Source organism: Aeromonas sp. SER (assembly GCF_038739615.1).
GTDB lineage: Bacteria > Pseudomonadota > Gammaproteobacteria > Enterobacterales > Aeromonadaceae > Aeromonas > Aeromonas jandaei.
The window spans coordinates 57,197-113,417 of the sequence record NZ_JBCGFC010000010.1 but is presented as its reverse complement, the minus strand read 5'-3'; the positions used below and the strand labels follow the sequence as shown (position 1 = coordinate 113,417).

General features: G+C 58.9%; 56 protein-coding genes and 1 tRNA gene (2 of these 57 cut by a window edge). 26 read left to right on the top strand and 31 right to left on the bottom strand.

Annotated elements, in window-relative coordinates:
- On the bottom strand, positions 1-842 hold the 5' portion of the coding sequence (gene pntA, locus AAHA41_RS15575) for a Re/Si-specific NAD(P)(+) transhydrogenase subunit alpha (protein WP_323070107.1). 685 nt of this gene lie to the left of the window's left edge; 842 of the gene's 1,527 nt are visible here — the first part of the coding sequence; its start codon is at positions 840-842; the stop codon falls past the left edge of the window.
- Between the two features lie 507 nt (positions 843-1,349).
- Complete coding sequence (yqhD, locus tag AAHA41_RS15570) at positions 1,350-2,513, bottom strand: alcohol dehydrogenase (RefSeq protein WP_323070108.1); 1,164 nt, start codon at positions 2,511-2,513, stop codon at positions 1,350-1,352.
- Between the two features lie 157 nt (positions 2,514-2,670).
- On the opposite strand from yqhD, the gene AAHA41_RS15565 reads away from it, so the two are divergent.
- The 6 genes from AAHA41_RS15565 (at position 2,671) to AAHA41_RS15540 (ending at position 7,257) form a co-directional block, all read left to right on the top strand.
- On the top strand, positions 2,671-3,573 hold the full coding sequence (locus AAHA41_RS15565) for an AraC family transcriptional regulator (protein WP_323070109.1): 903 nt from the start codon (positions 2,671-2,673) through the stop codon (positions 3,571-3,573).
- A 17-nt stretch (positions 3,574-3,590) separates the two neighbouring features.
- Complete coding sequence (locus tag AAHA41_RS15560; RefSeq protein ID WP_201908989.1) at positions 3,591-4,103, top strand: lipocalin family protein; 513 nt, start codon at positions 3,591-3,593, stop codon at positions 4,101-4,103.
- A gap of 412 nt (positions 4,104-4,515) precedes the next feature.
- Positions 4,516-5,211 (top strand): DUF969 domain-containing protein, encoded by a 696-nt coding sequence (locus AAHA41_RS15555; RefSeq protein ID WP_323070111.1) that lies wholly within the window; start codon positions 4,516-4,518, stop codon positions 5,209-5,211.
- Positions 5,211-6,134: a DUF979 domain-containing protein gene (locus AAHA41_RS15550; RefSeq protein ID WP_323070113.1), complete on the top strand. Its 924-nt coding sequence runs from the start codon at positions 5,211-5,213 to the stop codon at positions 6,132-6,134. Before AAHA41_RS15555 ends, AAHA41_RS15550 begins: the two co-directional genes overlap by 1 nt.
- A gap of 14 nt (positions 6,135-6,148) precedes the next feature.
- Positions 6,149-6,796 (top strand): pyroglutamyl-peptidase I, encoded by a 648-nt coding sequence (gene pcp / locus AAHA41_RS15545; protein WP_268016200.1) that lies wholly within the window; start codon positions 6,149-6,151, stop codon positions 6,794-6,796.
- A complete protein-coding gene (locus AAHA41_RS15540) occupies positions 6,793-7,257 on the top strand; it encodes a gamma-glutamylcyclotransferase (protein WP_323070114.1) in 465 nt (154 codons plus the stop codon). Before pcp ends, AAHA41_RS15540 begins: the two co-directional genes overlap by 4 nt.
- A 65-nt stretch (positions 7,258-7,322) precedes the next feature.
- On the opposite strand, the gene AAHA41_RS15535 is transcribed toward AAHA41_RS15540, so the two are convergent.
- Both AAHA41_RS15535 and AAHA41_RS15530 read right to left on the bottom strand, forming a co-directional pair.
- On the bottom strand, positions 7,323-9,215 hold the full coding sequence (locus AAHA41_RS15535; protein WP_071913785.1) for a methyl-accepting chemotaxis protein: 1,893 nt from the start codon (positions 9,213-9,215) through the stop codon (positions 7,323-7,325).
- Between the two features lie 209 nt (positions 9,216-9,424).
- The gene (locus tag AAHA41_RS15530; RefSeq protein ID WP_041209527.1) at positions 9,425-9,922 is read right to left on the bottom strand and encodes a lactoylglutathione lyase family protein; all 498 of its coding nucleotides are present in this window, start codon (positions 9,920-9,922) and stop codon (positions 9,425-9,427) included.
- A gap of 100 nt (positions 9,923-10,022) precedes the next feature.
- Between AAHA41_RS15530 and AAHA41_RS15525 the strand changes: the two genes are divergently transcribed.
- The gene (locus AAHA41_RS15525; protein ID WP_041209526.1) at positions 10,023-10,895 is read left to right on the top strand and encodes a LysR family transcriptional regulator; all 873 of its coding nucleotides are present in this window, start codon (positions 10,023-10,025) and stop codon (positions 10,893-10,895) included.
- Positions 10,896-10,949: 54 nt separating this feature from the next.
- On the opposite strand, the gene AAHA41_RS15520 is transcribed toward AAHA41_RS15525, so the two are convergent.
- Positions 10,950-12,320 (bottom strand): phosphatidylserine decarboxylase family protein, encoded by a 1,371-nt coding sequence (locus AAHA41_RS15520; protein WP_323070116.1) that lies wholly within the window; start codon positions 12,318-12,320, stop codon positions 10,950-10,952.
- Between the two features lie 224 nt (positions 12,321-12,544).
- A tRNA-Trp gene (locus AAHA41_RS15515) sits at positions 12,545-12,621 on the bottom strand.
- 201 nt (positions 12,622-12,822) lie between these two features.
- Here AAHA41_RS15515 and AAHA41_RS15510 point away from each other — a divergent pair.
- The 4 genes from AAHA41_RS15510 (at position 12,823) to AAHA41_RS15495 (ending at position 15,750) form a co-directional block, all read left to right on the top strand.
- Positions 12,823-13,365, top strand: coding sequence for a hypothetical protein (locus AAHA41_RS15510; RefSeq protein WP_042031908.1), 543 nt, complete (start codon positions 12,823-12,825; stop codon positions 13,363-13,365).
- A gap of 275 nt (positions 13,366-13,640) precedes the next feature.
- Positions 13,641-14,561, top strand: a complete 921-nt coding sequence (gene pyrB / locus AAHA41_RS15505; RefSeq protein ID WP_041209522.1) for an aspartate carbamoyltransferase — start codon at positions 13,641-13,643, stop codon at positions 14,559-14,561.
- Between the two features lie 16 nt (positions 14,562-14,577).
- Entirely contained in the window at positions 14,578-15,042 is a 465-nt protein-coding gene (gene pyrI, locus AAHA41_RS15500; protein ID WP_041209521.1) for an aspartate carbamoyltransferase regulatory subunit, read from the top strand.
- A gap of 216 nt (positions 15,043-15,258) precedes the next feature.
- The gene (locus AAHA41_RS15495; protein ID WP_041209520.1) at positions 15,259-15,750 is read left to right on the top strand and encodes an ArgR family transcriptional regulator; all 492 of its coding nucleotides are present in this window, start codon (positions 15,259-15,261) and stop codon (positions 15,748-15,750) included.
- A 139-nt stretch (positions 15,751-15,889) separates the two neighbouring features.
- On the opposite strand, the gene AAHA41_RS15490 is transcribed toward AAHA41_RS15495, so the two are convergent.
- The 4 genes from AAHA41_RS15490 to arcA all read right to left on the bottom strand — a co-directional run bounded on the left by AAHA41_RS15490 (position 15,890) and on the right by arcA (position 20,732).
- Positions 15,890-17,293 carry a YfcC family protein gene (locus tag AAHA41_RS15490; protein WP_043850717.1) on the bottom strand — a complete coding sequence of 468 codons (1,404 nt, stop codon included), beginning with the start codon at positions 17,291-17,293 and terminating at the stop codon, positions 15,890-15,892.
- A gap of 123 nt (positions 17,294-17,416) precedes the next feature.
- Complete coding sequence (gene argF / locus AAHA41_RS15485; protein ID WP_033114793.1) at positions 17,417-18,421, bottom strand: ornithine carbamoyltransferase; 1,005 nt, start codon at positions 18,419-18,421, stop codon at positions 17,417-17,419.
- Between the two features lie 101 nt (positions 18,422-18,522).
- A complete protein-coding gene (gene arcC / locus AAHA41_RS15480) occupies positions 18,523-19,449 on the bottom strand; it encodes a carbamate kinase (protein ID WP_005356275.1) in 927 nt (308 codons plus the stop codon).
- A 62-nt stretch (positions 19,450-19,511) separates the two neighbouring features.
- Positions 19,512-20,732 (bottom strand): arginine deiminase, encoded by a 1,221-nt coding sequence (gene arcA, locus AAHA41_RS15475; protein ID WP_041209518.1) that lies wholly within the window; start codon positions 20,730-20,732, stop codon positions 19,512-19,514.
- Between the two features lie 749 nt (positions 20,733-21,481).
- Between arcA and AAHA41_RS15470 the strand changes: the two genes are divergently transcribed.
- The 3 genes from AAHA41_RS15470 to AAHA41_RS15460 all read left to right on the top strand — a co-directional run bounded on the left by AAHA41_RS15470 (position 21,482) and on the right by AAHA41_RS15460 (position 22,771).
- Positions 21,482-21,658, top strand: coding sequence for a hypothetical protein (locus tag AAHA41_RS15470; protein ID WP_165791442.1), 177 nt, complete (start codon positions 21,482-21,484; stop codon positions 21,656-21,658).
- 95 nt (positions 21,659-21,753) lie between these two features.
- Entirely contained in the window at positions 21,754-22,401 is a 648-nt protein-coding gene (locus AAHA41_RS15465) for an AAA family ATPase (RefSeq protein ID WP_033114791.1), read from the top strand.
- A gap of 1 nt (position 22,402) precedes the next feature.
- Positions 22,403-22,771, top strand: coding sequence for a CopG family transcriptional regulator (locus AAHA41_RS15460; protein WP_323070118.1), 369 nt, complete (start codon positions 22,403-22,405; stop codon positions 22,769-22,771).
- A gap of 727 nt (positions 22,772-23,498) precedes the next feature.
- Here the strand turns inward: AAHA41_RS15460 and hemN are convergent.
- The 4 genes from hemN to AAHA41_RS15440 form a co-directional block, all read right to left on the bottom strand.
- Positions 23,499-24,872 carry an oxygen-independent coproporphyrinogen III oxidase gene (gene hemN, locus AAHA41_RS15455; protein WP_323070119.1) on the bottom strand — a complete coding sequence of 458 codons (1,374 nt, stop codon included), beginning with the start codon at positions 24,870-24,872 and terminating at the stop codon, positions 23,499-23,501.
- A gap of 31 nt (positions 24,873-24,903) precedes the next feature.
- Positions 24,904-25,344 carry a DUF2489 domain-containing protein gene (locus AAHA41_RS15450; protein WP_323070122.1) on the bottom strand — a complete coding sequence of 147 codons (441 nt, stop codon included), beginning with the start codon at positions 25,342-25,344 and terminating at the stop codon, positions 24,904-24,906.
- An 11-nt stretch (positions 25,345-25,355) separates the two neighbouring features.
- A complete protein-coding gene (gene yihI / locus AAHA41_RS15445; RefSeq protein ID WP_124242120.1) occupies positions 25,356-25,937 on the bottom strand; it encodes a Der GTPase-activating protein YihI in 582 nt (193 codons plus the stop codon).
- A gap of 840 nt (positions 25,938-26,777) precedes the next feature.
- Complete coding sequence (locus AAHA41_RS15440) at positions 26,778-27,395, bottom strand: c-type cytochrome (RefSeq protein ID WP_033114784.1); 618 nt, start codon at positions 27,393-27,395, stop codon at positions 26,778-26,780.
- Between the two features lie 142 nt (positions 27,396-27,537).
- On the opposite strand from AAHA41_RS15440, the gene yihA reads away from it, so the two are divergent.
- Complete coding sequence (yihA, locus tag AAHA41_RS15435) at positions 27,538-28,194, top strand: ribosome biogenesis GTP-binding protein YihA/YsxC (protein ID WP_124242121.1); 657 nt, start codon at positions 27,538-27,540, stop codon at positions 28,192-28,194.
- 776 nt (positions 28,195-28,970) lie between these two features.
- On the opposite strand, the gene AAHA41_RS15430 is transcribed toward yihA, so the two are convergent.
- From AAHA41_RS15430 to AAHA41_RS15390, 9 genes are all read right to left on the bottom strand, one after another.
- Entirely contained in the window at positions 28,971-29,231 is a 261-nt protein-coding gene (locus tag AAHA41_RS15430; protein WP_041209509.1) for a DUF1488 domain-containing protein, read from the bottom strand.
- The gene (gene aroE / locus AAHA41_RS15425; protein ID WP_201930929.1) at positions 29,228-30,049 is read right to left on the bottom strand and encodes a shikimate dehydrogenase; all 822 of its coding nucleotides are present in this window, start codon (positions 30,047-30,049) and stop codon (positions 29,228-29,230) included. The genes AAHA41_RS15430 and aroE overlap by 4 nt, the downstream gene beginning before the upstream one ends.
- 103 nt (positions 30,050-30,152) lie before the next feature.
- On the bottom strand, positions 30,153-31,061 hold the full coding sequence (hemF, locus tag AAHA41_RS15420; protein ID WP_323069970.1) for an oxygen-dependent coproporphyrinogen oxidase: 909 nt from the start codon (positions 31,059-31,061) through the stop codon (positions 30,153-30,155).
- A 102-nt stretch (positions 31,062-31,163) separates the two neighbouring features.
- Positions 31,164-31,724: a Sua5/YciO/YrdC/YwlC family protein gene (locus tag AAHA41_RS15415; RefSeq protein WP_071913756.1), complete on the bottom strand. Its 561-nt coding sequence runs from the start codon at positions 31,722-31,724 to the stop codon at positions 31,164-31,166.
- 121 nt (positions 31,725-31,845) lie between these two features.
- Positions 31,846-32,349, bottom strand: coding sequence for a 5-(carboxyamino)imidazole ribonucleotide mutase (gene purE / locus AAHA41_RS15410; protein WP_033114778.1), 504 nt, complete (start codon positions 32,347-32,349; stop codon positions 31,846-31,848).
- A gap of 74 nt (positions 32,350-32,423) precedes the next feature.
- Entirely contained in the window at positions 32,424-32,981 is a 558-nt protein-coding gene (locus tag AAHA41_RS15405; protein ID WP_104016281.1) for a type I DNA topoisomerase, read from the bottom strand.
- 55 nt (positions 32,982-33,036) lie between these two features.
- A complete protein-coding gene (locus AAHA41_RS15400) occupies positions 33,037-33,510 on the bottom strand; it encodes a DUF494 family protein (protein ID WP_041209503.1) in 474 nt (157 codons plus the stop codon).
- Positions 33,503-34,618, bottom strand: a complete 1,116-nt coding sequence (gene dprA / locus AAHA41_RS15395) for a DNA-processing protein DprA (protein WP_323069972.1) — start codon at positions 34,616-34,618, stop codon at positions 33,503-33,505. Before dprA ends, AAHA41_RS15400 begins: the two co-directional genes overlap by 8 nt.
- A gap of 2 nt (positions 34,619-34,620) precedes the next feature.
- On the bottom strand, positions 34,621-35,712 hold the full coding sequence (locus AAHA41_RS15390) for a LysM peptidoglycan-binding domain-containing protein (RefSeq protein ID WP_323069973.1): 1,092 nt from the start codon (positions 35,710-35,712) through the stop codon (positions 34,621-34,623).
- Between the two features lie 108 nt (positions 35,713-35,820).
- Between AAHA41_RS15390 and def the strand changes: the two genes are divergently transcribed.
- From def to AAHA41_RS15365, 5 genes are all read left to right on the top strand, one after another.
- The gene (gene def, locus AAHA41_RS15385; protein WP_041209500.1) at positions 35,821-36,333 is read left to right on the top strand and encodes a peptide deformylase; all 513 of its coding nucleotides are present in this window, start codon (positions 35,821-35,823) and stop codon (positions 36,331-36,333) included.
- Positions 36,334-36,345: 12 nt separating this feature from the next.
- Positions 36,346-37,290 carry a methionyl-tRNA formyltransferase gene (gene fmt / locus AAHA41_RS15380; RefSeq protein WP_323069974.1) on the top strand — a complete coding sequence of 315 codons (945 nt, stop codon included), beginning with the start codon at positions 36,346-36,348 and terminating at the stop codon, positions 37,288-37,290.
- 60 nt (positions 37,291-37,350) lie between these two features.
- A complete protein-coding gene (gene rsmB, locus AAHA41_RS15375) occupies positions 37,351-38,643 on the top strand; it encodes a 16S rRNA (cytosine(967)-C(5))-methyltransferase RsmB (RefSeq protein WP_041209498.1) in 1,293 nt (430 codons plus the stop codon).
- Between the two features lie 79 nt (positions 38,644-38,722).
- Positions 38,723-40,099, top strand: a complete 1,377-nt coding sequence (gene trkA, locus AAHA41_RS15370) for a Trk system potassium transporter TrkA (RefSeq protein ID WP_033114770.1) — start codon at positions 38,723-38,725, stop codon at positions 40,097-40,099.
- A 96-nt stretch (positions 40,100-40,195) separates the two neighbouring features.
- Complete coding sequence (locus AAHA41_RS15365; RefSeq protein WP_323069975.1) at positions 40,196-41,638, top strand: TrkH family potassium uptake protein; 1,443 nt, start codon at positions 40,196-40,198, stop codon at positions 41,636-41,638.
- 476 nt (positions 41,639-42,114) lie between these two features.
- Here AAHA41_RS15365 and typA read toward each other — a convergent pair whose 3' ends face one another.
- Positions 42,115-43,926 (bottom strand): translational GTPase TypA, encoded by a 1,812-nt coding sequence (gene typA / locus AAHA41_RS15360; RefSeq protein WP_041209495.1) that lies wholly within the window; start codon positions 43,924-43,926, stop codon positions 42,115-42,117.
- Positions 43,927-44,277: 351 nt separating this feature from the next.
- Between typA and glnA the strand changes: the two genes are divergently transcribed.
- The 5 genes from glnA (at position 44,278) to add (ending at position 50,090) form a co-directional block, all read left to right on the top strand.
- On the top strand, positions 44,278-45,687 hold the full coding sequence (glnA, locus tag AAHA41_RS15355) for a glutamate--ammonia ligase (RefSeq protein WP_041209494.1): 1,410 nt from the start codon (positions 44,278-44,280) through the stop codon (positions 45,685-45,687).
- Between the two features lie 114 nt (positions 45,688-45,801).
- The gene (locus AAHA41_RS15350; protein ID WP_209297581.1) at positions 45,802-46,383 is read left to right on the top strand and encodes a DUF4124 domain-containing protein; all 582 of its coding nucleotides are present in this window, start codon (positions 45,802-45,804) and stop codon (positions 46,381-46,383) included.
- Between the two features lie 80 nt (positions 46,384-46,463).
- A complete protein-coding gene (glnL, locus tag AAHA41_RS15345) occupies positions 46,464-47,519 on the top strand; it encodes a nitrogen regulation protein NR(II) (RefSeq protein WP_323069977.1) in 1,056 nt (351 codons plus the stop codon).
- A gap of 9 nt (positions 47,520-47,528) precedes the next feature.
- Positions 47,529-48,947 carry a nitrogen regulation protein NR(I) gene (gene glnG / locus AAHA41_RS15340; RefSeq protein ID WP_041209491.1) on the top strand — a complete coding sequence of 473 codons (1,419 nt, stop codon included), beginning with the start codon at positions 47,529-47,531 and terminating at the stop codon, positions 48,945-48,947.
- 141 nt (positions 48,948-49,088) lie between these two features.
- The gene (add, locus tag AAHA41_RS15335) at positions 49,089-50,090 is read left to right on the top strand and encodes an adenosine deaminase (RefSeq protein ID WP_021231491.1); all 1,002 of its coding nucleotides are present in this window, start codon (positions 49,089-49,091) and stop codon (positions 50,088-50,090) included.
- 151 nt (positions 50,091-50,241) lie between these two features.
- Here the strand turns inward: add and rmuC are convergent, their stop codons facing one another.
- Both rmuC and AAHA41_RS15325 read right to left on the bottom strand, forming a co-directional pair.
- Positions 50,242-51,582 (bottom strand): DNA recombination protein RmuC, encoded by a 1,341-nt coding sequence (gene rmuC / locus AAHA41_RS15330; RefSeq protein ID WP_323069979.1) that lies wholly within the window; start codon positions 51,580-51,582, stop codon positions 50,242-50,244.
- Positions 51,579-51,794 carry a hypothetical protein gene (locus tag AAHA41_RS15325; RefSeq protein WP_033114762.1) on the bottom strand — a complete coding sequence of 72 codons (216 nt, stop codon included), beginning with the start codon at positions 51,792-51,794 and terminating at the stop codon, positions 51,579-51,581. The genes rmuC and AAHA41_RS15325 overlap by 4 nt, the downstream gene beginning before the upstream one ends.
- 141 nt (positions 51,795-51,935) lie before the next feature.
- Between AAHA41_RS15325 and AAHA41_RS15320 the strand changes: the two genes are divergently transcribed.
- Positions 51,936-52,457, top strand: coding sequence for a ferredoxin-type protein NapF (locus AAHA41_RS15320; protein WP_033114761.1), 522 nt, complete (start codon positions 51,936-51,938; stop codon positions 52,455-52,457).
- Between the two features lie 53 nt (positions 52,458-52,510).
- On the opposite strand, the gene AAHA41_RS15315 is transcribed toward AAHA41_RS15320, so the two are convergent.
- The 5 genes from AAHA41_RS15315 to AAHA41_RS15295 all read right to left on the bottom strand — a co-directional run.
- On the bottom strand, positions 52,511-52,963 hold the full coding sequence (locus tag AAHA41_RS15315) for an Rrf2 family transcriptional regulator (protein ID WP_033114760.1): 453 nt from the start codon (positions 52,961-52,963) through the stop codon (positions 52,511-52,513).
- 321 nt (positions 52,964-53,284) lie between these two features.
- Positions 53,285-54,124, bottom strand: coding sequence for a PfkB family carbohydrate kinase (locus tag AAHA41_RS15310; RefSeq protein WP_019445767.1), 840 nt, complete (start codon positions 54,122-54,124; stop codon positions 53,285-53,287).
- A gap of 106 nt (positions 54,125-54,230) precedes the next feature.
- Positions 54,231-55,202, bottom strand: a complete 972-nt coding sequence (locus tag AAHA41_RS15305) for a LysR substrate-binding domain-containing protein (RefSeq protein WP_033114758.1) — start codon at positions 55,200-55,202, stop codon at positions 54,231-54,233.
- A 155-nt stretch (positions 55,203-55,357) separates the two neighbouring features.
- Positions 55,358-56,086, bottom strand: a complete 729-nt coding sequence (locus tag AAHA41_RS15300) for a glutamine amidotransferase (RefSeq protein WP_041209488.1) — start codon at positions 56,084-56,086, stop codon at positions 55,358-55,360.
- An 86-nt stretch (positions 56,087-56,172) separates the two neighbouring features.
- Positions 56,173-56,221, bottom strand: partial view of a CoA-acylating methylmalonate-semialdehyde dehydrogenase gene (locus AAHA41_RS15295; RefSeq protein ID WP_323069980.1) — the end only. It continues 1,448 nt past the right edge of the window; 49 of the gene's 1,497 nt are visible here — the last part of the coding sequence; the start codon falls outside the window, past its right edge; its stop codon occupies positions 56,173-56,175.

The following is a 56,221-nucleotide window of genomic DNA, read 5'->3' as shown; positions in this document are numbered from 1 at the left end:
ACGATGACGGAGCCCGGCTTCATGCTGTCGACCATCTCTTTGGTGATCAGCTTGGGAGCCGGCTTGCCCGGGATCAGGGCGGTGGTGATGATGATGTCCACCTCTTTGGCCTGCTGGGCAAACAGCTCCATCTCGGCCTTGATGAACTCTTCGCTCATCACTTTGGCGTAACCATCGGAGGAGGAACCATCCTCACCGCCGAAGTCGAGCTTGAGGAACTCGCCACCCATGGACTCGATCTGCTCGGCCACTTCCAGACGGGTATCGAAGGCACGCACGATGGCACCGAGGGAACCGGCAGTACCGATGGCAGCCAGACCGGCTACGCCGGCACCGATCACCAGTACCTTGGCAGGCGGCACTTTACCGGCAGCAGTGATTTGGCCGGTGAAGAAGCGACCGAACTGGTGCGCAGCTTCAACAACGGCACGATAGCCACCGATGTTGGCCATGGAGGAGAGGGCATCGAGGGACTGGGCACGGGAGATCCGCGGCACCATATCCATCGCCATTACATTGATGTTGCGCTCGGACAGCTTCTTGACCAGCTCGGGGTTCTGGGCAGGCCAGATGAAGCTAATCAGAGTGGCGCCATCTTTAATTTGTGCGATCTCGGCATCGGTCGGCGCATTGACCTTGAAGATAAGGTCGGCTTGCCAGACATTCGGCACCACGCTGGCACCGGCAGCCTCGAAGGCGGCATCATCGAAGCTGGCCGACAGGCCTGCGCCGGTCTCGATGGCGACCTCGAAGCCGAGCTTTTTCAGCTGCTCGACGGTAGCCGGGGTCGCTGCGACCCGGGTCTCACCGACGAGACTCTCTCTCGGTATTCCAATCTGCATGACTATTCCCTGATGGTTAATAAACAATCGCTGCCCAGTGTCTCATTTCTGGCGAAACAAGACATGACCAAAGTGCAGGTCTTGGGCTCTTTGTTATGAAAATCAGTAGGCTTTACCTCAACCTCCTGTCATGGTCAGGCCCCCGCTTTTCAGGCGCGAAGGTGATTAGTATCAAATTTTGGAGTTTTATTACAACCGCACGCCCGACAGCACGCGTACAGATTTCAGCCCATCCCCGCCGAGGATTAAAAAAAACAAACCAAATTAGAGGCTTATACCAGTAAAAACGGCTGAAAAAAGTGATCCAACCAGTCAAAAAAAATGTTTCACCGGCTCTCTATCTTAGCGTTTTTTGTTCTTACGAAATGCGCCGGAGCTCTGTACGGCTGCGGCAAAGGCCGAAAAATAACAATTTCACAACAATGACAGGGCCGCACTCCCGCCAGCTGGCAGGAGGCGGCCCTCGATATTCAATCGTTTCGCCGGTTGGCGCCCGATCCGGGGCTTTTACCAGGCAGCTTCATAAATATGCTGGCTCTGCACCAGATCAATATCGCCGTGCTCGCCCAGGCGGCTCATGCCGTGCTCACCCAGCTTGCCGATCAGGGTATCGATACCCAGATCTTTGAGACCGTAGTCGCGCAGTCGGGTCTTGACCCCCATCCGCTCGAAGAAGTCGCGGGTCTCGGCGATGGCATCGTCGATGCGCTCCGCTTCGCTGCCGCTGCGCAGACCCCACACCCGCTCTGCGTATTGCAGCAGCTTGGCATGCTTCTGTTTGCGCTTGGCCTGCAGCAGGGCGGGCAGCACGGCTGCCAGAGTCTGGGCATGGTCAAGGCCGTGCAGGGCGGTCAGCTCGTGACCCAGCATGTGGGTGGCCCAGTCCTGCGGCACACCGGCACCGATCAGGCCGTTCAGCGCCATGGTGGCACTCCACATGATGTTGGCGCGAACCTCATAGTTGTGCGGTTCGGCCAGCGCCTTGGGGCCCTCTTCAATCAGGGTCAGCAGCAAGCCTTCGGCGAAGCGATCCTGCACCTTGGCGTTGACCGGATAGGTGAGGTACTGCTCCACGATGTGGACGAAAGCATCCACCACTCCGTTCGCCACCTGACGCTCGGGCAGGGTGTAGGTGAGCACCGGATCGAGAACGGCAAAGCGCGGCATCACGAACGGCGAGAAGAAGTGCACCTTGTCGCCACTGCTGCGACGGGTGATGACGGCACCCATGTTCATTTCTGAACCGGTTGCCGGCAGGGTCAGCACCGAACCGAGCGGGATGGCGGAGCGCACTTCGCTGCCGACGGTCTCGAGAATGTGCCAGGGATCCATGGCCGGATCGTAGTGCGCGGCAGCGGCGATAAACTTGGTACCATCGAGCACCGAGCCGCCGCCAACGGCGAGCAGGAAATCGACCCGCTCGGCACGGGCCAGCTCCACGGCGCCCATCAGGGTCTCGTAGGCCGGGTTGGGCTCGATGCCGCCAAATTCAAACAGAGTGAAGCCAGCCAGTTCGCGGCGGATCTGCTCCAGCAGGCCGCTGCGTACCACGCTGCCGCCACCGTAGGTGATCATGACGCGGGCATCGCTCGGGAGCTGGTCGCGCAGCTGGGCGATCTGCCCCTGGCCGAACAGGATTTTGGTCGGGGTATGGAGAGTAAAGTTGTTCATCGACATTGCCTTCTTCTGATAGTCAGGGCGGCCTGGCCGCGAAATCGTGATTGCATTTTTCTCCAGAACACCCCTACCATCAAGACAACATCCTGCTTGATTCTTGCCTATTTCTACAAAGCAGCGAAAACTGGAACAGACGAATCAAAGAGCCCCCATGCAAAACCGTTACAGCGACCTCGCCGCCAGAGTGGCCCGCCACGTCACCACTCCCGGCATATCCCCGTCCCCGGTGAAACAGGTCAATCTCATCTACACCACCGAGTACCACGGCCGTACTCCGGTGCTCTACCAGCCGCGGATGATCGTGATCCTGCAGGGGCACAAGGTGGGCTATCTGGCGGATCAGGTATTTCGCTACGACCCCAACCACTACCTGCTGATGACCCTGCCGCTGCCCTGCGAGTGCGAGTGTTTCGCCTCCCCCGAGCAGCCCCTGATCGGTTTCTCCATCGAGATCGATCTGGTCATCCTGCAGGAGCTGTTGCTTGAGCTGGGCGATGCCCTGCCCGCCCCCGCTCCGCAAAAGAGCGGCGTCCACTCGGTCCCCCTGTCGGAGACCATGTTCTGCGCCGCCGAGCGGCTGATCGAGCTGATGGACAACCCGCTGCACGCCAGGGTGCTGGGGCCGCAGACGGTGCGGGAGATGCTGTTTCACGCCCTCACCGAGGGGGGCGGCCCGGCGTTGCAGGCGCTCGCCAACCGCCACAATCATGTGGGCCAGATTGCCCGGGTGCTGCGTATGATAGAGCAGCGCTACGCCGACAACCTCACCATGGAGGAGCTGGCGCGGGAGGTGAACATGAGCGTCTCCGCCTTTCACCACCACTTCAAGGCAGTCACCGCCACCTCGCCGCTGCAGTACATCAAGTCGTTTCGCCTGCACAAGGCGCGTCTGATGATGCTGCACGACGGCATCAAGGCGGGGGCGGCCGCAGCCAGAGTCGGTTACGAGAGCAACTCCCAGTTCAGCCGGGAGTACAAACGGTTCTTCGGCAGCACGCCGACAGATCAGGCCTCCCGCTTTCGGGATGGCCAGCTTCGCATCATAGAGGGATAACGAGAGAGGGATTACCTATGCGTTCACTGCTTTGTCTGTTTACCGTCTGGCTGCTGACGGCCTGCACTGGCCTCGCCGACGGCATCCGCCCCGTCACCGGCTTCCAGCTCGACCGCTATCTCGGCACCTGGTACGAAATCGCCCGCCTCGACCACGGCTTCGAGCGCGGGCTGGAGCAGGTGAGCGCCACCTACAGCCTGCGTGACGATGGCGGCGTCAAGGTGCTCAACCGCGGCAAGCAGAGCGATGGCAGCTGGCGCGAGGCCGAAGGCAAGGCCTACTTCGTCGGCAGCCCTGACGAGGCACGGCTCAAGGTGAGCTTCTTCGGCCCCTTCTATGGCGGCTACAACGTCATCGATCTCGATCCCGATTACCAGCTCTCGCTGGTGACCAGCTACAACCACGACTACCTCTGGATCCTCTCCCGCTCACCCAACCCGCCCAAAGCGAAGGTGGATGCGCTGCTCGCCAAGGCGAAGTCGTTGGGCTTTGCCACCGACCAGCTTATATGGGTCAAACAGAGTCATTGACCCCCGCTACCGGTGGCGAAACGCCTTCGCCACCGGCTTGTTTTTCCTTTCCAGTGAATACCCCGCCCCCACCTTCGCAGCCATAAAAATACCGCCGGTTGATTGTTGCCAATATATTGCGAAGCTGCATCATGCCCTGCCAATAACGCAACAAATAATAGCCATATTGTCAGTTCTGCCTTGCCACACAGGCACCGACAATCATTGCCACAGCTGATTAAGGTGAAACGAAATAGCGTCGAAATAACGGGATTCACCGTTGACCAGAGAGCAATAAACCAACAGCGAAACGTAATTAAAAACCAAACGAATCCCACCAAAGTGATTATTTGTTGCCATCCCCGGAGTCTGGTGATAAACAACTCGGCTACCAAAAATTACACATAAATATTCACTTTAACGAGGTGGCTAATTGGAATGGATTAAACTGAGCGGCATTCTTATTATTTTGTTGGGTTTTTATTTCAAACTCGACACCCTGGCTGTCGTACTGGTGGCCGCCGTCACCACGGCGCTGGTCTCCGGTCTATCCATGACCGATTGCCTCTTCCTGCTGGGGGAAGCCTTCGTCTCCAACCGCATGGTGACGCTGTTTCTGCTGACCCTGCCGATGATCGGCATCTGTGAACGCTACGGCCTCAAACAGCAGGCAGTCACCCTGATCGAGCGGATCAAGAAGCTCACCCCGGGCAAGTTCATGACCCTCTATATGTTTATCCGCGAACTGGCCGGTCTCTTCTCGGTACGGGTTCAGGGTCATACCCAATTTATTCGGCCGCTGGTCAACCCCATGACTCAGGCAGCCGCCACCAAGGTGCACGGCAAATTAAGCGAAGAGGACGAGGAATATATCAAGGCGCGGGTTTCCGCCACCGAAAACTACGGCAATTTCTTTGCCCAGAATACCTTCGTCGCCTCAGCCGGGGTATTGCTGATCGTCGGTACATTTGAATCTCTTGGATATAGCGTCTCTGCCGTCGATATTGCCAAGGCATCCATGCCAATCGCCATTATCGCCCTGCTGATGGTGGCTATTTCCAATATGTGGTTTGACCGTCAGATGGCCAAGAAATATACCGTGAGCAGCGACAAGGAGGGGCAACAATAATGGCGACCCTCATCCCCAACATGCTCGAATTCTTTTATGTGCTGATCGGTGTCATCCTGTTCAGCAGCGCCTGGCGCGTCCTGCGTGACCCCAGCCACCCGGCCAAAATCGGTACCACCCTGTTCTGGACCATCCTGGGTGTGCTGTTTGCCTTCGGCAGCTATATCCCCAATGTCATTAATGGCGTGCTGATCCTCGCCATGGGGGTCATCACCCTGCTCAAGCAGGTGAAGATCGGCAAGCTGGAGCAGGCGAGCGAGGAGGAATCCCAGCGCCACGCCAACCGCATCGGCAACCGGATCTTCCTCCCCTGCATCCTGCTGGCCGTGCTGGCGGTGGTGATCGCCCAGTTCACACCCCTTGGCGGTCAGGTCGGTATCGGTCTGGCGGCGGTCATCGCCTTCGTCATCACGGTACTGCTGACCCGTGCCACCCCCTCCACCGTGGTGGGTGACTCCGACCGGATGATCCAGCAGGTCGGCATCACCGGCATTCTGCCGCAACTGCTGGCAGCCCTCGGGGTGATCTTCAACAAGTCCGGCGTCGGCGATGTCATCTCCCACGGGATCTCCACCGTGGTGCCGGTCGGCAGCCCATTCGTCGGCGTGGTGGCCTACTGCCTCGGCATGATGGTCTTCACCATGATCATGGGCAACGCCTATGCTGCCTTCACCGTCATCACCGCCGGCATCGGCATCCCCTTCGTCATCGCCCAGGGCGGTGACCCGGTGGTGGCCGGTGCGCTGGCGATGACCGCCGGCTTCTGCGGCACCCTGATGACCCCCATGGCCGCCAACTTCAACGCCCTGCCCGCCGCCCTGCTGGAGATGAAGGATCTCAACAAGGTGATCAAGGTGCAGGTGCCGATGGCGCTGACGCTGGTGCTGATCCATATCGCACTCATGTATTTCTGGGCATTCTGACCATTCGGGAGAAGATGATGAAAGTACTGATTACCGGTTTTGACCCCTTCGGCGGCGAGCCCATCAACCCGGCATGGGAGGCAGTCAAGCGCCTGCCAGAGACCATTTTGAACGCCACCGTGATCAAGGCGCAGATCCCCACCGTCTTTGGCAAGTCAGCCACCCTGCTGGCGGAGCTGATGCGCCAGCACCAGCCTGACGTGGTGATCAACGTCGGTCAGGCGGGCGGCCGCTTCGCCATTACCCCGGAGCGGGTCGCCATCAACATCGACGATGCCCGCATCCCCGACAACGAGCAGCAGCAACCCATCGACGAAGTGATTCAGGCCGATGGTGCACCGGCCTACTTCTCCCGTCTGCCCCTCAAGGGGATGGTGCAGCGCATCAAGGAGAACGGCATTCCGGCGGCGGTCTCCAACACTGCCGGCACCTTCGTCTGCAACCACATCATGTACCAGCTGCACTACCTGATTGAGAAAGAGTTCCCGGCGGTGCGCGGCGGCTTTATCCACGTTCCCTACATCACCGAGCAGGTAGCGGACAAGGTGAACCAGCCCTGCCTCGCCATGAGCGAGATTACCCGCGCGCTGGCGCTGGCCATCGAGGCGGTGGTGCTGCAGCAGGATGGCGATATCAAGGTCGTGGGCGGCGAGATCTCATGAGTCTTTGCCAGCCACGCCCGCTGTTCGTCTACGGCAGCCTGATGGACGGGCTGTTCAACTACCGCCGCTATCTGGCTCACCATGTGAGCCAGACGCCGCGACGCGCCCGGGTGCGCGGCGCCCTCTATCACCTGCAGCACAAGGGCTACCCCGCCCTGCTGCAAGGGGATGACTGGGTCTATGGCGAGCTGTTTGTGCTGGACGACTTCCCTGCCGCCATCGCGGCCCTCGACGAGATGGAGAACTTCCACGGCGAGGATGATCCCCAGAGCGAATATCTGCGCCAGCTCATCGAGGTGGAGATCTTCGACCCGGCGCAGGGGCGTTATGTCGGCCAGCAGCAGGCCTACCACTACCGCTACGTGGCGCAGCACGATCTCAAGTGGCAACAGGGCAAGCACTACCTGCCCGACGGCAACTGGCGCGCCTTCCATCTGGCGCAGCTGGAGAGCGCCGCCTGACGGTCAGCGACAATAACAAAGGGCAGCCCGCGGGCTGCCCTTTTTCATGGAAGATGGCCTGAGGATCAGAGCCGGAAACGGCCGATCTCCTGCTCCAACCGCTCGGTCAGCGCCTTCAGCTCCGCCGCCTGCGCCGCCTCCTGATTGGCCTGCTCGGCCAGCTCCTGCGAGACGTGGCGGATGTTCTCGGTGTTGCGGCTGATCTCGCTGGTGACCGAGGTCTGCTCTTCCGCCGCCGCCGCGATCTGGGTCGCCATGTCGCTGATGGAGCCGATCGCCTCGTTGATCCGCGCCAGACTCTGGTTGGCGGACTCCGCATCCTCGACGCTGGTGCCCGCCAGCTGGCGACTGGTCTCCATGCCCCCCACGGCGCGACGGGTGGTCTGCTGCAGGGTCTCGATCATCTGCTGGATCTCGTCGGTGGAGTCGTGGGTACGGCGCGACAGCACCCGCACCTCGTCCGCCACTACCGCGAAGCCGCGCCCCTGCTCACCGGCCCGCGCCGCCTCGATGGCGGCGTTGAGCGCCAGCAGGTTGGTCTGCTCGGCAATGCCGCTGATGGTGGCCAGAATGCCGCTGATCTTCTGGGCGTGGGCATCCAGCTCGTTGATGATCTGGCTGGCATCAGCCACCTCGTCCGCCAGCCCGGTGATGCTGCGCTGGCTCTGGCCGACCTGCGACTGGCCCGCGACCGCCAGCTTGACCGCCTCGCCGGAGGTGGTAGCGGCAAACTCGGCGTTGCCGGCGATCTCCTGAGTGGCGGAGGCCATCTCGGTCACCGCGGTCGCCACCATCACGATCTCGTCCTGCTGCTGACGCACCCGCTGGCTGCGGGAGTGGGCACCAGCCGCCTGAGCACGGGACTGGGCCGCCAGCTCGACGGTGACATCCCGCAGCCGGCTGACGATGCCGTGCAGCCGGGCCACGAACTGGTTGAAGTTGCGCGCCAGCTGACCCACCTCATCCTGACTGCGGGTGTCGATATGGACGGTGAGATCCCCCTCGCCATGGGCGATGTCGTGGAGCGCACCGGCCACCCGGCCCAGATCGGCAAACAGATACTTGAACATGGCGGTGAGCAGGGCGCTGAACACCAGCATCAGCACCAGCGTCAGCCCCACCAGCTGCCACAGCAGGGAGGCGAGCGGTGCCTCCAGCACGTCGCGATACATCACCATGGCCAGCAGCCAGTCGGTGCCCGGCACCGGCTGTACCGCCAGCAGCACGTCGCGCCCGTCGAGGGTGGCGGCGTGCAGTTCGTTGTTCTCGCGGCCCCACTGCTGGAAGGTGGCCGCCGACAGATCGGGAGAGAGCTCGCCAATCTGCTTGAGCGCCAGCTCCTTGTTGGGGTGACCGACGATGAGGCCGCTGCTGTCGAGCAGCATGGCGTACCCCTCGCCCTGCACCTGCATCGCCAGCACCTCGTCGATCAGCTTGTCGAGCGCCAGGTTGGCCCCCACGGCACCGACCAGCTCGCCCTGATGGCGTACCGGCTCGGAGAGGGTGACCACCAGCTTCTGCATGGTGACGCTGACATAGGGGGCGGTGACGATAAGCTGCCCCGCCTTCACCGCATCCTGATACCAGGGGCGCTCGCGCGGGTCATAGTTGCCGGTGTTGAGGGAAGGGTCCTGGCGGGTCATCACCCCCTGAGTCGAACCAAAGTAGGTGAGGCCGAAGCCGCCCGAGGTATAGGCCTGCTTCAGGTGCGGCACCAGCTCGGCCTGCGGGTTGTCGGCGATCAGGTTCACCAGCGCGTGTACCGTGTTCTTGCGATCCGCCATCCAGTCGCCGATGGCGACCGAGTAGGCGTGACCATAGTTGACCGCCTCGCTCTGGATGGCGCTCATGGTGCGGGATTTGAGGGTGTGAAAGGCAACGATGCCGAGCAGTGATGCCATCAGCAGCACCACCCCGAGACTGGTTGCCAGCAGCTTGCCGCGCAAAGAGAGGGTCATGACGACAGATCCTTGTTGTTGTGACGAAGCAGGGAAAGACCCTGATGTAATAGAGGCTATCGGCCACTCTCTGAACAGACTTTAGTGAATCTGTATACTTTTACATCTATCAACAACAGAAGCCGCTATCCGTGTGAGCAAGATCGCTATTCCATGCTACTGACTATCGCCACAACAAAGCAGCAGGCCGCCCGAAGGCGGCCTGTCACTTACCCCTGATATGCACCGGCGGAGTAGGTCAGCTCATAGCTGTGGCTGTAGATCTCGATGATGTTGCCGAAGGGATCTTCCATGTAGACCATGCGGTAGGGCTTCTCGCCCGGGTAGTACTCACGCACCGGCATCCGCTGTTTGCCGCCCGCCGCGACGATGCGCGCCGCCAGCCCCTCGACATCCGGATCCTGCACGCTGAAGTGGAACACCCCGGTCTTCCAGAATTCGAAGTTGTTTTCGCGCTGCTCGCTGTTGGGGAACTCGAACAGCTCGATGCCGATCTTGTCGCCGGTGGAAAGGTGAGCGATGCGGAAGGAGCCCCAGCCCGGGCCAAACACGTCGTTACACATCACGCCGATGGCGGAGTCATCCTCGGTGATGGTGGTCGCCGGCATGATGAGATACCAGCCCATCACCTTGGTATAGAACTCGACTGCCTTGTCGAGGTCAGTCACCGTGATGCCGATGTGGGAGAAGTTGCGCGGGTAAGTCATAAGTCACCTTGAAATTGTGTGTGGGAAACAGGTGACATGATAGGAAGAGGCGCCATAATGAAAAATAAGGTCAAACTAATGGAAGGCATAAATTAAATTTATGGTTAATCCACTCTGGCTCCACACCCTGGTGGTGGTGCATGAAACCGGCAGTTTTACCCGTGCCGCCGATCGGCTGGATCTCACTCAGGCCGCCGTCAGTCAGCATATCTCGCGCCTCGAGGCCGAATTTGGCCCCCTGCTGCTGCGCAAGCCTCGTCTGCTGGAGCTCACCCCGCGCGGGCTGGTGCTGCTCGACTTCGCCCGCCAGCAGGAGCAGGCCGCCGAACAGCTGCGAGCCCGTCTCTCTGACGACGATCCTCACCGCGGCGCCATCACCCTCACCACCCCCGGCAGCATCGGCCTGCTGCTCTATCCCCTGCTGCTCGACCAGCAGCAGGAGCACCCCGGACTCACCATCCAGCACCGCTTTGCCCCCACCCCCGACATAGTGCAGGCGGTACTGGCAGGGCGCAGCGATCTGGGACTGGTGGATCAACCGCCGGAGCACCCCAGCATCGCCGCCGAGCCCTTTGCCCGCGAACCCCTCTGTCTGGTGGTACCCAACGACGGCGAGGAGCAGAGCTGGCAGCACCTCTGTCAGCTCGGCTTTATCGATCACCCGGATGGCCGCAGCATGGCACAACGCCTGCTGGGACGGCGCTACCCCGGCCAGCGCTTCGACGAGATCCCGCTGCGCGGCTTTACCAACCAGATCGGCCTGATCCTGGAGCCGGTCGCCCGCGGCCTCGGCTTTACCGTGCTGCCCCGCTTTGCCGTCACCGCCTTTGCCCAACAGGAGAAGATCCGGGTGCTCCAGAGCCGGATCGAGGTGATCGACACCCTCTGGCTTATCTACCGCGCCGAGTGGCCGCTCCCAGCCCGCCACCAGCGGCTGGTGGAAACCCTCAAGACGCAGGTCGGCGCCAGCTGATGTGCAAATAAGAAGGCCGCTTCAAGGGCGGCCTTTTACTGTCCGGCAGCTAGGTTATTTGACCCGCGCCAGCGCCGTATTGATCCTCAGGTTGGTCGCCTCCAGCCCCGGCTGCTGGCCATAGAAATCGAACTCCAGCTCGACTCCGGGGCGGAACAGCAGGCAGTGGGTGGAGCCACCGAAGTGGAACATCCCGAGCTGTTCCCCCTTCTCGATCCGCTGCCCCGGCTGCACCGTCACCTCGCAGCTCGACACTTCGGCCATCCCGACCGGCACTACACACATCAGACCGATTTTGGGGTTGTCCGCCTCGATAAAGATCAGGGCGCGGGTCGCCACCGCAGTGAGGAAGGGTTGCGACTGGTTGGGGGCGCTCGGGTCGGCGCCGTCGAGGTTACCAAAACCCTGATGGCGGTTGGCCAGGTAGTAGCTGCCGTTGACCACCTTGACCGAGCGCACAGTACCGCTCACCGGGCTGTGCCAGCGGTGATAGCTGAGAGCACTGAGGAAGGCCTGATAGATAGTGCCCCCCTCGAACTGGGCGGCGCGCGGGTCGAAGTCGAGCAGGTTGTCCAGCGAGTAGGGCTGCCCCTTGAGCCAGAAGGAGTCCTGCCGGCGCACTCTTTTGGCCACCTGCAGCGGGGCCGATTCGCAGGCGTTGGCGATCACGTTGTCATCGTCGGGAGCCGTCACCGGCCGCACGCCGGGGCGAAAGCGGCGGGTGAAGAAGTCGTCCCAGCTGGCAAACCCTTCATATTCGGCACCCGGGGTGGAGTGGAAGATCCCCTCGAAGCTGTCCGGTGTGGGGTTGTCTCCGGCACCAAGCGCCCCCTGCGCCACCTTGACCATCTCCCGTTTCGCCACGTCCCCCAGCCAGGGGACGATCAGGGTCTGACGATCAAGCGGACTGACCGACTCGGTCAGCACATAGCGTGACGCCGGGCTTTGCAGGAAATTGGCCCAGTAGCCGAGGATCTTGCGCAGCTGCTGGTTCACCAGCTCGTTGGCAAAGAAGCCGTAACCGGCGGCCGTCGCCATGGGCCAGTTGAGCAGGGCATTGATGGGAAAGCCGATGAGCCCCGCCGGCTCGTGGCTCTGCACATCCTGATAGGCCTCCGGCGCCGTGGTCATGATGCCATTGAGCAGCAGCAGAAACTCTTCGAAGCTGCGCACCTCGACCTGACCGAGCGGGGTTCTGTGCTTGTGCTGCCACGCCTCGTCAAACATCGCCTGCGCCTGCAGATGCAGCGCCGGCTCCTGTTCGACCAGCGCCTTCAGCTCGGCGATCGGTGCCACCAGCGGGCGGGGCTGACGGGTAACCGCCTGCCGCAACCGCTGCACCCAGCGCTCCACATGCACCTGATCCCGGGGTACCCAGCCGCCGGCGTGGGTGTGATTGTGACGAGTCTCCACCGCTTTGTTCATCGATCTGTCTCCTTGGATTGAAGCGCCTCAGGCCAACCGGATGCAGTACAGACGCCGGGCAACAGGGCACCATCTGACAAGAAGCAAGGTGTAGCACAGGGGTAGAGAGGCCTCAATTGACAGATGTGGCAGAGGCAAACGGCAAGAAAGAGAGCTAACGGGGAGAGTGGCAAACGCCAGAAAGCGAAAAGCCAGCTCGATGAGCTGGCTTTTCTTGAATTAAATGGCAGGGGCGGCAGGACTCGAACCCGCAACCATCGGTTTTGGAGACCGCTGTTCTACCAATTGGAACTACGCCCCTGCAACAAACGAGGCGTAGTATACAAAGCGGGTTTCAAAGGTAAAGGCTTTTTTCACACTTTTAATGCGATTGCACAAATCCCGAACACGTCGCGCCGATTTGTGCAGCAACGAGGGGTAACTTGCTGTATTTCCAGACTCAGCGGGGTAGGAATGGGGCATAAATGGGGGTAGGGTGAAAGCAGGTACCGGGAGGCTGCTTATGCTCAATTACCGACTGCTACAACAACTTGCGCCCCTCAACTTCAGGGACGAACGCAAAACAGAGTCCCTGCCCGACTACCTGGCCCGGGTCGCCCCGCTGGTGCCCTTCATCCCCGAAAATGTGCTTTCCCAGTGGATTTACCGTCATTGGCGCGGTTTTGAGTCCAACTGGAGCTTTATCGATCTCGCCAGCCACCAGTTCGCATGCGAAAGCTGGCCCACCGCGCAAATTATCGAGCAGATAGACTCCCGCCATATGGAGGTGATCGAGCGCTGGGGCGAGATGCTGCGCAGCAATCGCTATGTCCGTCGCTCCTGGCTCGGCGAGAAGATGCTGAGCGAAGGGAGTTGGCCCGAACCGGTCATCGTGCTGGCGCCGGAGGCGGGAGCCAGCTACCCGAATGGCCATCCCCTGCCCCACCCCTTCTGCTTGCTGGAGGGGCACCACAGACTCGGTTATCTGCGTGCCATGGCCCGCGATGGCGAGCCGTTGCAGGCAGTGCATCAGGTGTGGGTTTGCCGTCCCGTTCGCGCCACTTAAACGTTTTTCAGGCCAAAACAGGCATGGAAAATAAAATTTTGACAATTCAAAATGCAGCCCTATAATCTGTCCGGTTTTGAACAAGGTCGGGACAGGAAGATGCCGTTTTTGATGAAAAAAACAGCTTTGCAAACGGGTGGAGCGCACCAGAGCGGCCCCGTTGTTTCCGGTTTCCGACCCGATGTTCCCCAGTTATTTTTAAAAAAAGCCCCTGTTTCCAGGGGCTTTTTTTTGTGCCCGAAAAACCTCCAATGATGTCAAAGGGAATGCAGACGATGACCAATCCACTCTACAAGAAACATGTCATCTCCATCACGGACCTGACCCGGTCTGAAATGGAACTGGTAGTCTCAACCGCACAACGGTTGAAGGCCGAGCCCGACACCCGCTTGCTGAAAGACAAGCTGGTTGCCAGCTGCTTCTTCGAAGCCTCCACCCGCACCCGCCTCTCCTTCGAGACCGCGGTGCAGCGCCTCGGCGGCAACATCATCGGCTTCGCCGACGGTGGCAACACCAGCGCCAAGAAGGGCGAGACCCTGGCTGACTCCATCAAGATCATCGGCTCCTACACCGATGCGGTGGTGATGCGTCATCCGAAAGAGGGGGCAGCCCGCCTCGCCTCCGAGTTCTCCCGCGTGCCGGTCATCAACGGCGGCGACGGCTCCAACCAGCATCCGACCCAGACTCTGCTCGACCTCTTCTCCATCCGCGAGACCCAGGGCAAACTGGACGGCCTCAACGTCGCCTTCGTCGGTGACCTCAAGTACGGCCGCACCGTCCACTCGCTGGCGCAGGCTCTCAGCCTGTTCAACTGCCGCTTCTTCTTCATCTCCCCGGAAGCGCTGGCGATGCCGGACTACATCTGCGAAGAGCTGGAAGAGAAGGGCATTCAGTTCAGCATCCACGAGACCATGGAAGAGGTGATGCCGGAGCTGGACATCCTCTACATGACCCGCGTCCAGAAAGAGCGCTTCGACGAGACCGAATACAAGCACATGGCCGCCAAGTTCATCCTTGAGCTGGCGACCCTGGAAGGGGCCAAGCCCACCATGAAGATCCTGCATCCCCTGCCCCGCGTCGACGAGATCGATGTGGCGGTCGACAAGACCCCCCACGCCTACTACTTCCAGCAGGCGGAGAACGGGGTCTATGCACGCCAGGCACTGCTGGCACTGGTACTGAACGAAACTGTCTAAGGGAAAGGGGAACAACATGTCTGACAAGAACCAACTGCAAGTCGAAGCCATCCGTCACGGCTCCGTCATCGACCACATCCCCGCCGGCCAGGGCATCAAGATCCTCAAGCTGTTCCAGCTGGTGGAGACCCAGGAGCGGATCACCGTCGGCTTCAACCTGAAATCCGGCGCGCTCGGCAAAAAGGATCTCATCAAGATTGAGAACACCCGCCTGACCGAACAGCAGGCCAACCAGCTGGCGTTGTTCGCCCCGAAAGCGACCGTCAACATCATCGAAGACTTCAATGTGGTGAAGAAGCATCAGCTGGAGTTGCCAGAGTTCATCGCCGGGGTGTTCCATTGCCCCAACTCCAACTGCATCTCCCACAACGAACCGGTTGAGAGCTACTTCCGGGTACGCGAGGTGAAAGGCGCGGTGCGGATGAAGTGCAAATACTGCGAGAAGTCCTTCACTCAGGACATCGTCAGCGAACGCTACTGATATCCAGACTCAAAAGATACTCATGTGGGCCCCAAGGGGCCCATTTTTGAACCCTGTCACATCACCAAATTCCCAGTCGGCTATAATTTGCCATCCAATATGGTAAAGCCCGCTCATTCCCTGCCAATCACACGATTGCCCCGATTTTCCGCTAACAAGCAGCAAATTTGGCAGATATCGAGCGCTCATCCCCGATCATCGTCAAAGGAAGTCGCCGTGGTCAAAACCCTCAGCCGTCCCGTTGCCCAAGAGCCCGATCTGGCCCAGCTGGATGCCTGTCGCCAGATCATCGGCCAGCACTGCTACAGCACTCAGGAAGAGATCCGCCGCGAGCTGTCGGAGCGGGGCTTTGCCGACATCAGCCAGTCCACCATCTCCCGCCTGCTGCGCCGTCTCGGCGTCGCCAAGGCACAGAATGCCAACGGCAAGAAGGTCTACACCCTGGTCGACGAGCAGCTGGAGCCCGCCGGCAGCACCCGCTCCATCCACGACATGGTGCGCGAAGTGGTGCACAACCAGCAGATGGTGCTGATCCACACCACCCCGGGCGCCGCCACCGTGGTGGCCCGCCTGCTCGATCGCAACGCCAATCCCGAGATCATGGGTGCCGTGGCCGGCAACGACGTGGTGCTGGTCGCGCCGCGCCATATCAGCCGTACCCGTCAGGCCCACGCCGCCGTGGTGCGCACGCTGGAGCAGGCGCGCTAGCTACTGCCACACATAGAACAAGCAAAAGGCGACCTCAGGGTCGCCTTTTTGATGGCCGCTACTTTGTGTCCATCTCTTCTTGCCTCCATAAAAAACGGGAGCCAGCGGCTCCCGTCTTCAGCGTCATCTTGGTTGTGGCTTAGAGCATGGCACCCAAGCTCAGGCAGGCCACGATCAGCACGGTCAGGATACCGAGCAGCGGAGCCACCCACTTCAGGTAGCGCACATAAGGCACCTTGGCGATGGCCAGACCGCCCATAACCACGGCGGAGGTCGGGGTCACCAGATTCACCAGACCGGAGGCAGACTGGTAAGCAGTCACCACCAGCTCACGGCCTACGTTGGCGAAGTCGGCCAGCGGCGCCATGATCGGCATGGTCAGCACGGCCAGACCGGATGAGGACGGCACCAGGAAGGAGAGCACCACTTCCAGCAGGAACATCACGTTGATGAACACCACGGTGGAGAGGCCGGTCACGATCCCTTCTGCGCTGTGCAGGATGGTGTGGGTGATCATGCCGTTGTCCATTACCACCACGATACCGCGGGCGATACCGATGATCAGGGCAACACCCAGCAGGTCGCGAGCACCGTCGATGAAGTTGGAGGTCAGCTCCTCCTCGCTCATCCGGGAGATGAGACCGACGATGATGGCGGCAGCCAGGAATACGCCGGAGATCTGCGCCATCCACCAGCCCAGCACGGCCACACCGTAGATCATCACGGCGAAGGCGGCGACGAAGATACCCAGCACGATTTTACGGGTCAGGGTGAACTCCAGCATCTGGTCGCTCTTGTTGCCGAGGAAATGGGCGCGGTTTTCATCCCACTTGTCAGCCACCAGCGATTTGCTCGGGTCGTTGCGCACCATCTTGGCGTAACGCATGACGTAGGCAACGCAGATCAGCCAGCCAGCCACCAGCATGGCAACGCGCAGCCAGATACCGTCGGTAAAGGAGATACCGGCCGCATTGGCAGCGATAACGGTCGCAAACGGGTTGATGGTAGAACCGAGAGTACCGATACCGGCACCCAGCAACACAGTTGCAGCAGCCACCACCGGGTCAAAGCGGGCTGCCATCATCACCGGCACCAGCAGGGTGTAGAAGGGTAGCGACTCTTCGGCCATGCCGTAGATGGTGCCGCCTGCGGCGAACAGCGCCATCAGGATCGGGATCATCCACTCTTCACGGCCACGCAGACGGTCGGTCACGCGTTCGATACCGGCATCGATGGCACCGGTCTTGGTCACAATGCCAAGAAAACCACCGATGATCAGGATAAACAGGGAGACGTCGATGGCGCCTGCCTGATAGGTGTCATGGTTGTAGAGACCATCGATCGGCGCCAGCAGCACGTCGACGATCCCCTGGGGATTGCCCTCTACCAGCTTGTAGGTACCCGCCACCGGCACTTCTTTGCCGAGGGCTTCGTTCATGGTCATCTCATATTTGCCGGCCGGCACTATCCAGCTCAGGGCGGCCACCAGGGCGATCAGCACAAACAGTATCGTGTAGGCTGACGGGAACTTGAATTTGGTCATGGTCCAGCTTCCTTCTGTGGGTGTGGTATCCATGCAGGCTGCGGGTTGTAGGGTTAGAGGTATTATGCCGCTGTCACATGGTCGAAAAGCCGGGGGTCACCCCCCGGCACCACTACTGCGACCTTAGTCGCCCAGCGTAGCAACCATCACTGCCTTGATGGTGTGCATCCGGTTTTCGGCCTCGTCGAACACGATGCTGTGCTCGGATTCGAACACGTCCTCGGTCACTTCCAGACCTTTCATGCCATATTTGTCAGCCACTTCCTTGCCCATGGTGGTCTCGTCGTTGTGGAACGCCGGCAGGCAGTGCATGAACTTCACATCCGGGTTCTTGGTGGCGTTGATGACATCCATGTTGACCTGATACGGAGTCATCAGTTTGACGCGCTGATCCCAGGCTTCTTTCGCTTCACCCATGGATACCCAGACGTCGGTGTAGAGGAAGTCGGTACCCAGCACACCCTCTTTGACATCTTCGGTCAGGGTGATGCGTGCGCCGGTCTCTTCGGCGATCAGGCGGCACTTGGCAACCAGCTCCTCTTCCGGCCAGAAGGCTTTCGGAGCGACCAGACGGATATCCATACCCATTTTGGCGGCGCCGACCATCAGGGAGTTACCCATGTTGTTGCGGGCATCACCCAGGTAGGCGAACTTGATTTGATCCAGACGCTTGCCCTTGCCGTGCTCCAGCATGGTCATGAAGTCAGCCAGGATCTGGGTCGGGTGGAATTCGTTGGTCAGGCCGTTCCAGACCGGTACACCGGCGTAGGCACCCAGCTCTTCCACGATCTCCTGACCGTAGCCACGGTATTCGATACCGTCATACATGCGACCCAGTACCCGGGCGGTGTCCTTCATGGACTCCTTGTGACCGATCTGGGAACCGCTTGGGCCAAGGTAGGAGACTTGCGCGCCCTGGTCGAAGGCCGCCACTTCAAACGCACAGCGGGTGCGGGTGGAGGTCTTCTCGAAAATCAGAGCGATGTTCTTGCCGACCAGATGCTTGCGCTCGTAGCCACCGTATTTGGCTTTCTTCAGGTCGATGGCCAGATCGATCATGTATTGGATTTCGCGCGGGGTGAAGTCCAGCAGTTTCAGGAAGTTACGGTTACGCAGATTAAAAGCCATGATGAGTTCTCTCTATATTTGTTCAGACCAATTTAGGCAGTAGTGTTGACTACGCATTCTTCAGTACAGATTTGTGCAGACCCCGGAGGGCCGAGTTTTAATTACGCATTCACGGTACGGGTGGCGACGATATTGGTACCGGCTTCACCCTTGAGGATGGCGAGGCCATCTTCCAGAGAGCCGATGCCGACCATGCCGCCGGTCGCTTTGACAAATTCACAGGAGGCTTCGACTTTCGGTCCCATGGAACCTGCGTCGAACTTGACCCCGGCCAGCTCGTCCGGGCTGGTCACCCGCAGCGGACGCTGGGTCGGTTTGCCCCAATCCAGGTAGACGGCATCAGCATCGGTCAGGATCAGCAGGGCGTCGGCCTTGATCTGCTTGGCCAGATAGGCGGCAGACATGTCCTTGTCGATGACGGCTTCAATACCGGTCAGGCTCTGGCCATCCCAGGTCACCGGGATACCACCACCACCGGTACAGATGATGAGGTGGCCCTGGGCAATCAGGGTTTCGATGGCGTCGCCTTCGACGATGCGCTGGGGCAGCGGGGACGGCACTACGCGGCGGAAGAACTTGCCGTCAGCCTTGACCACCCAGTGCTTCTCTTCTGCCAGGGTGCGGGCTTCAGCCTCTTCATAGACGGGGCCGATAAATTTGGTCGGGTTGGCGAATGCCGGATCCTTGGGATCGACCTGCACCTGAGTCAGCAGCGCGGTGACGTTGCGGCTCGGCATCAGGTTTTTCAGCTCCTGGATCAGCATGTAGCCGATCATGCCCTGGGACTCGGCACCCAGCACATCCAGCGGATAGGGGGATACCTTGGTGTAGGCGCTGTTTTGCAGAGCCAGCAGGCCGACTTGCGGGCCGTTGCCATGCACCAGCACCACGTTGTACTCCTGAGCGATCAGGGCGATGGTCTTGGCGGCAGTTGCGATGTTCTTGCGCTGGATATCCGCTTCAAGGGGCTCACCACGACGGAGCAGAGCATTGCCACCCAGAGCGACGACGACAGTTGGTTTTTTCATAGTGGTTAATCTCGAGTTTGGTTCTGTGTGGCGCCAGCTTCTGCCGGCGCCACGCCGTCTTGTTAGATGCCGTCGCGTTCCATCGGGCAGCTCATGCAGCGGGCGCCGCCGCGACCACGTCCCAGCTCTTCACCCGGGATGGGCAGCACTGTGATGCCAGCCTTGTCGTACTTCTCGTTGGTGTAGGTATTGCGCTCGTAACCCACCACCACGCCGGGGCGCACGGTCAGCACGTTGTTAGCGTCGTTCCACTGCTCGCGCTCGGCCTCGAAGGTGTCACCACCTGTGGTGATGAGCTTGAGCTGATCGACACCCAGCGCCTTCTCGATGGCGGTGACGAAGTAACCCTCTTCCTTGATGTTCATGCCGGTAGCGCCGCCCGGAGTCAGGCTCCAGCAGTTCACATCCTTGCGGATGACTTCCGGATAGACGGAGAAGGTGTCGATATCCATATGAGTCATTACGGTATCCAGGTGCATGCAGCTGCGGTGTTTCGGCAATTGCATGGCGATAACCTGTTTGGCCTGACCGTGTTTGAACAGGCCGCGAGCCAGATGCTCTACACCTTGCGGGGTGGTGCGCTCGGACATACCGATCAGCACAGCACCGCGGCCGATGACCAGCACGTCACCACCCTCGATGGTGGAGTTGTCGTAATCGCGATCTTCATCACCGAAGTATTTGATGAAGTCCTGACCGGCGAACTGCGGGTGCCAGCGGTAGATGGCCTTCACATGGTTGGTCTCACGACGACGAGCGGCCTTGGCCATCGGGTTGATGGAAACGCCACCGTAAACCCAGCAGGAGGTGTCGCGGGTAAAGAGGTGGTTGGGCAGCGGCTCGATGATGAAATCGGTTGGTGCGTGCATGCCCACTACCATGTTGACGCCGCTGTAGGGCATCTCGGAGTAGGTCAGGCCGCCGGAGAGAATGCGGGCCAGCTCGCGGTGCGGCATGTCAGCCAGGAAGCAGCGCACGTCGTTGGCAAAAGAAGAACCGAGGCGATAGTCGGAGACCTGATGTTGCAGCAGCCATGTTTTGGCTTCCGGCACATCCAGAGTCTCGGCCAGCAGATTGGTCAGCAGGAAAACTTCGACATTCTGATCGCGCAGTACCTGAGCGAATTTGTCGTGCTCCTGACCAGCGCGTTCAACAGACAGGACGTCATCGAACAGCAGATCCTGGCAGTTGGAAGGAGTCAGACGCTTCAGACTGAGGTTGGGGCGGTGCAACATGACACGGCGCAATTGGCCAACTTCAGAACCTACATAAAATTTGCTCATGATTATATTCCGTCTAGCAGTGGTCCCTGCGAGTGATTGAATAGATTCCTTCTATTCATGCTCGTGGCTAAGGCGGGATATTCTTTATGTAGGGTACTCGGCTTGTGTTCTATCCTGCCCTTGCCTTTCGAGAGCGAGGTTAGACCTGCCAATCACTGCAAACTTAGAGATTGATCACATTCACTCAGAACTGAATAAATTCATGAAAAGATCTTTGATAGGGGTAACAGATCCCACATTCTCTTATTCACCAAGCCCGCATACATACTTAAAAAAAGCCCTTTATATTTCATATTGAAAGCCATTTCATTCATGGTTCCACTCTCCAAATGGATAGAAACAAAAAGACAATATCATTAATTTCAATTGGTTAAGTTAAATCAAAAATATTCTGTGAATTTACCATGCACAAATATGAATAATGTCACCCTTTCATCCCCCCTAACCAATAAATAAAAAGTCACCCATCCTTCTCACCCTGCATAATTGTTTTCTTGTCCCAGATCATGGCATTCACGCCAGCTTGGTCGCACTGCGGCTCATACCATTACCGCCCAGCTATCTGTTGCTCATTAATATGCACAAAGTCAGCATCTTGGCCGCCAGAGATTCAGTACCTGCCATCAGGTTTCTTTTGAGAGTTTTTTCATTGGCTGAATTTATTCGCTCTTCCTTGCGCTGGGTCGAACCTCGGCTTAACTCAAAAAGTGATCCAGATCACGTATGAATGGTGTTACCAAGGAGTTGTTATGAAAATGAAGTCCATGCTGCTGCTCGCAACCCTGTTGCTGCCTCTCGTACCCAGCCTCACGCAGGCAGAAGGAGCCCCGGCCGTGCCCATGGTGGTATGCCATGTCGACAAGGCTCCCCAGACGCTGGTACCCGACTATGTGTGCCGCTCCAGCGGCGGTAGTCAGCACTACTGATAGATTGGGCGGGAGGCAAACCACCTCCTGCCTTGTTATGAGAGCAGCCACTCCTATACTGAAAACAGCGGTTTTCTCATGGATAGGGGAACGTCATGATCTTGTTGGTTGGCGGAGAAAAAGGAGGGAGTGGCAAGAGCTGCCTGGCGCAAAATCTGGCGGTCTACCTCAGATCCCAGTTTCAGGGGGAAGTTTTGCTGGTCGACTGCGATCCCCAGCGCACCACCTCCGACTGGATTCAGGAGCGCAATGACAATCCGGAACTGCCACAAATCAACTGCGTCCAGCTCTACGGCAATATCCGCAACGACCTGCTCAGTCTGAAAAACCGCTACGACTACGTCATCGTAGACTGTGGTGGACAAGACAACCGGGCACTGCGTTCTACCATGGCAGTCGCCACCCACGCTCTTATACCGCTGCGCCCCAAACGCCGGGATCTCAAGACCCTGCCCCATATGGAAGATCTCATCACCACCTGCAAGATGGTCAACCCGACCCTCAACGCAGCCGTGGTGCTGACCCAGTGCCCTTCCCTGCCCAATCAGGTAAAACGGATTCTGGAAGCGAAAGAGGTTTGCTCCTCCTTTGGGGTAGATGTGCTCAATGCCATCACCTATGGACGCAACGTCTACGACGACAGCGAGGAGAAGGGGTTGTCGGTGATGGAGATCGAGCCGGATGGCAAATCCGCCGAAGAGATCCGTGCCATCGCCAAAGAGTTCCTGCAAGTGGGGGTGTGAGATGGGTCTGGCCGATCTGAAGAAGAAGCACCAGTTGCACCATCAGAAGAACTTTACCGTCGACGAGTTTATCGAAGATGCGGAGTTCTACGCCAAAGGCAAGCCCAAGGTGGTCAGTCTGGAGCTGAGCCTGCACCGGGACGAAGCCCTGGCGGCACTGGCATTCATCGAGAACGGTGAACACCTCAAGCCCAGTTACAAGAAGGCGACCTTCTCCATGAGTACCGTCGCCATCGATGAGTTGGGTAGTCTGACCCAGCAGGACGGCCTGAACAAATCTCTGCTGCTGCGCCTCTTTACTCACTACTTCTCATCGCTCAGCCCTGAAGAGCGGCAGACCATATACGAACGGCTCAATCAGCGTTCCTGACCCCGCCTTTTCTTGCTCAAGTTCCCCTTTTCCTGCTGGTGAAAGACATCACCATCAGGACGACATATTTGTTTCCAAAGCAACCATAATGCCACGTAAGAGATCAGCCATTAAAGATGTGAGCAATACGCTCAAAATGCTCTCGAAATAATCGGAAGATAACGTCTTAAAAACAGCAGTAAATTTCAATAACACAATGTTTTATATCAAATAAATCGAAAGAAATTGCTTTCGTTAACCAGCAACACAAAAACGTTTTCCAACTTGCCATTGTCGCCTCCCGGAAAATCCTTATAGTTACTCATGCACGGACGCAATGAAGTCGGTCAGGAAGACTGGCTGCCAGGGTTGGGCAAATGGACTAGTCACAGGATGTGGCAAAGGACACCTCCCAGGACGGAGAAAGTGGGGCGGGAAAGGATGACTCGTCAGGCCAAGATGGCTAAAGGACACCCCAAAGGATTGGGAAGGGGAAACCTAAAGGAAGAGGTAAACAGTCAGGGATTGCAGGGAGCAACTTCGTTCAAGGATATGAGCGATACGACTACCGGGGGCGACGCAAGTCGCCCCCATCTTTTTGTCTGCGTTTCACCGGGCAATTGCTTGCCCCACTCGCAGCACTTTCTTGCCAAGACCTTCCAGCGTCACTGGCTCAAGCAAAAGACATGCATATGAAAGGGGCGCCACTGATGGCGCCCCTTTCTGTTTTCTGACCGGCAAACAAAACTTATATCACGCGAGAGAACTGCTGCTGGCGAGCCTTGTTGCGCAGGTAGACGTCGAAGCACATGCAGATATTGCGGATCAACAGCTGCCCTGTGGAAGATACCTCAAGCCCGGCATCAGTCATACGCACCAGCCCATCGTCGATAAAGGTCTGTAGCAGCTTGAGATCCTCGGTGAAGTACTCTTTGAAATCCAAGCCAAATGTCTGCTCAATGGTGGTGAAGTTCAAACGAAAGTCACAGATAAGCCGCTTGATCACTTCACGGCGGATCAGGTCATCCTGATTGAGCGAGCACCCTTTCCATTGCGCATGCCCCAACTCCTCAACCTGAGCGTAATAGGTTTTGAGCTCTTTCTGATTCTGCGAATAGGCATCGCCGATCATGCTGATGGAGGAGACGCCCAGCCCAAGCAGATCGCAATCCCCCTGGGTGGTATAGCCTTGGAAGTTGCGATGCAGCTTGCCTTCGCGTTGTGCCACGGCCAGCTCATCATCCGGCTTGGCAAAGTGATCCATGCCGATGAATTGATAACCGCGACCGGTAAGGAACGCAATAGTCCCCTGCAACATGGCCAGCTTCTCCTGCGGAGCAGGCATATCCTGTTCCTTCAGCTTGCGCTGCGCAGCAAAGCGACTGGGCAGATGGGCATAGTTGAAGATGGATAGGCGCGCCGGATCCGTCTTGAGCACCTCTTCCAGCGTATGGTGGAAGCTCTCTTTGTTTTGATGCGGCAAACCGTAAATCAGGTCGAGATTGGTTGAGCGAAAGCCCAGCTTTCTGGCTCGTTCCAGCATGGCGCGAATGAAGTCGTTATCCTGCTCGCGATTTACGGCAACCTGCACATCCTTGTTGAAGTCCTGCACGCCCAGGCTGATACGGTTAAACCCGACTTCTCGCAACACATCAAGCATCGACAGTTCGATCTCGCGCGGATCAACCTCGATACTGAATTCGCCCTCATCAGCAAAATGGAAGTGCTCGCGCAGCATGGCCATCAGACGCCGGGTCTGGCTTTCATTGAGATAAGTAGGAGTGCCACCACCCCAGTGCAGCTGGGTAACCAGCCGCTGTTTGAATAGCGGAGCCTGCGCCTTGATCTCCCGTTCGAGATAATCGAGGTACTCGTCAGCCTTGTGCTGATGACGGGTAATGACCTTGTTGCAGCCACAGTAGTAACAAAGTTTGTGACAGAAGGGGATGTGAACGTAGAGAGAAAGATGGCGCTCGGGGTACTGCCCGGCAGCATGAACAAAATCCGGGTAACCGAAGTTCTCGTTGAACTCCAGTGCCGTGGGATAGGAGGTATATCTCGGGCCGCTGTAGTTATATTTTTCGATCAGGGCCTGATCCCACACAATCTGTCCTGCTTGCACGCTCGCTTCCTCTCTTTTTGTTATCAATGGCTTATCGGCTTAACTGAAAATCCTTCAGTTGTGCCACATCCTTGAGGATCTGGGCTTCCAGCTCGGCCTCATAACCGCTGCGCTCGAGATCCATCTTCATCACTTCATTGCGTTTGAGTGCACGCCGCGCCTCATGGGTCGGCATATCCTTCACCTTCTCGTATAACCCGTAGAGACCGGGAAATTCGCTGGCAAAAGGGCTCCCATCCTTGATCTGCAGCGCATCCAGCAGATTGGTCAGCCGAATGGCTCCTTCGGAGTAGTCGCACTGCCCCTCCTGCACCGCATGGGCAATGACCCGCACGCTCTCCAGGATTCGTTCATTGCGAGCTGCAATGGTCTGCCACTGCATCGCCTGCTGGCGTCGGAGTCTGGCCAGCAGCATACCTGCATAAATGGCCAGACCGGACAAAATCAGGCCGCCCGACAGGGCGACCAGCATCCATCCACTCATCACTTTTTCTTCGGCTCAGGCTTGGTCTCGGGCTGATAATCGACCTGGGTAAAGCGATCCCACAACTCATCTTCAGAAGCTGGCTGGAACGACTCTTCATAGTCGCTCTCCTCGAAGGCTTCGTCTGTCTCTTCGTCATCGTCGTTGTCGATGATGCCAAGCTCATCCATCAGCTCCTGATAGCGGTCAACCCGCTGGTCAACCCAGGCCTGCTCAGCCGCTTCCAGGGTTTCACCGGCATCGAGACGATCCAGCAAATCATTGAGACGGTCATCGTTCTCGATGGATGCCAGTTCCTGCTCCGGAGTCATCACCAGCTTCTTCTCTTTTACCGCCTTGGATACGGTGGACTTGGAGCCCTTCTCTTCAACAATCAGAGCGACCGGCTTGCGTGAACCGATACGCGGATCCTTGGCCTGTTTGCCGGCTGACTTGCCTTTCTGCTGCTCGACTTGCTGGCGAGAGCCCGCTTTCAAGCCCTTGCGCTTGGCCGCACGTTTCCGCTCACGACCTTCCTGAGCACTGGCTTCTGATTCTTTGCGCTTGCCAGCAGGCTTGCGATTGGGTTGTTTGGCTGACATGAATGGATAACTCCGAAAAATAACTGGATTGAGCCCGACTCCGGGATGATCTCACCCGGCGGGATGCAATTCTGGGGAACAGTGAAACCGGAACATCAGCAGGATCCCGCATCAATCCGGCCCATCAGGGCCACTGAACACCGCAGGATCGGTATCCTCTGGGCATATTGCTGGTATTTTGACACAGAAAGGCTGATCGGGTTAATGACCCAATAAGAAAAAAGGCAGCCGAAGCTGCCTTGATATGTCTGTGTGAGGATCATCCTGGATGGCAAAACAGCCTGTTTGTCCCATCCATGACGACTTGTTGTCACATCATATCTTTATATGGTCATCCTGACCTTCTTGTGGTCGTTCCTGAATGTGCGTGTGCCTGTTTGACCCGTTCCGACCGCATCCTGCCATCGTGCCGGGGAGCCTGCATCCCGCAACTCCATCTCGCTCCGGAGATAGTCACCATCCTGATCTTTCAATCCCTTGCCAGTTCTTGCGAACCCATGGCATCCCGCCATGCCAAACATCCTGTGCTCACAGCATCCCACTGTGAAACCGCTATCCATTCCGTGGATAAATCCATTGAACTTAATGTATCAGCTCTATAAAGGCGCTCAATCTACCTGAATAGATCCCAATGCCTCAGAAAACCGCAACAAAGCAATAAGCCATTGAAAAATATCTTTTATTTTAAATTTTATACAAATCTATGAGCCTTGGCCTGCCGCGGGAATGGAAGATCTCTTACATAACGAGAGGATTAAACCGAGAATGATCTGGAAACCATAAAAACAACGAGGAGCCCAAGCTCCCCGTTTATCATCAATTGCAGGTAACGCAATCAGCTTAGTGCAATCCGGCAACATACTTGGACAACACATCGATATCCTGATCAGTCAGCTTCTTGGCAACGTCGCGCATCATGCCATTCGGGTCGTTGTCCCGAGTACCGGCACGGAAACCGGTCAGCTGCGCTTTGATGTAGGCAGGGTGCTGCCCGGAGAGACTGGGATATTTGGCCTGCTCAACACCGGAACCTCGCGGCCCGTGGCAAGCAGTACAGGCTGGCAGGCCGCGACTCATGTCGCCACCCATATAAAGCGCCTTGCCTGCAGCAACAACGTCATCAGGAACGGCCACCGGAGTCACTTTTTGGCTGGAGAAGTAAGCCGCCAGGTCATCCATGTCCTGATCCGACAAAGGCAGAGCCATAGGCCCCATAACGGGCGCAACCCGACCAATTTGGCCAGAAGCGGCAGCCTTCAGTTCAACCAACTGCTTTTTGATATATGATGCGTGCTGACCAGCAATTTTGGGGTACATATCAATCAGGCTGTTTCCGTCCGGTCCATGACAAGCCGCACAAACTGCAGCCTTGGCCTGTCCCGCAGCGGCATCGCCTTTGGCTTGTGCCATCCCCGTTACGCCAACCATCAGAGCAAGAGTAATGACTAGGTTCTTCATGGCGTTCCAACTTTTAGTTATTAGGCTTCCAGATCCCATGCCGCTGAAGGCATGTTAAAATAAACGCGTTTAAGCGACGCCATTTTACACCTTTTTACAAAAAAGTAACTCTATAACCCTCTATCTCCATGGGGAATTTACGTTGGATACACAAACTCTCAATTTCAATAAGGTGCATTTTGTGACCAGCGCACCCGACATCCGCCACCTACCAAATGATGGGGGTGTCGAGATCGCGTTTGCTGGCCGTTCCAACGCCGGTAAGTCATCTGCATTGAACACGTTAACCAAACACAAGAACCTGGCCCGAACCAGTAAAACCCCCGGCCGTACCCAGCTGATCAACCTGTTTGAGCTGGAACCGGGCAAACGTCTGGTCGACCTGCCGGGTTATGGTTATGCCCAGGTTCCACTGGAAATGAAGCTCAAGTGGCAAAAGTCACTGGCAGAATATCTGCAGCGTCGCGAGTCATTGAAAGGGCTGGTAATCCTGATGGATATCCGTCATCCGCTCAAAGATACCGACATGAACATGCTGGAGTGGAGCGCTCATCGCGAACTGCCGGTCATGCTGCTGCTGACCAAGGCTGACAAACTGAGCCCCGGCCCGCGCAACAACCAGGTAATCAAGGTGCGCCAGGCCGTCGCCAGTCTGGGTTCCCAGATCCAGGTTGAAGCCTTCTCTTCCCTCAGCAATATCGGGGTAGAAAAACTGGCCCAGACCCTGACCAACTGGTATATCGCCGGAGCCGATGACTCTCACATCGAAACGGATGAGCAAGAACCCGCCGGGGAGTGATCCACTCCTCGCTAGTCTCGCAATTGGCGGAGTCCCCCTCCGCTGATTGAAAGACTTTCAGATCCCTACAGTCCTCACAATCCAGCCAACACATCAGATATCACTCTTGGCAAGAGCGAGTTAGTGGTTGAAATTCATATAGATAGACAATTAATTCTCGAAAATAATTAACTTTTCATGTTTTTGATATCGTTTTCATATCTGCCTCCACATCAGGGATGAAAATCACCAAAAGCGACAAAAAATGAAATTTAATTACATCGCGAGCAGAGAAGGGATAAAAATGAGGCCGGACGACAGTTCTGCCATCCAGCCTTAAACAATAAGTTCAAAAATTGGGAAGAAGCTGAATCTCGAGCACCAAACGACCGGTGTACCTCAAGAATCGACCCCATTTTAGCAAACGCATCGACAAATTAAAGCTTTTACTCTAAATTCTGCGCATAAAAAAACACCCCGACGAGAAACTCATCGGGGCCGCTATTCAGCCACATTCAATTACGTGAAATAAAAGGTCTGAAAGATAGAACATCTTACCTCTGTACCCTACGCAGACAACTGTACAGCAAAGCAGCAAAAAGTGAAAGTAATTTATGTAATTTAGTTTCACGAGTTTTTGCTTTATAAAAAATTCTTTTATTTCAAATAGATAAAAAAAATCCCCAGTACGAATACCGGGGAGTTATAAAGGTGACTAGCTAGCACTTCCTCAACTATCAAGTTAGTCAGCAGAAAATCGATGAAGTTCCGCTGCAAAGGAAAAAAACTTTGAAAATCTACAGATAGATGGCGCCATCTTCAGCAAATGATTGTTCTTCAATGAGTTTTTCCGCAAAATCCTCAATATCAAAACGCACGCTTTCGAACGCTCGCAGGATGTCATCCTCTCGGCTCAGAGCCAGACCAGTCATCTTCTCCAGCCTACGCAGGCTGATATAACAGTTGATCAGTGCCCCCATCTGCTGGGCAGGAAAATGCACCCGCATCTCCTGGGCCTGCCACTCCATCAGATCAGGAAACAGAATACCCTGGTTCATATCACCCCCAAGTTACGCTTCAACTCTCTCAATACCTGTTTAGTCCCGGGACGGATTCCACGCCACACGGTAAACGCCTCGGCAGCCTGTTCGACCAGCATGCCGAGCCCATCCATGGTTTGACGGGCGCCATGTTGCTTGGCCCAACCAATGAAGGGGGTATCCGTTGCACCATACATCATGTCGTAGATAGCAATATCGGCGTGGATCAGACCGGGAGCCAGCGGCGGCAGCTCACCCTGCAGACTGGCCGATGTGGAGTTGATAGCAAGATCGAAATGACCGGCCAGCTGTTCATACGTCAGGGCGCTGACACTACCCAGGTCGCGGAATTCGGCAGCCAGTTGTTCTGCCCGGGCGTGGGTACGATTGACGATCACCACCTCGGCCGGATGTTCAGCCAACAGTGGAGCCAGAGCACCTCGAGCGGCGCCTCCTGCCCCCAGCAGCAGGATCCGGCTGCCGGTCAACGTCACGCCATGAGCCTTGAGATCCGCCACCAGCCCGGCACCATCGGTGTTATCGCCAAGCAGCACACCGTCATCGGTCAGTTTGATGGTATTGACTGCCCCCGCCCGTTTTGCCCTTGGGCTCAGCCGGTCAACCAGCGCAAATGCCTGCTCCTTGAACGGCACAGTGACGTTGCAACCCTTGCCGCCCCGAGCAAAGAAGTCCCGCAGAGTGTTGGCAAATTCATCCACCGCAGGTTCGGCCAACCCGTACTCCAGCTCTTGCTGGGTCTGTCTGGCAAACAGGGTGTGAATGAAAGGGGATTTACTGTGGCGCACCGGGTGGCCAAAAACCAGATAACGATCCATCAAACAGTTCCTTTATAGGGCAATCTCCCGATTTAACGGTTTTTCCCCTGCGGGAACAAGTCGAATATCGGCTAACAAAAAGGGGCCGTTATGGCCCCTTCGTTCACAACCACTCGCGTGGCTTGAGGTAATCAGTGTAGAGCAAGGCTTCCGGACTGCCTGCGGCCGGTTGCCAGTCATACTCCCAACGAGCCAGAGGCGGCATCGACATCAGGATCGACTCGGTACGGCCACCGCTTTGCAACCCGAACAGGGTGCCCCGATCGAACACCAGATTGAACTCCACATAACGTCCGCGACGATAGAGCTGGAACTCACGCTCCCGCTCGCCATAGGCAAGATCTTTGCGTCGTTCGATAATCGGCAGATAGGCCGCAAGGTAACCGTTACCCACTGCCTGCATAAAGGCGAAGCAGTCGGCAAAGGGCCAGCGATTCAGGTCGTCGAAGAAGAGGCCACCGACGCCGCGTGTCTCGTCCCGATGTTTGAGGAAGAAGTAGCGATCGCACCAGGATTTGAATTCCGGATAGATATCTGCGCCAAACGGCTGACAGAGGTCATGAGAAACCTGATGCCAGTGGCGAACATCCTCTTCGAACGGATAGAAAGGAGTCAGGTCAAAACCACCGCCAAACCACCAGATGGGCTCTTCGCCCTCTTTCTCGGCAATGAAGAAACGGACGTTGGCGTGGCTGGTCGGCACATAGGGGTTGTGTGGATGGATCACCAGAGAGACCCCCATCGCCTCGAACTTGCGACCGGCCAGTTCGGGTCGATGAGCGGTGGCAGAAGCCGGCATGGCATCCCCATACACATGGGAGAAGTTGACCCCTCCCTGCTCGATCACTGCACCATGGCGCAGCACGCGGGTACGCCCACCACCACCGCCTTCACGACTCCAGGCATCTTCCACAAAGTGTCCACGGCCATCGGCTTGCTCCAGGCCACGGCAGATCTCGTCCTGCAACTGCAGCAGAAAGGCCTTGACCCGGGCCACATCCGGTTTGCTCATCTTGTCTCCAGCTCAGGCGGGATCTACAGAGTCCCGCTCATTTTTTATAGTGATATTACAGGCAGGCTAGTCCGCCGGCATGGCCGCAAAGCGGTCCGCCATTCAGGAAGGGCGGATAATTGCGCCGCTTCTGGCATCCTTGATCTCGGAGGGGTTGGCTTGTCCACCCACCTCACCCGGCAGGATATAGGCCAGCTTGCTTGCCAGCAGTTCGCCGATATCGGCCACGCGGCGAGCCGGCTCTTCGCCAGTCAGGTTGGCGCTGGTAGAGACCAGCGGCTTGCCAAAGGCCCGACACAACCCTTGTACCTGCGGATGCGCCGTGACCCGCACTGCCAGCGTATCGAACTGACCGGTCAGCCATGAGGGAGTGTCGGGCTTGGCAGGCATGATCCAGGTAAAAGGGCCTGGCCAGCTGGCCTCTACCCGAGCCAGCTGCTCTGCGGTGAGCTGACTCAGGTCGATATAATCGAGCAGTTGCCCCAATTCGGCCGCAATCAGGATCAAGCCCTTCTCCACCGGGCGCTGCTTGATATCGAGCAGACGCTGCACGGCCAGTTCGGAGTCCGGATCACAACCCAGACCGAAGACCGCCTCGGTTGCATAGGCGATCACCCCTTCGCTCTTAAGCGCGGCAACCGCTTGTTCAAATTCGTTTTGCATCAGAAAAAATGCGGCAGTCCAGCTGCCGCCTCATCATTGGGTTGCTATCAACACAATGGCCACCGTTGCAAACCCGGCATCTCGGAGGGGAGCACCGTGCAACAGGCGGCCACCTAGAAACTTACTTCAGCTGCGCCTGCAAGGCAGCATCTTTCGCCATCACCTCTTCGGCGCTCTTCTGGCGTTCGGCACGCACTCTTGCGGCCAGCTCGTCGTCAGCGACAGCCAGCAGCTGGGCTGCCAGATAACCGGCATTCTTGGCTCCCGCCTTGCCGATGGCAACCGTCGCTACCGGTACGCCGCCCGGCATCTGTACGGTTGAGAGCAGCGCATCCAGCCCTTTCAGCGGACCACCATCGATGGGCACCCCGATCACGGGACGCGTGGTGATACCTGCAACTGCCCCTGCCAGATGGGCAGCCAGACCGGCAGCACAGATAAATACCTTGCAGCCACGGGCCTCGGCATCGGTCACATACTGGTGGGTCGCAGCCGGGGTCCGGTGGGCTGAAGTCACTTTGACTTCCACTGTGATATCAAACGACTTGAGCACTTCAAGGGTGGCTTGCATCACGGGGAAATCAGAGTCAGAGCCCATCAGTACGGCAACAAAGGGTTTCTTCATGGTGGGAATTTCCTTACTCCAAGTGGGGGGTTGAAGTTCGCCGAAAACGTTTTAGTTCCGTTATGGCGGCGCGATTATACCCGCTCACTTTGATGGCCGCATTTCTTTTGCGGACAGACCCAGCGCAGTGTTCCCCGCACCTTTTTCTCCACCATGATGCCCCAGCCACACTGCGGGCAAGGCATGGGAACCGGCTTGTCATTCACCACATATTTGCAGTGTGGATAGCCGTCGCAGGAGTAAAACTGCTTGCCGTAGCGGGAGGTGCGGCTCACCAGATGGCCCTTGCCACACTCGGGGCAGAGGATCTGTGTATCGTCGCTCTCCTGCAGGGATTCGATATGCTGGCAGGCCGGATAGTGAGTACAGCCCACAAACAGACCATAACGCCCCTTCTTGATCGCCAGTGGCTGACCGCATTCAGGACAGGCAGAGCCCTCGAGCACCTTCTCGATATCGCGGCCGGATGGCGTCAGAGAACGAATATAGTCACAGGCGGGGTAGGCAGAACAACCGAGAAAGGGGCCATGCTTGCCCTGACGGATCACCAGCTCGGCCCCGCACTGCGGGCACGGCTCGCGCTCGAAGGCATGTTCGTGGGCTGAAAAGAGGTGATGATCGATTTTTGACATGGGCCGCGCCTTGAAATCCAGATGGCCTGAATTCTACCAGCGCGGCACCGGACTGTCAGTGAATGACGCCGTCTGACTCGTCAAACACCAGCTCTTCCATCTGCTGGTAGGCATTTTCACTGCCCGGCACGTTGAATAACACCATCATGACGACCCACTTGAGGTCATCCAGCTCGATGTCCGGCTTATCCAGCTCCAGCAGGCGCTCGATGCAGATCTCGCGAGTCTCGGCGTTAAGTACCTGGGCTTGTTCCAAAAACAGCAGGAAACCGCGGCACTCGGTGCTGAGACGAGCCAGCTCTTGCGGAGCATAGATACGCATGGAGCCTTGCGCACTGGCGGCTACATAGACCTCCCGCTCGCTGTCATGCAGATTGGCCAGCCGCTCCAGCCAGGTCAGCGCCTTGTCGATCTCTTCCTTGTCAAAGCCGGCACGGCTCAGCTCGTCGGTGAGTTCATTCTGCTCGACCATCACATCTGCATCGCTGTGGATGTAGGTCTCGAAAAGGTACATCAATACATCAAACATGATTCACCCTCCTCGCTCTGACGTATCCACCGGCGACCGCCGTGACTGCTCCGGCCAGCTCCAGCTCTACCAACCTGCCTAATACCACTTCGACAGGAAGCTGGGCCCGCTCGGCGACGGTATCCACACTTGTGGTCTCGTAATCTACGTTATCCAACAAATCTGCATAAGGCAATTCGCTATTATGCGATTGCTCAGATGATACGACCGGTTCCGGCAACCGCACTGCCCATTCGGGCAGCTCTTCCACTATATCGGCCGCACTCAACACAAGTTTGGCCCCCTGCTGAATTAATTTATTGCACCCGGTTGCCTGCCCGTTTTGCGGCGCTCCGGGCACCGCAAATACCTCGCGGCCCTGCTCAAGCGCATAGCGCGCCGTAATGAGTGAACCACTCTGCTCGGTAGCCTCAACCACCAGAGTGCCAAGGGATAAGCCACTGATGATACGGTTGCGGCGGGGAAAATGTTCAGCCTGCGGCCCTCTGTCCGGTGCCAGCTCGGAAATCAATACGCCGCCCCGCTCGAGTATCGCCGCAGCCAGCGCTTGATGACGTTTGGGATAGAGCTGACCCAGCCCTGACCCCAACACCGCCAGGGTCATGCCTCCGGCGGTCAGGGCCTGCTGATGGCAGACACCATCGATGCCAAGCGCAAGACCTGAGGTAATTGCCAAGCCACAGCCAACCAGCTCGCTACAAAGACGGGCCGCATTATCCTTGCCGGCATAGGTTGGATGGCGGGTCCCCACCATCGCCAGCTGTGGAAGAGACAAAGCAGAAAGCTCGCCACGGCAGTAGAGTAGCAAGGGGGCGGCGGGGATCTCCCTGAGCAAGGCAGGGTAAGCGGGATGATCCTGCGGGAGTAGTGCATTGCAGGGCTGGGTAGCCCACATCAGGCTCTGCTCGACAACAGGTGATGGCCAGCGCAACTGGCGGATCCGCTCTGGCGACAGCCCCATCTGGTGCAACTGCGTTTCGTCACACTGAAACAGCTGCTGAATATCGCCGCCAACCCGCTCCAGCAGACGGGATGCCGTCACCGGGCCAATCCCGGTGACAGCATCCAGCGAAAGCCAGAGGGCAAGGCGATCGTCAGGATAGTGCACGGTCAGAAGTGAGTTACCTGATAACCAGTACTCACCATGTCCGTGCTCTGCATGATGAGGCCGTAACTCAGCTTGTCATACACCTTGAACAGCATGACCCGGGCAATCGCTTCGGAAGGCAGTGGCGCCTTTTTGTTGCTGCTGTAAAACACCTTGTTGTAGACCGACGAGAGCTCTTTGTACTGGACAGTACCGTTCTTGGTGACCAGCGCTGCACCGGGACGGCGAATATCGAGCACATCGCCCGCCGACAGCAGATCCCGACGCCCCTTGTTGATGAGCACCACGTCGAACTTGCCACCACCTCGCGCCTTGCTTGGCAGGTCGACGACATAACCCGGCTGGATGGCAGGCGCCGCCTTGGGCATGAATACGGCAGGCATACTCTCCTGCTCGGGTAGCGGCATCACCTTGTCGCCCTGCAGCACCTCCCTCTGGTTGTGAGTCAGAGTCACTTCGGTGCGATCACCATCCAGGCGCGCCACCGCTCGAACGATACCGGTGAGCACGGCCTCCTGCCCAAGCAGCTCGCCCGTATCACGATCCTTGTAGATGGCGCCGGGATGGTACACGCCATACACCTGGCCCGGGGTCAAAGCCCCCTGGACATAAAGAGTATCCCCCTCCAGCATACCGATATGTTTCTCATCCGACCCCAGCAGATAGGGCAGTTTTTTTCCTTCCTGAGAGTTGGCTAGGATATGGTCGGTCTGCAAAAACGGGCCAATCTCGCTGATAGGAAGGGTAGGAATCGGATTGGCTTTGCTCTCGTAGCGGTTTTTCGGGCTCAGGCGGATGACCTGCTTGCCCCCTTGCATCGCCTTGCCAAGACGGGGTTCGCCATTGACCCAGCTCAGTTGCAGCACATCACCCGGGTAGATCCAGTGCGGATTGGCAATCTGAGGGTTGATATTCCAGAGACGGGGCCAGAGCCAGGGCTCGGAGAGATATTTGCCGGAGATATCCCACAATGTGTCGCCTTTTTGCACGACATAGCTCTCGGGATAGCCAGCTTTAAGCCTCAACTGGTCGGCCAGCAGAGTCGGGCTCGCGGCAACCAGCAGACAGGCCAGGATGGTTCGCTTCAGATACATAACACTCCCTGTTACTTCTGCGCGCAAAGTGTTGCTGTTTTTTGTCGGCGTAAATGACTAGAATTACGCCAATATTGACTGCATTTATACGAAACTAAAGAAAAAACTATGGCCATTCTAGATGTATTGCGTTTTCCCGATGAGCGCTTGCGCACCGTCGCAGCCCCTGTCGAGACCTTTACACCCGAGTTACAGCAAATTGTAGATGATATGTTCGAAACCATGTACGCAGAGGAAGGCATCGGCCTGGCTGCAACACAGGTGGACATTCATCAGCGCATCATAGTGATCGATGTCTCTGAAAACCGTGAAGACCCTCTGGTATTGATCAATCCGGAAGTCATCTCCCAGTGTGGCAGCACCGGCATCGAAGAGGGTTGCCTCTCCGTGCCCGGCAGTCGTGCTCTGGTGCCGCGCGCCGAACAGATCAAGATCCGCGCGCTGGATCGCCACGGCAAGCCGTTTGAACTGGAAACGGACGATCTGCTCGCCATCTGCATCCAGCACGAGATGGATCACCTGATGGGCAAGCTGTTTGTGGATTACCTGTCCCCGCTCAAGCGCCAACGCATTCGCCAGAAGCTGGAAAAGATGGCCCGTGAAGATCGCAAAGCCCTCTGAGGATCTGCCCCGTTGAATAAGTTGAAACTGATTTTTGCCGGTACTCCCGACTTCGCCGCCCGTCACCTGGCGGCGTTGTTGTCTTCCGACCACGAGGTCGTCGCCGTTTATACCCAGCCGGACAAGCCCGCCGGTCGCGGCCAGAAGCTCACCGCCAGCCCGGTCAAAGAGCTGGCGCTGGCCCATAATCTGCCGGTTTATCAACCGGCTAGCCTGCGCAAGGAAGAGGCGCAAGCCGAGCTGGCAGCCCTTGGCGCCGACCTGATGGTGGTGGTGGCCTATGGCCTGATCCTGCCCAAAGCGGTGCTCGATACCCCGCGTCTGGGCTGCATCAACGTCCATGGCTCCCTGCTGCCGCGCTGGCGCGGTGCTGCACCGATCCAGCGCTCCATCTGGGCGGGCGATGCCGAAACCGGCGTCACCATCATGCAGATGGATGTGGGGCTGGATACCGGCGCCATGATCCGCAAAGTGACCTGCCCCATCGCCGCCGACGAGACCTCCGCCAGCCTCTATGACAAGCTGGCCGAAATGGGCCCGCAGGCGCTGGTCGACACCATCAACGCCATGGCCGCCGGCGATACCACAGCCGAAGTGCAGGACGATGCGCTGGCCAACTACGCCGAGAAGCTCTCCAAGGAAGAGGCCCGCATCGACTGGTCGATGGAGGCCGTCGCCATCGAGCGCTGCATCCGCGCCTTCAATCCCTGGCCCATCAGCTGGTTCGAAGTGGCTGACCAGACCGTCAAGGTATGGCAAGCCGCCGTCATCGACAGCGACCATGGCCAGCCCGCCGGAACCCTGCTCAAGGCCGACAAGCAGGGGATCGATATCGCCACCGGCAAAGGGGTACTGCGCCTGCTGACCCTGCAGCCGCCCGGCAAGAAGGCGATGTCCGTGACGGACCTGCTCAACTCTCGCCGCGACTGGTTTGAACCCGGCACGCAATTGAATTGAACTGGATTGAATTGACACAAGCGGGGCCCAGGCCCCGACTTGCGCATCTAAGGTAACACTATGAAAACACGCGCACAGGCTGCTCTCGTTATTCAACAGGTGCTGGATCAGGGCCAGTCCCTCTCCGCCGTTCTGCCTGCTGCCCAGGAGAAGGTTGCGCCCCGCGATCGCGCCCTCCTGCAAGAACTCTGCTACGGTACCCTGCGCTGGCTGCCCCGCCTCGATGCAGCAGTCGGCGAGATGATGGACAAGCCGCTCAAAAACAAGAGCCGCATCTTCCACTACCTCATCCTGGTCGGCCTCTACCAGCTCATCTACACCCGCATTCCGGCTCACGCGGCGGTGGCCGAGACCGTCAACGCGGTCAAACTGCTCAAGGGCACCTCCCTGCGTGGCCTCATCAACGGTGTGCTGCGCAACTTCCAGCGCAGCGCCGAAGTGATTCTGCTGCGTATCGACCGCGTGCCGAGCGTGCGCCTCGGTCACCCCGAGTGGCTCACCAAGCGCCTGCGTCAGGCTTATCCCGACGAGTGGGAGTTCATCATGGAGGCGAACAACCAGCGCCCCCCCATGTGGATCCGCAACAACAGCCAGCGCCAGAGCCGCGAGCAGATGCTGGCCCGCATGGCCGAAGCCGGCATCAATGCGGTGGCCGGTGAAGAGGGCGAGGATTGCATCCTGCTGGAGCGTCCCTGCGACGTGACCAAGCTGCCCGGCTTCGAGGTCGGCGACTGCTCGGTACAGGATGGCGCAGCACAACAGGCTGCCGCCCTGCTCGATCCACAACCGGGCGAGTGGGTGCTGGATGCCTGCGCCGCCCCCGGCGGCAAGACAGCCCACCTGCTGGAGCGTCAACCCAAGCTGGCCGGCGTGGTCGCCGTCGATGCCGACGAGAACCGCCTCAAGCGGGTGCAGGAGAACCTGGATCGCATCGGCCTGACCGCCAAAGTGATCCACGGCGATGCCGCGGCACCGGAACAGTGGTGGCCGGAGGGCCAGTTCGACCGCATCCTGCTGGATGCCCCCTGCTCCGCCACCGGCGTTATCCGTCGCCACCCCGACATCAAGTGGCTGCGCCGTGATCAGGACATTCGCGAGCTGGCCGAGCTGCAACGCCGCATTCTGAACGCCCTCTGGGGTAAGCTGAAGAGCGGCGGCACCCTGCTCTACGCCACCTGCTCCGTCCTGCCGGAAGAGAACCGCGAACAGATCCGCGCCTTCCTTGCCGCGACCAAAGATGCCAAATTGGTACCGTTGCACGAACAGGACACCCCGGATTGCCCGGGTCGCCAGTTCCTGCCGGGTGAAGCCGAGATGGATGGCTTCTACTACGCCAAGCTGGTCAAGCTGTGACGCTGACATGCTTCTTCCGGGGCAATCGCTATGCTGGCGGCATGCCCCTTTACTGCCTCAACGTGAGTAGACGTTCCCTATGAAAATCATCATTTTGGGAGCCGGCCAGGTCGGCGGCACTCTGGCCGAAAACCTGGCCGGAGAGAACAACGACATCACCATCGTCGATACCGACAGCGAGCGCCTGCGCGAACTGCAGGACAAGTTTGACCTGCGGGTGGTCAACGGCCATGGCGCTCACCCCAAGGTGCTGCGCGAAGCGGGCGCTCAGGATGCCGACATGCTGGTCGCCGTCACCAACAGTGACGAGACCAACATGATCGCCTGTCAGGTCGCCTACTCCCTGTTCAACACCCCGAACAAGGTGGCGCGGATCCGTTCGCCCGCCTATCTGACCGAGCGGGATCGCCTGTTCCTGCCGGAATCGGTGCCGGTGGATCACCTGATCGCGCCGGAGCAGCTGGTGACCGACTATGTACGTCGTTTGATCGAGTATCCGGGCGCCCTGCAAGTGGTTGATTTCGCAGGTGGCCGCGTCGGTCTGGTGGCGGTCAAGGCCTACTACGGCGGCCCGCTGGTGGGCAATGCCCTCTCCACCCTGCGCGAGCACATGCCCAACATCGAGACCCGGGTAGCAGCCATCTTCCGTCAGGGCCGCCCGATCCGCCCGCAAGGCACCACCATCATCGAAGCGGATGACGAGGTGTTCTTCGTCGCCGCCGCGGGCCATATCCGCGCCGTGATGTCGGAGCTGCAGCGCCTCGAGAGCCCCTACCGCCGTATCATGATCGTCGGCGGTGGCAACATCGGCGCCGGTCTCGCCCGTCAGCTGGAGAAGCGTTACAGCGTCAAGCTTATCGAGCGCAACCAGAAGCGGGCGGAGCAGCTCTCCGAACTGCTGGAGAACACCATCGTCTTCTGCGGCGATGCGGCTGATCAGGAGCTGCTGGCCGAGGAGCACATCGACCAGATCGACGTCTTCATCGCCGTCACCAACGAGGATGAGGCCAACATCATGTCGGCGCTGCTTGCCAAGAAGATGGGGGCCAAGAAGACCATGGTGCTGATCCAGCGCGGCGCCTACGTCGACCTGGTGCAGGGCGGTTCCATCGATATCGCCATCTCGCCGCAGCAGGCCACCATCTCGGCGCTGCTGACCCACGTGCGCCGGGCCGATATCGCCAACGTCTACAGTCTGCGCCGCGGTGCTGCCGAGGCAATTGAGGCGATCGCCCACGGTGACGAGAACACCTCCAAGGTGGTCGGCAAGACGGTGGGTGAACTCAAGCTGCCGCCGGGCACCACCATAGGTGCCGTGGTGCGCGGGGATGAGGTGCTTATCGCTCACGATCGCACCAGGATCCAGCAGGATGACCACGTGGTCATGTTCCTGGTGGACAAGAAGTACATCCCGGAAGTGGAACGGCTGTTCCAGCCCAGCCCCTTCTTCCTGTAACGGGCCCATGGCCGCTCACTGTCACGCCAGACCCGGCTCAGCCCCACCAAGGGGATGCTCCGGGTCTTTTTTCAATCACCGACCAGGTTATCGAACATGATCAAGCTGCGTCCCATCATCTTTACTCTCGGGCTGGTGCTCTCCAAGCTGGCGCTCTTCATGTGGCTGCCGACCCTGCTGGCCCTGCTGACCGGCTCCGAGGGGTTCGTCGAGTTCCTCAAATCGGTGCTCATCACCCACGGCGCCGCCCTGCTCTGCCTCCATTACGGGCGCAAGGCAGAGTTTCATCTGGGGGTGCGGGAGATGTTCCTGCTCACCACCTCGGTCTGGGTGGTGGCCTGTATCTTCGGGGCGCTGCCCTTTGTCTTCATCACCCACATCAACTTTACCGATGCCTACTTCGAGACCATGTCGGGGGTGACCACCACCGGCTCTACCGTGCTCTCCGGCCTCGACAACATGGCCCACAGCATCCTGCTGTGGCGCTCCATCCTGCAGTGGCTGGGCGGGGTCGGCTTTATCGTGATGGCGGTAGCTGTGCTGCCCTACCTCAACGTCGGCGGCATGAAGCTGTTCCAGACCGAGAGCTCGGACTGGTCGGATAAAAGTGCGCCACGGGCCAAGACGGTGGCCAACAACATAGTGCTGGTCTATCTGGTGCTCTCCATGCTCTGCATGATGGCCTACTGGGCCAGCGGCATGACGCTGTTCGAGGCGATCAACCACTCGATGACCACCCTCAGTACCGGCGGCTACTCCACCTCCGATCAATCCATGTCCCACTTCTCCAACTCGGCACACTGGATTGGCACCCTGTTCATGTTCCTCGGTGGCCTGCCCTTCCTGCTTTACGTGCAGAGCCTCAACCACCGGGATTACAGCCTGTTCAAGGATGCCCAAGTACGCGGCTTCTTCTGGCTGGTGGTCTGGGTCACCGCCATCATGACCTTCTACCTGTGGGAGCGGAACCTGTTCGACTTCTGGGATGCCCTGCGCATCAGCTGCTTCAACATCGTTTCGGTGCTCACCACCACAGGTTACGGTCTCGGTGACTTCGGTACCTGGGGGCCGCTCGCCAGCATCACCTTCATCGTGCTGCTGGCGCTTGGCGCCTGCTCGGGCTCGACTGCGGGCGGCCTCAAGATCTTCCGGGTACAGGTGGCCTTTGCCCTGTTCAAGAAGCAGATGCGCCAGCTGATGCACCCCTCCGGCGTATTTCCCCAGAAGTACAACGGCCGGACGGTCAACGACGCCATCATCCGCTCGATGATCTCCTTCGTGCTGGCCTACTTCGCCATCATTCTGGTGATCGCGGCGCTGCTGGCCGCCATCGGGCTCGACCCCCTCACCTCCATCTCCAGCTCCATCACCGCGGTTGCCAACGTGGGGCCGGGGATGGGGCCGGTGGTGGGCCCCAGCACCAACTTTGCCAGCCTGCCCGACTCGGCCAAGTGGCTGCTGTCGTTCGGCATGCTGCTGGGACGACTGGAGATCCTGACGGTCGCCGTACTCTTCTTCCCCTCGTTCTGGCGCCAGTAACGCGCAAGTAACGACGCCCTCCACCGATGGATAACAACCGGTGGAGGGCGTCGTTTTTTATGCCCCCGGATCGGGCACCGCCCTGTAACGGCTTGGCATGAGCCACAGAGTGCTTCAGGCAGCCCACTTTGCTCACATAAGGTAAAGCTGGGTCATTAAGACAAAATCCATAAATTAAATTTATAGCGATTGCTTTGGCTCACCCATAAGAGCCCGCCCCTGCCAGCAGGCCCGGTAAGGCCATCTTCCGATCTGCAGAGCCCTGCCTCCAGAACACGCCCTCTGCATCGAGCCATAGCAAGCCAAACGCCCATTGAGAGCCTGCCACGCTCCGCAGCAGCGCTTATCCACAAGGCAAGGTGCAACCGTTCAGCCCAGCCCAACGCAGATAAAAAAAGGCCCAAACCTGAGGTTTGGGCCTTTCTATCAGCGAATCGTCAGCAACCGCGAGGGCTACCGAGACTCAGCACATGGGATTAACCACGGCCAGAGCGCTTGCGATCCAGCTCGGTCAGCAGCTTCTTACGGATGCGGATGCTCTTCGGAGTCACTTCTACCAGTTCATCGTTGTCGATGAACTCGAGAGCCTGTTCCAGAGTCATGCGGATTGGCGGAGTCAGAACCTGAGCTTCGTCGGTACCGGAGGCACGCATGTTGGTCAGCTGCTTGCCTTTCAGGCAGTTAACAGTCAGGTCGTTGGAACGGGAGTGGATACCGATCACCTGGCCTTCGTACACTTCGGTCGCGTGACCGATGAACAGACGACCGCGGTCTTGCAGACCGAACAGGGCGTAAGTCAGTGCCTTACCGGTAGCGTTGGAGATCAGCACGCCGTTCTGACGCTCACCGATGCTGCCACCCTTGTGCGGACCGTAGTGGTCGAAGGTGTGGTACAGCAGACCGGTACCGGAGGTCATGGTCATGAACTCGGTCTGGAAGCCGATCAGGCCACGGCTCGGGATCATGAAGTCCAGGCGGACACGACCCTTGCCATCCGGGGTCATGTTGGTCATTTCGCCCTTACGCAGACCCAGCTGCTCCATCACGGAACCCTGGTGCGCTTCTTCCACGTCCACAGTTACGGTTTCGAACGGTTCTTGCAGTTCGCCGTCAACGGTACGCAGGATTACTTCCGGACGGGATACCGCCAGCTCGTAACCTTCGCGACGCATGTTTTCGATCAGGATGGAGAGGTGCAGTTCACCACGACCGGATACGCGGAACTTGTCCGGATCATCAGTCTCTTCCACGCGCAGGGCCACGTTGTGGACCAGCTCCTGGTTCAGACGCTCCAGAATGTTGCGGGAGGTCACGAACTTGCCCTCTTTACCGGCGAACGGTGAGGTGTTGACCTGGAAGGTCATGTTCACGGTCGGCTCGTCAACGGAGAGCGGCGGCAGGGCTTCAACAGCACCGTTGTCGCAGATGGTGTCGGAGATCTTCAGCTCGCCCAGACCGGTGATGGCGATGATGTCGCCAGCTTGCGCATCGGCGACTTCAGTACGGGACAGGCCCAGATAGCCCAGCACCTGACCGACTTTACCGTTGCGGGTCTTGCCGTCGGCACCAACGATGGTGACCTGCTGGTTGGTCTTGACGCGACCACGGGTGATGCGGCCGATACCGATAACGCCCACGTAGGAGTTGTAGTCCAGCTGGGAGATTTGCATCTGGAACGCGCCTTCGGTGTCAGCTTTCGGGGCTTCCACGTTGTCGACGATAGCCTGGAACAGCGGCTCCATGTTCTCGGACTCGACGTCCTGATCCATGGTGGCCCAACCGTTCAGTGCAGAGGCGTAAACCACTTTGAAGTCCAGCTGTTCGTCAGTCGCGCCCAGGTTGTCGAACAGGTCAAATACCTGATCCATTACCCAGTCAGGACGAGCACCCGGACGGTCAACCTTGTTGATGACCACGATCGGCTTCAGACCCTGAGCGAACGCTTTCTGGGTCACGAAACGGGTTTGCGGCATCGGGCCGTCAACGGCGTCAACCAGCAGCAGCACGGAGTCAACCATGGACAGTACGCGCTCAACTTCACCACCGAAGTCGGCGTGACCCGGGGTATCAACGATGTTGATGCGGTAGTCATTCCAGCGGATCGCAGTGTTCTTGGCGAGAATGGTGATGCCACGTTCCCGTTCCAGATCATTGGAGTCCATGATCCGTTCCTGGCCTTCCGTGGAGCGGTCCAGGGTACCGGACTGCTGCAGCAGTTTGTCCACCAGCGTCGTTTTGCCGTGGTCAACGTGCGCAATAATCGCAATATTGCGTAAATTCTCTAACATTCTCGCCTCAATCACCGGGTAAAATTGGGCGCTAATTGTACTCTTGCCTTTGTGATCTGCCTAGCAGAATTGCAGTACATTCGCGCATGACAACGGATCTGGATCATAGACCTCGTCTGTAAACCCTGCTTATATGGGGTGCGACCGCATCTTGCGCACTATTTCAGTGCACCAAAACGATCCGCGGTCGCACTATTTTGATGCAACACCAGTCGAGATTGCCTGCTTTTGGGGAACCACCGAGACGGGATTGCCCTGAAATCAGGCTGTCACAAACTTGGCACGATACTGGCTTATGTGAATACGACGACGCATTCACCCAGAGAGTTTTAACACCGGAGGTTATTTAGCATGTCAGTCCAGAACGTTTTGGCCCTGATCCAGGAACACGAAGTCAAGTTTGTTGATCTGCGCTTTACCGACACCAAGGGCAAAGAGCAGCACGTATCCATCCCTGCCCATCAGGTTGATGAAGATTTCTTCGAAGACGGCAAGATGTTCGACGGCTCCTCCATCGGTGGCTGGAAAGGCATCAACGAATCCGACATGGTACTGATGCCGGATGCCGCCTCCGCCAAGCTGGATCCCTTCACCGAAGAGACCACTCTGAACATCGTGTGTGACGTGCTGGAGCCTGCCACCATGCAGGGCTACGACCGCGACCCGCGCTCCATCGCCAAGCGCGCCGAAGATTTCCTGAAGTCCAGCGGCATCGCTGACACCGTGCTGTTCGGGCCGGAGCCGGAATTCTTCATGTTCGACAACATCACCTTCTCCAACACCATGGGCCACAGCTTCGTGAAGATCGAATCCGAAGAAGCTGCATGGAACTCCGGTACTGCCTATGAGCATGGCAACAAGGGCCACCGTCCGTTCGTGAAAGGCGGTTACTTCCCGGTTGCGCCGGTTGACTCCTCCCAGGACATCCGTGCCGCCATGTGTCTGGTGCTGGAAGAGATGGGCCAGGTTGTTGAAGCTCACCACCACGAAGTGGCGACTGCCGGTCAGAACGAGATCGCGACCCGCTTCAATACTCTGACCCTGAAAGCGGACGAAGTGCAGGTGCTGAAGTACGTGATCCACAACGTGGCCCACGCCTACAACAAGACTGTGACCTTCATGCCGAAACCCATGTTCGGTGACAACGGCTCCGGTATGCACTGCCACCAGTCTCTGGCCAAGAACGGCGTCAACCTGTTCGCCGGCGACCTGTATGGTGGTCTGTCCGAGATGGCGCTGCACTACATCGGCGGTATCATCAAGCACGCCAAGGCCATCAACGCCTTCGCCAACCCGACCACCAACTCCTACAAGCGTCTGGTTCCGGGTTATGAAGCACCGGTCATGCTGGCCTACTCTGCCCGCAACCGCTCTGCCTCCATCCGTATCCCGGTGGTTCCGAGCCCGAAAGCCCGTCGTATCGAAGTGCGCTTCCCGGATCCGGCAGCCAACCCGTACCTGGCCTTCGCAGCTCAGCTGATGGCCGGTCTGGACGGTATCATCAACAAGATCCATCCGGGCGATGCCATGGACAAGAACCTGTACGACCTGCCGCCGGAAGAGGCTGCAGAAGTACCGACCGTTGCCGGTTCTCTGGACGAAGCACTGGCCGCTCTGGATGCAGACCGCGAGTTCCTGACCCGTGGCGGCGTGTTCAGCGATGACTTCATCAACTCCTACCTGGAACTGAAACAGCAGGATGTTGACCGTGTGCGTATGACCCCACACCCGCTGGAGTTCGAGCTGTACTACTCCGTCTAAGCCGGAAACAGCTGTCCGGTTAATCGGACCAGCTTGCCCAATCGTGACAAAACCCGCCATCTGGCGGGTTTTTTCTCTGATAGGATTAAGCAAGATACCGTCAAGGAGAGATGGATGAACAACAAGTATGGCATCGGGCTTGTCGCCCTCCTGTTGCTGACCTCGTTTGGTACGCATGCAGCCAAGGTCTACTCCTGGGTCGATGGCAATGGCGTCACCCACTACACGGATGCACCACCTCCCGGCAAGAAGGTAAAGGAAGTCGATCTGCGCACGGCCCCCTTCTTAAGCGGAGCCCCCCGTTCGGTACAGGTGGAGAACTTCAACTCCCTGACCGGTGTCGATGCCAGCAAGAAGAAAGAGGCAGCCAAGCTGGTCATCGCCCTGCTTTCACCGGAACAGGGCAGCACCCTGCGCGACAACACCGGCAATATCGTCTTTCAGGGCCAGATCAGCCCCAAACCACCCACCCAGTATGATGTGCGGCTGACCCTGGATGGCAAAGCGGCTCCCCTTGTCAGCAACAGCCTCTCGATCCGGGTCGAAAACGTCGATCGCGGCGCCCACGAGGCCCAGCTCGAACTGCTCGCCAAAGACGGTACGATCCTTGCTAAATCGACTCCAGTCACCTTTTACCTGCATAGAGCAAGCGTGGATCCGGCTCCCAAACCCACCCCCAAAGCCAACCAGGGGTGATATAGCGCACCGATGCGGGTAAACTCAATGCACCATATCGGTGCATTGCAGGTGCGCAGCACCGTTTTAGGGAGAAACCTGTGCCAACCCGCTCGGACAACGCCAAAACACTCTTGGATAATTTGCTGACCGCCGTGATCCTGATGGATCAACGGCTCTGCATCCAGTTCGTCAATCCCGCCGCCGAGCAGCTGCTCTCTCTCAGTGAACGGCGGCTGATCGGCATCGAACTGCCCCATCTGCTGGAACATATCTCCCTCGACCTGCAACGACTGAAACAGTGCCTCGTTTCAGGGCAGGGCTTTACCGATAGCGAAGTGACTCTGGTGGTAGAGGGAGAACCGCGGTTGGTAGAGCTGAGTGCTACTCCCATGGCCGACCACGAGCAGCGCCTGCTGGTCGTGGAGCTGCGCAAGATCGACCAGCAGAAAAAGATCAGTCAGGAGCAGCAGCAGCATGCCCAGCAGCAGGCAGCCAAAGAGCTGGTGCGCGGTCTCGCCCACGAAATCAAGAATCCCCTCGGCGGCCTGCGCGGCGCGGCCCAGTTGCTGCAAAAGGAGCTGCCCGACCCGGCCCTGCGCGAATATACCGGCATCATCATCGAACAGGCCGATCGGCTGCGGGTCCTGGTCGATCGGCTGCTCGGCCCCCAGCGCCCCGGCCGTCACCAGATGCACAATGTCCACTCGGTGCTGGAGCAGGTACGCCGACTGGTGGAGCTGGAGCTGCCACCGACGGTGCGCATCGAGCGGGATTACGATCCCAGCATACCCGAATTCGAGATGGAGCCGGATCAGCTGCAGCAGGCGTTTCTTAACATAGTGCGCAACGCCGCCGAAGCGCTGGGCGATCAAACCGGGCTTATCCGCATCAAGACCCGCACCGCGTTCCAGATCACCATCCACGGTCAGCGTTACCGGTTGGCGGCGGAGATCAAGATCATCGACAACGGCCCCGGTATTCCGGACGCCATCCGCGACACCCTGTTCTATCCCATGATCACCGGCAAAGAGGGCGGCACCGGGCTTGGCCTCTCCATCGCCCAGAACCTGATCGACCAGCACAAGGGGAAAATCGACTGCATCAGCTGGCCGGGCCACACCGAATTCACCATTTTTCTACCGCTTCGCAAGTAAGGGAACACCATGACAGCCAAAGTGTGGATCGTCGACGATGACAGCTCTATCCGCTGGGTGCTGGAGCGCACCCTCGGCAGCGAAGGCTTCAACTGCGAGAGCTTTGCCGATGGTGAAGCCCTGCTGCACGCCCTTGAGCTGCGCTCACCCGATGTGATCCTCTCCGATATCCGGATGCCCGGCATCGACGGCCTGAGCCTGCTGGAGCAGATCCACCGCCGTCAGGCCGATCTGCCCATCATCATCATGACCGCCCACTCGGATCTCGACAGCGCGGTCAACGCCTACCAGCGCGGCGCCTTCGAGTACCTGCCCAAACCGTTCGACATCGACGAAGCAGTGACCCTGGTGCGCCGCGCCGAGAATCACCTCAAAGAGCAGCGCACCAAGCGCAAATCTCGTCAGCAAGAAGCCACCGCCACTCCCGAAATCATCGGTGAAGCGCCGGCGATGCAGGAAGTATTCCGCGCCATCGGCCGCCTGTCGCGTTCCAGCATCTCGGTGCTAATCAACGGCCAGAGCGGCACCGGCAAGGAGCTGGTCGCCCATGCCCTGCACAAGCACAGCCCGCGCGCCCACAAAAACTTTATCGCCCTCAACATGGCGGCTATCCCGAAAGATCTCATCGAATCCGAGCTGTTCGGTCACGAGAAGGGGGCTTTCACCGGCGCCAACAACATCCGCCACGGCCGCTTCGAGCAGGCCGACGGCGGCACCCTGTTTCTCGACGAGATCGGCGATATGCCGCTGGATGTGCAAACCCGGCTGCTGCGGGTCTTGGCCGATGGCCAGTTCTACCGGGTCGGTGGCCACCAGCCGGTGCAGGTGGATGTACGGATCATCGCCGCCACCCACCAGAATCTGGAGAAACGGGTCGCCGATGGCGAGTTTCGCGAGGATCTGTTCCACCGCCTCAACGTCATTCGCATCCATATTCCTGCCCTCAAGGAGCGGCGTGAGGATATTCCCCAGCTGGCCCGTCACTTCCTGTTGCGCGCCGCCAAGGAGCTGAACGTGGAGGCCAAGAGCCTGCACCCTGACACCCAGGCCTATATCAGCCGCCTGCCCTGGCCGGGTAACGTGCGCCAGCTGGAAAACGTCTGCCGCTGGCTCACCGTGATGGCCTCCGGGCAGGAGGTGCTGGTGAGCGATCTTCCCCCCGAGCTGCTTACCCCCATCACCCACAACGCCGAGCCCGGCCAACCGGCATTGCCCGGTTGCTGGCAGCAACAGTTGCAGGAGTGGGTGGCCAGCAAGCTGGCGCTGGGAGAGACCGACATCCTAGCCGATGCCATGCCGCAGTTCGAGCGGATCATGCTGGAGACGGCGCTGGAGCACACCCACGGCCACAAGCAGGAGGCGGCGCGCCTGCTTGGCTGGGGTCGCAACACCCTGACCCGCAAGCTGAAGGAACTCGATCTCTCCTGAGTCCCGGGGAAAAACGATTCCCATCACGCCTTGATAAATCACCGACCAATAAGACCCTGTTTGCCAGCAAACGGGGTATCTTTTTTGAAAGCCCCGCCTAGAATGGCAGGCTTTCAAACCCGACTCGAAGAAGGCGCCATCATGATTGACAGATCTCTCCCCCTGACCGACCTGCACCGCCATCTGGACGGCAACATCCGTCCGCAGACCATCCTCGAGCTGGGTCGCCAACACAATATTCAGCTGCCCGCCTTCGAGCTGGAGGCACTGCGCCCTCACGTACAGATCGTCGAGAACGAGCCGAGCCTGGTTGCCTTCCTGAAGAAGCTGGACTGGGGTGTTGCCGTGCTGGCCGACTACGACGCCTGCCGCCGGGTTGCCTACGAAAACGTGGAAGACCTGCTGCGCGCCGGTATCGACTATGCCGAGCTGCGCTTCAGCCCGGCCTATATGGCGATGACCCACAAGCTGCACCCGCAAGGCGTGGTGGAAGCCATCATCGACGGCGTGGCCGCGGGCAGCCGTGACTTCGGCATCAAGACCAATCTGATCGGCATCATGAGCCGCACCTTCGGCACCGAGCAGTGCAATCAGGAGCTGGCAGCCTGTCTGGCCCACCGCGACAAGCTGGTCGCCATCGATCTGGCCGGTGACGAGCTGGGCTTCCCGGGTGAACTCTTTGTCGACCACTTCCGCAAGGTGCGCGATGCAGGCATGCGCGTCACCGTGCACGCCGGTGAGGCGGCTGGCCCCGAGAGCATGTGGCAGGCCATTCGCGAGCTGGGTGCCGAGCGTATCGGCCACGGTGTCAAAGCGATTCAGGATCCGGCCCTGATGGCCTATCTGGCCGAGCACCGCATCGGCATCGAATCCTGCCTCACCTCCAACGTCCAGACCACCACGGTGGCGAGCCTGACAGAACACCCGATCCGCCAGTTCCTGGCTGCCGGCGTGCTGGCTTGCCTCAACACCGACGACCCGGCGGTGGAAGGGATCGACCTGCCCCACGAATATGAAGTGGCCGCCCCAGCCGCCGGCATGACCGCCAGCGAAATCCGCACCGCCCAGCAGAACGGCCTGACCCTGGCCTTCCTGAGCGATAGCGAGAAGGCCGAACTGAGCGCCCGCGCCGCCAGCCGCTGATTAACACCGGCAGTGCAAATAACAACGGCCCACTTCGGTGGGCCGTTTGCTTTGCGGATTTCTGACGATGGGTCAGCACGAGGCGAGCTGACAGATAGCAAAAGGCCCAAACCGGGTTTGGGCCTTTTGCTGATGGCTGTAAGGGGAAAAACTACTCCCGCTCCTTGTCGCGCTCCAGCGCTCGCTCTACCAAAGGTTCTGGCAGACTCTTGGTCACCTCCACCCCCAGCTCGCGGAAACGCTCGACCTGAGCGATCAGGTTGCCACGGCCGTTGACCAGCCGTCCCATCGCCTTGTCGTAGCTCTCCTGCGCCTTGTGCAGGCTGCCTCCCATCTGCTGCATCTCCTCGACAAACAGCCGCAGCTTTTCGTAGAGGCGACCGGCCCGTTCGGCAATCTGGCGGGCATTCTGGTTCTGCCGCTCGTAGCGCCACAGGTTCTCGATGGTGCGCAGCGCCACCATCAGGTTGGTGGGGCTCACCAGCAGGATATTGTTGTCGAGACCATAACGCACCAGCGAGGGATCGGCCTCCATCGCGGTGAGGAAGGCGGGCTCCACCGCCACGAACATCAGCACATAGTCGAGGGTACGCACCCCGGGCAACTGCTGGTAATCCTTGCGACCCAGCTCGCGGATATGGTTGCGCACCGAGGCGACGTGTTCCTTGAGCGCCACCGCCTTCTCCAGCTCGTCCCCGGCGTTGTACCAGCGCTCGTAGGCGGTCAGCGACACCTTGGCGTCGATGATGATGTCTTTCTCTTGTGGCAGGTGGACGATCACGTCGGGCTGGTAGCGCTTGCCCTTCTCCACCTCGATATTGACCTGGGTGTGGTACTCGTGGCCCTCGCGCAGGCCGCACTCGCTGAGGATCCGCGCCAGCACCACTTCACCCCAGTTGCCCTGCTGCTTGCTGTCGCCCTTGAGGGCGCGGGTCAGCGCCGCGGCCTCTTCGGTCATGCGGGCATTGAGCTCGGCGAGGCGCTCCAGCTCGAACTTGAGGCTGTGGCGCTGGGCCGTCTCCTGCGCATGGGTTTCCCCCACCTGACGGCGGAAGCCCTCCAGCTGCTCCTTGAGCGGAGTGAGCAGCAGATCGAGGCTGTTCTGGTTGAGCTCACGGAAGTTTCCGGAGTTTTTCTCGAAGATCCGGTTGGCAAGGTTCTCGAACTGCTGGCTGAGGCGCTGCTCCGCCTCCTGTTGCAGTTGCAGCTTCTCGGCGGCGGCCAGCCGCTCGCTGCGCAGGGTCGCTTCCGCATCCTTGAGACGGGCGGTGAGCTTGATGAGCAGGGTCTGCTGCTGATCCAGCTTCTGCTGCCCCTGTTGCCGCTCATCCTGCAGTTCGTCAAAACGCTCCTGCAGCGCCTGATAACGCTCCTGTGCCAGCAGCAGCGCCTGAGTCTGCGCCGTGCTGCTGCGCCGGCCAATAAGCCAGCCAGTTCCGATTGCCAGCAGGGCGGCTGGCAGCAGGATGACCCAGAGCCCGGGCTCGATCATTTACGGCTCCGTTGGCGCAGGAAGAGTTCGAGATAGCGGTTGGCCAGCAGCCAGAGCAGCACGTAGATGAGGTAAGCAGCGAGCACCACCCACTTGTGGCTGTTAACCCCGGTATCGAGCTCGACGAACTCGATGCCCTTGATGCGGCAGTAGCCCCACATCAGCAGGGGAAAGATATAGAGCAGGGACGAACGCCAGAGAAATAACCACATATGTTTTCATTCAACCACGGAAAAGAGACCCGCCTAGCTTACACAAGGGCAACAGCCCTTGCGATCCTGACGGCTGCTATTCTCTGGCCTGCCCTCGCAAACTTCGATAAAATTAACCCCTAATAGGTATCAGGGGTGGGCATGACTCATTATTTCCTCCGTTGGCTGACACAAGGTTGGCAAGCTTCACGCAAACCCGCAGTGGTTTGCCATGAAGCGCGCCCGCCGTGGGCGATCGAGGAGTCCCAGTACCTCACCCTCTGCACCCGCTGTGGCGAGTGTTTCAAGGCCTGCCCACGCGGTCTGCTCAAACCGGCCACCCAGGAGGAGTACGAGGGGAGCCCGATTGCCGGCACCCCGGTGCTCGATCTCGCCTGCGGCCAGTGCAGCTATTGCGGCAGCTGCGCCAGAGCCTGTCCGACCGGAGCACTCGACTTGCAACTGGGCCGTCAGGTGCAGACCCGGGTCCAGATTGAAGAGAGCTGTCAGGCCCGTCAGGGCTTCTACTGTCTGCTCTGTGAAGATGCCTGCCCCCAGCAGGCAATCAAGGCCACAGCCGATGGCATCAACGTCAATATGGATGCCTGCAATGGCTGCGGTGCCTGCGGCCTCGCCTGTCTGCACGGCGCCATCACCCTGATCCGCCAGCCGGGTAATCGCTGACAAGCAAAAGGGGCCATCAGGCCCCTTTCTTAACTGTTCTTGTTTCCTGCCCATCAGGCCATCGCCAGAATGGACTCCTGCTCGATGCCCAACAGATGGCAGAGACGGTTCGGATCGCGCACCGCATCGGCCAGGGTGTACTCACCCAGCACTTCGAGGAAGGCGTTCATGGCGCGGCGCAAAATGCCCTGAATGCGGCAGCCACCGGAGAGACGGCAGTTCTCGCGCTTGCAGTCGACCGGACAGAGCACATGCTCCATGTCCATCACCACATCGCGCAGGTTGATGGAGACCGCGGAGCGACCGAGCCGGATACCGCCATGCTTGCCACGCACCGTCTCGATGTACCCCTTGATGCCGAGCTGGTGCACTATCTTGACCACGTGGTTGCGAGAGATGCCGAAGGTATCGGCCACTTCGGTAATGGTCGACAGGCGATCCCCCGGCTGCACCGCCAGGAAGGTCAGGGTACGCAGGGCGTAGTCGGTAAATCGTGTCAGTTGCATGGTCGCACTTGCCTCTTACTACAAGCCAGGAATCAGGACGACAACATTGAGCTAAGAGGCAGGAGACAACCGGTTTGCCTCTGTCCACCAGAGGGGGGCCTGTCTCTTAATCTGAGTTGCGGAGTGACAAGGTTAAGAGCAGCACAACCGGGTGTCGATGAAGATGCACATAAATCGACACTTTCTTTGATTGATCGCAAACTTGCCGGGTTAGCCCGGCGTTTGCCTCCATTCTGGCGGCTACATTTCCCGAAATTCCTCGCCGCCGCCCCCAACAGACAAGAGGGGAAATCTCCCTTCGAACAGTGAATAAACGGGGCGTCAGTGCGGCTGCTTCAGCCAGTTTTTCAGCGCGACCGAGGGGATGGAACTCTCGGAGGCGACGGCAAACGCGCCCCAGTCCACCGCACACTGCAAGGCATCCTTGATCGCCATGCCTCGCGCCAGCCCGTGGATCAAGCCGCCAGCGAAGGCATCCCCCGCCCCCGTGGTATCGACCACAGATACTGGCCGGGCGGCGACCCTGATCTGCTCCTCGCCATGGATGGCCACCGCGCCCGCCTTGCCTTCGGTCAACACCAGCCATTCGAGCTGCTCCCCCGCCAGCTGACGGGCGTGTTGCCAGGGGTCGCTCACCTCGCCGAGATCGGAGCGGGAAGCCACCAGCACGTGGCAGGGACGGCGTGCCTGCCCCCCCTTGGGATACTGGGCCACCACGAAGCTCTTGCCGAGCATCTGGCGCATGTAGCTGATGATGGCGGTACCGGGATAGTTCACGTAGAGGCAGTCGATCCCCTCCAGCGGCAGATCACCGGGCAGATCGGGACGCCGCGGGCGGCGCAGTATGGTGCGCTCGCCGGTGGAGTCCACCAGGATCAGCAGCTCGCCGGTCTCGCCGCCAAAGCGCTCCACATGGCTGCAATCCAGCCCGTAACCGGCCGCCTGCTCCAGCAGCCAGTCGCCGGTCTCGTCCAGTCCGATGCGGGAGGCGATGGTCACCTCGTGACCTGCCCACACCAGCCCGATGCCGGTATTGGCAGCGCCGCCCCCCAGCCTGCGCCCCTGATCCACATATTGCAGCCGGGCCCCCGCCACCAGCGGTTCGGAGAGGGATAGCACATGATCACAGTTGAGATTGGCAAGCAGCAGAATGCGGGACATAGAGACCTCGGACGATGGAGATAGCCCAAAAGAGACAGGCTGAACCCCGAGTAGAGCCCAGCCTGACAGAAGAGACAACTGGCAGCGATCGGGAATCCGATCGGGATCAATAGATGGGCAGCTCTACCCCGGCCAGCAGCTCGTCGATGCGCGCCTGTGTCGGTTGCTGCATCACGCTCTGGATCACCTCCTTGGTGAGGTGGGGCGAGAAGGAGCTGATGAAGTCATACATGTAGTTCTGCAGCAGGATGCTCTTGCTGAAGCAGATCTGGGCCGGGCAGGGCTTGAACAGGTGCTCCAGATTGATGGAGACCAGCCCGGGGCTGTCGGTGTCGTTGGCCACCAGCGAGGAGATGATGCCGATACCAAAACCCAGCTCCACGTAGCGCTTGATCACTCCGGCATCCATTACCGTCATGTAGTAGCTCGGGGTCAGGCCCGCCGCCTGAAACACCTCGTCCTGCACCTGCCGACCGGTGGCACCGCTCTCGTAACTGAGGATCGGGTAGTGGCAGAGCTGCTCCAGCGTCGGCTTCTTCACCTTGGCCAGCGGGTGATCCTGCGGCACCACCAGCGAGAGGGTCCAGAGGTAGGCGGGCAGCGCGATCAGCTCCTTGTCGAAGCCAATCTCGTGGGCAACGATGGAAAAATCGGAGTAACCCTTGCTGATCTGCTCCTTGCTCGCCGACATCACCGGATGGAGGTGGAACGAGATCTTGGGGTACTTCTTGGTGAAGTAGGTAACCGATTTGGGCAGCAGATAGCGGGCGATGGTATGAGTTGTGTGAATATTGAGGGTGCCCACGGTCGGATCCAGATACTCGCGGGAGATCGCCTTGATCTTGCTCTCGATGTTGAGCATCGCCTCGGCACACTTGATGATCTCCTCACCCACCGGGGTGATGCGATGCAGATGCTTGCCACGGCGCTCGAAGATCCGCACTCCCAACTCGCTCTCCAGCAGGCCGATCTGCTTGCTGACCCCGGGCTGGCTGGTATAGAGCGCATCGGATGCCACCGAGACGTTGAGGTTGTGGTCCCGGATCGCGATCAAGTACTTCAATTGCTGTAGTTTCAAGGCTTCACCCTCTCAAGCTGGTGCGGCGATCACGCCAGACAAACAGGCCGCCACAAAGGGCGGCCAGTGTATCATCCGATCCCGACATCGCAGCGCTTGATCCTTCATTTTGCTACAAAATCTAGCACCCGAAGGGGGTCGCTGACAAACCGGGCTCAGGCTGCGCCGGCCCGCAGCGGCAGGATCCCCAAAAACTGCAGCAACCACTGCATCATGGTGGTCGAATCCACCTCTCCCTCCAGCGAGGAGAGGCTGCTCTGGTAACGCTCGTCGGGCAGCAGGCCACGGCGCCGTTCGATCAGCGCCCGGTTGTACTCCACCGAGAACTCGGGGTGCCCCTGAATGGCCACTATGTTGTCCCCCTGCAAGAACATGAAGTTGGGACAAAAATCGTTGCCCGCCAGCCGGGTTGCTCCGGGTGGCAGCAACGCCACCTGATCCTGATGGCTCGCCAGAATGCGGATATGATCCCGCGCCGGCGCCATCCAGGGGGCATCTTCCAGCATGGGGTGAACCGACACCCCCAGCCCCCACCCCTTGGTTGATTTCACCACTTCGCCACCGAGCGCCTGGGCGATCACCTGATGGCCGAAACAGATCCCGGCCAGCTTGACGTCGGCATCGTGGGCACGGCGGATCCAGCCGCGCAGTGCCTGGATCCAGGGGATATCGCTATAGGCATCGTGGCGCGAACCTGTGATAAGCCAGGCATCGCACTCATGCAGATCCTCCGGCAACTCGCCATCGATGGCTGACCAGACCCGAAACTCCAGCTCGGGTGCCAGCGGCTGAAACCCCCTGATAAACATCTCGGAGTAGACGGGGCCAAAACGATCCGCCAGATCGGGATCCAGCCGGTCACAATCGAGAATTCCCAATCGCATCTGTTGCTCCTTTACAGAAGTGCCCCCGCAGACCAGCGATCTGCGGGGGCAAGAGAATCAAATCATGGTGGTGAGCCTTTGGCTCATCACTTCATGGTTGGCATGGAGAACTCGGCACCACTGCGCAGGCTCTGG

What these genes read in the sequence shown, in the direction of transcription:
- pyrB (WP_041209522.1), top strand. Translation starts at nt 13,641, where the DNA reads ATGACCAATCCACTCTACAAGAAACATGTCATCTCCATCACGGACCTG.
- AAHA41_RS15400 (WP_041209503.1), bottom strand. Translation starts at nt 33,510, where the DNA reads ATGTTTGATGTATTGATGTACCTTTTCGAGACCTACATCCACAGCGAT.
- AAHA41_RS15510 (WP_042031908.1), top strand. Translation starts at nt 12,823, where the DNA reads ATGCTCAATTACCGACTGCTACAACAACTTGCGCCCCTCAACTTCAGG.
- aroE (WP_201930929.1), bottom strand. Translation starts at nt 30,049, where the DNA reads ATGGATCGTTATCTGGTTTTTGGCCACCCGGTGCGCCACAGTAAATCC.
- AAHA41_RS15315 (WP_033114760.1), bottom strand. Translation starts at nt 52,963, where the DNA reads ATGCAACTGACACGATTTACCGACTACGCCCTGCGTACCCTGACCTTC.
- AAHA41_RS15535 (WP_071913785.1), bottom strand. Translation starts at nt 9,215, where the DNA reads ATGACCCTCTCTTTGCGCGGCAAGCTGCTGGCAACCAGTCTCGGGGTG.
- AAHA41_RS15525 (WP_041209526.1), top strand. Translation starts at nt 10,023, where the DNA reads ATGGTTAATCCACTCTGGCTCCACACCCTGGTGGTGGTGCATGAAACC.
- glnG (WP_041209491.1), top strand. Translation starts at nt 47,529, where the DNA reads ATGACAGCCAAAGTGTGGATCGTCGACGATGACAGCTCTATCCGCTGG.
- AAHA41_RS15415 (WP_071913756.1), bottom strand. Translation starts at nt 31,724, where the DNA reads ATGCAAAACGAATTTGAACAAGCGGTTGCCGCGCTTAAGAGCGAAGGG.
- AAHA41_RS15300 (WP_041209488.1), bottom strand. Translation starts at nt 56,086, where the DNA reads ATGCGATTGGGAATTCTCGATTGTGACCGGCTGGATCCCGATCTGGCG.
- glnA (WP_041209494.1), top strand. Translation starts at nt 44,278, where the DNA reads ATGTCAGTCCAGAACGTTTTGGCCCTGATCCAGGAACACGAAGTCAAG.
- rsmB (WP_041209498.1), top strand. Translation starts at nt 37,351, where the DNA reads ATGAAAACACGCGCACAGGCTGCTCTCGTTATTCAACAGGTGCTGGAT.
- AAHA41_RS15310 (WP_019445767.1), bottom strand. Translation starts at nt 54,124, where the DNA reads ATGTCCCGCATTCTGCTGCTTGCCAATCTCAACTGTGATCATGTGCTA.
- AAHA41_RS15320 (WP_033114761.1), top strand. Translation starts at nt 51,936, where the DNA reads ATGACTCATTATTTCCTCCGTTGGCTGACACAAGGTTGGCAAGCTTCA.
- AAHA41_RS15350 (WP_209297581.1), top strand. Translation starts at nt 45,802, where the DNA reads ATGAACAACAAGTATGGCATCGGGCTTGTCGCCCTCCTGTTGCTGACC.
- pyrI (WP_041209521.1), top strand. Translation starts at nt 14,578, where the DNA reads ATGTCTGACAAGAACCAACTGCAAGTCGAAGCCATCCGTCACGGCTCC.
- AAHA41_RS15530 (WP_041209527.1), bottom strand. Translation starts at nt 9,922, where the DNA reads ATGACTTACCCGCGCAACTTCTCCCACATCGGCATCACGGTGACTGAC.
- arcA (WP_041209518.1), bottom strand. Translation starts at nt 20,732, where the DNA reads ATGAGCAAATTTTATGTAGGTTCTGAAGTTGGCCAATTGCGCCGTGTC.
- arcC (WP_005356275.1), bottom strand. Translation starts at nt 19,449, where the DNA reads ATGAAAAAACCAACTGTCGTCGTCGCTCTGGGTGGCAATGCTCTGCTC.
- AAHA41_RS15560 (WP_201908989.1), top strand. Translation starts at nt 3,591, where the DNA reads ATGCGTTCACTGCTTTGTCTGTTTACCGTCTGGCTGCTGACGGCCTGC.
- AAHA41_RS15540 (WP_323070114.1), top strand. Translation starts at nt 6,793, where the DNA reads ATGAGTCTTTGCCAGCCACGCCCGCTGTTCGTCTACGGCAGCCTGATG.
- yqhD (WP_323070108.1), bottom strand. Translation starts at nt 2,513, where the DNA reads ATGAACAACTTTACTCTCCATACCCCGACCAAAATCCTGTTCGGCCAG.
- AAHA41_RS15430 (WP_041209509.1), bottom strand. Translation starts at nt 29,231, where the DNA reads ATGAACCAGGGTATTCTGTTTCCTGATCTGATGGAGTGGCAGGCCCAG.
- hemF (WP_323069970.1), bottom strand. Translation starts at nt 31,061, where the DNA reads ATGAGCAAACCGGATGTGGCCCGGGTCAAGGCCTTTCTGCTGCAGTTG.
- typA (WP_041209495.1), bottom strand. Translation starts at nt 43,926, where the DNA reads ATGTTAGAGAATTTACGCAATATTGCGATTATTGCGCACGTTGACCAC.
- yihI (WP_124242120.1), bottom strand. Translation starts at nt 25,937, where the DNA reads ATGTCAGCCAAACAACCCAATCGCAAGCCTGCTGGCAAGCGCAAAGAA.
- add (WP_021231491.1), top strand. Translation starts at nt 49,089, where the DNA reads ATGATTGACAGATCTCTCCCCCTGACCGACCTGCACCGCCATCTGGAC.
- AAHA41_RS15465 (WP_033114791.1), top strand. Translation starts at nt 21,754, where the DNA reads ATGATCTTGTTGGTTGGCGGAGAAAAAGGAGGGAGTGGCAAGAGCTGC.
- AAHA41_RS15405 (WP_104016281.1), bottom strand. Translation starts at nt 32,981, where the DNA reads ATGTCAAAAATCGATCATCACCTCTTTTCAGCCCACGAACATGCCTTC.
- rmuC (WP_323069979.1), bottom strand. Translation starts at nt 51,582, where the DNA reads ATGATCGAGCCCGGGCTCTGGGTCATCCTGCTGCCAGCCGCCCTGCTG.
- AAHA41_RS15550 (WP_323070113.1), top strand. Translation starts at nt 5,211, where the DNA reads ATGGCGACCCTCATCCCCAACATGCTCGAATTCTTTTATGTGCTGATC.
- AAHA41_RS15470 (WP_165791442.1), top strand. Translation starts at nt 21,482, where the DNA reads ATGAAAATGAAGTCCATGCTGCTGCTCGCAACCCTGTTGCTGCCTCTC.
- AAHA41_RS15440 (WP_033114784.1), bottom strand. Translation starts at nt 27,395, where the DNA reads ATGAAGAACCTAGTCATTACTCTTGCTCTGATGGTTGGCGTAACGGGG.
- AAHA41_RS15450 (WP_323070122.1), bottom strand. Translation starts at nt 25,344, where the DNA reads ATGCTGGTCGCCCTGTCGGGCGGCCTGATTTTGTCCGGTCTGGCCATT.
- trkA (WP_033114770.1), top strand. Translation starts at nt 38,723, where the DNA reads ATGAAAATCATCATTTTGGGAGCCGGCCAGGTCGGCGGCACTCTGGCC.
- AAHA41_RS15460 (WP_323070118.1), top strand. Translation starts at nt 22,403, where the DNA reads ATGGGTCTGGCCGATCTGAAGAAGAAGCACCAGTTGCACCATCAGAAG.
- AAHA41_RS15565 (WP_323070109.1), top strand. Translation starts at nt 2,671, where the DNA reads ATGCAAAACCGTTACAGCGACCTCGCCGCCAGAGTGGCCCGCCACGTC.
- AAHA41_RS15365 (WP_323069975.1), top strand. Translation starts at nt 40,196, where the DNA reads ATGATCAAGCTGCGTCCCATCATCTTTACTCTCGGGCTGGTGCTCTCC.
- def (WP_041209500.1), top strand. Translation starts at nt 35,821, where the DNA reads ATGGCCATTCTAGATGTATTGCGTTTTCCCGATGAGCGCTTGCGCACC.
- AAHA41_RS15520 (WP_323070116.1), bottom strand. Translation starts at nt 12,320, where the DNA reads ATGAACAAAGCGGTGGAGACTCGTCACAATCACACCCACGCCGGCGGC.
- purE (WP_033114778.1), bottom strand. Translation starts at nt 32,349, where the DNA reads ATGAAGAAACCCTTTGTTGCCGTACTGATGGGCTCTGACTCTGATTTC.
- AAHA41_RS15390 (WP_323069973.1), bottom strand. Translation starts at nt 35,712, where the DNA reads ATGTATCTGAAGCGAACCATCCTGGCCTGTCTGCTGGTTGCCGCGAGC.
- AAHA41_RS15325 (WP_033114762.1), bottom strand. Translation starts at nt 51,794, where the DNA reads ATGTGGTTATTTCTCTGGCGTTCGTCCCTGCTCTATATCTTTCCCCTG.
- pcp (WP_268016200.1), top strand. Translation starts at nt 6,149, where the DNA reads ATGATGAAAGTACTGATTACCGGTTTTGACCCCTTCGGCGGCGAGCCC.
- AAHA41_RS15490 (WP_043850717.1), bottom strand. Translation starts at nt 17,293, where the DNA reads ATGACCAAATTCAAGTTCCCGTCAGCCTACACGATACTGTTTGTGCTG.
- argF (WP_033114793.1), bottom strand. Translation starts at nt 18,421, where the DNA reads ATGGCTTTTAATCTGCGTAACCGTAACTTCCTGAAACTGCTGGACTTC.